The sequence below is a fragment of the Streptomyces sp. NPDC001549 genome (genome assembly GCF_042894025.1).
GTDB lineage: Bacteria > Actinomycetota > Actinomycetes > Streptomycetales > Streptomycetaceae > Streptomyces > Streptomyces kutzneri.
The window spans coordinates 57672-105396 of the sequence record NZ_JBIAVJ010000033.1; the positions used below are offsets into that span (position 1 = coordinate 57672).

Here is a 47725-nt window from a genome sequence, read left to right on the forward strand (position 1 = left end):
CGCGCCCGAGGACGTGCCCGCCACGGTCACGCTGCTCGACGCGCTGCCGCGCTCGGCCGCCGGTCCGCTCGACCACGCCCGGCTGCCCGCGCCGTCCACGCCGAACGCCCCGTCCGGACCCCGGGCCGCAGCGGTCAAGGACACCTTCACCGCTGTGCTCGGCGTCTTGCCGTCGCCGGACGACGACTTCTTCGCCCTCGGCGGCCACTCCCTGAAAGCCGTGCAGCTCGCCGAACGGCTGCGCACGGACCTCGGATTGCCGCTCACGGGCCTCGACGTGCTCCAGGCCCGTACGCCCCGGGCGCTGACGGCGCTCCTCGACGAACGGGCGGCGCAGCAGAGCGCCGCGAAGACCGCGAGGAGGCCGGCCCCCCGCTCCCGGGACATCCGTCCGGGCACGGTGCTGGTCACCGGCGCGACGGGCGGCGTCGGCGCGTTCGTCGTGCGTGAACTCGCCGCGCAGGGCCGCCCCGTGCTGGCGCTGGCCCGGCCCGAGTCCGCCCATCTGATCGCCACCGAGGGCGTCGACGTCATCGAAGGCGACTTCTCCGACCTGGCCGGGCTGCGGGACGCCGTCGCGCAGGCCGACGCCGTCGTCCACGCCGCCTGCACCTTCACCCGGCACGACGTCGACCTGGCGGCGATGGAGGCGATGGTCGACGCCTGGCGGCGCGGTCCCTTCGTCTTCGTCAGCAGCGTCGACGCCTACGGGCACCCCGGGACGGACCGGGTCGCCGAGGAGGCGCCGCCCCACGAGCCCGTCAGCCCGTACGGGAGGGCCAAGCTGGACTGCGAGTCCATGGTGCTGCGCGCCGCGGGGACCGCGGGACGCGGGGGCGGGAGCGCCGTGCGGTCACCGATCGTCTGGGGCGCGCACGACCGGCTGCGCGAACAGCTGCGCTGGGGCGCCATCGGCACGCTCTACCAGGCCGCCCGCGAGGGCCGCCCGATCGACCTGCCCCGTCCCGGTACCGGCGGACACGACTGGTACGGAGCCGCCTGGGTGCACGCAGCCGCCTTGGCCCGCGCGGTGGCCGAGTGCCTGGATCGGCCCGTGCACGGAGTCGCCAACGCGTGCAGCGGCCACGTGTCCTGGCACGACCTGGCACAGGACCTCACGGACCTGCTCGGCACCCGCGCGGACCTCCGCACGACCGAGGCGGTTCCCCGGGACCTCGATCACCGCTGGCACTACGACAGCGCACGCCTGGCCCGGCCTCTCCGCGCCCGCCCGGGAGAGGACCGGCGGACCGTGCTGGCAGAGATGACCGGCGCCGTGCCCCCCGGCAACGCCTGACAGGCCCCCTGCGCCCGGAGTCCCCGAGAAGACTCCGGGCGCGGCACACCCGAGGCGTGACCCGACCCTGCCGAGGGCCCGATCCCGGCCGCGTCCCTCCTTGATCGCCACGGTCCACCGGTCGGGTTCCTGACCGGGGCGGGCCGGCCGGTACAGGCCGGCGGTGGGAAGGCCTGGGCGAGGTGGGCGACGGCAGGGTTCACGGCCCGCTCCCTCAGCTTGGATTCCGCCACCTCGTGGGCAGGCGGGCCGGGCTTCATCACCGCTGCTCCCCGTCGCAGGGAAGGTGGTCCAGGAGTTCTTTCTGCGGCGGATTCCGGTACCGCTCCGGCAGTCCGAGCCGGTCGATCCACGGGTGCGCCCCGTACGTTCTGAGGATGGCTGCGGCCAGCCAGATCCTCTGTGCCGGCGCGAGGGACGGAAGGGCCGCGGTGAGATCGGTCTCGTCCTTGGGACGGGGCTCCTTGGCCTTGTAGTAGAGCTGGACCTCGGGGGTCACGTAGGGGATGCCGCCCGCGCTGATGGCACCGAGTTCTGCCACGGGACGGTGCACGGCGGTGTCGCGGCGGGACATCCACAGCCCGTCTTGCGCCTCGTCCAGCATGATCTGGAGGCGCCACGGCGCTCCGGGCCCGGGCCGGCACCAGACGTCATGGATACCCAGATGCAGGTACTCGTCGGGCTGCCAGGGGCGCAAGGTGCCGGGCGGGTCGGCAGCCCACCACTCCCATCCGGCAAGTGCGCGCTGTACGGCGAGCTGGTCATCGCGCAGGACCAGGACGTCGATGTCGTCGTGCTCGCGGATGGGGTGCCCGACGGCGAGTTCGATGGCGTGTCCCCCCGCGATCCACCAGGGGATCTCGGCCCAGCGGAACAAGTCGGCCACCTCGGGCACGGACGCGGGCTCCCAGGCTGGTCCGGTGGTCATTCCGGGAGCGTAGCGGTTCAGCGGCGGGTGCTGACTACGGAGTCATCGTGCCGAGACGGCAACGGTGTTGTTCAAAACCTGACAACCTGACGGGACGCTGAACCGCCTGGGAGGACTCGCCATGACCGAAACTCTGATTGACGCCACCGACACCGGCGGAGACGACGCCGATCGGGAGGCCGTCGAGCATGAGCGGGCCGAGCTGCGGGAGTTCATCAAAGGGCTGAGCGCGGACGACATCAAGTCCGGCGGCTGGTTCACCAAGCTCAGTGCCCAGGCCCTGAGTTCCTACACCGACAAGGTCAACTGGCAGTACTTCCAGGAGCGGTACGAGGGCGTACCCGCGGACGCCGTGGTCGAGCAGCGGATCAAGATGGCGGCCCGGTACGCCGCGCTCGAAGGCGGGCTCTCCGCCGGTGCCTACTCGGCGGCCGTCGTCGCCACCATCGGGAGCCTTGGCGGTGCCTCGCCGGCGACGTTCCCGGCCGCCGTCGCGACCGTCATGGTCGACGTCGCGTTCATCACCCGGCTCCAGCTCCGCCTCGCCTACGACATCGCAGTCCTCTACCGGGTCCCGCTCGACCTGTCCGACCCCGATGACATGTGGAAGCTCATCCGAGTGGCCTTCACGATCAAGAGCGGGGAAGTGGTCCGGGAAGGCGTGGTCAAGGCGGTCCCGGTCTTCGTGCGGCCGGTGATCAAGCGCTTCTACTCCGGGACGGTCCTGACCGCCGCGAAGGGATTCCCCGTCGTGGGTAAGCACCTCCTGCAACGCAACATCATCAAGATCGGTATCCCTGCGGTCGGCGTACCCCTCGCAGTGCTGTTGAACCGCTATACGACGCTGCTCGCGGGGCGCCACGCGCAAGCCGTCTTCCGGAACGAGGCCCGGGTGATCGAACTCGCCGAGAGCCTGAGCGAGCGGAGCCGGCACCCGCAGTTGATGCTGTGGGTCGCGTGGCTCGTCATCACGGCGGACCAGAAGATTGCCGACGACGAGACGCTGTTGATGCGGCACCTGGTGACGCTGGTCCGGGACCGGCATCAGGTGGTCGACGAACGCCTCGCGCACATTGTCGACATGGATCCCGCCGAGGTGTGGCGACGCCTGGACGCCGAGCCGGGGGATCTGAGCGACGTCCTCGACGCGGCCGACCGGGTGGCCACGGTGGACGGCGCCGTCAACGCGCGCGAAAAGGCCGTCATCTCCGAACTCCAAGATCGCTGCCGCCGAGCCTGACGCCGGGAGCCGGACGGGCGGTTCGACGGCGCCGGGGGGCCGGGCGCGCGTTCACGGGCCTCGGCCAGGTGCTCGCGGAGGCTGACCGGGGCCTGTCCGCCGAAAGCCGCATCCGCCGCGGCCGCCCGCTGGGCACCCGGGCCTCGTCCCAGTTCGCCGGACGATCGCCGAGCCCCGGCCCACGTCCCCGAACTCTTCGACGCGTACGGCAACATCGGCCCCACCCTCTGGTGGAACGGCCGCATCATCGGCGGCTGGGCCCAACGCCCCGACGGCGAGATCGCCATCACAGGACGGTCGGCGCCGAGCAGCGAGGCCCCCGGGTGCGCGGGTCAGGGTGTTGTGACGACGCGGGTCAGAGTGAGCCCTGGAGGTACACGCGACTGTGGTCGACCCCGGACGCGGCCGAGAAGGCTATGGAGCGGTTGTCGCTGGTCACCGAGATCTGCTGCCGACCGGCGTCGGTCACGACGACACGTACGGTGCGGTCGCGCCGGTCCGGATGCTCCGCCGCGATGCCCGTGATGCGCAGCTCGTCCGCAACCGGTGAACCGGTACTGGGGCAATGGCGTGAGCACGACGTCGGCCGTCACCGGCGGCCGCCACCCCGTCATCTCGAAGTCCTGCACGGCCGCGAACGCGAGGTGGCACTGCAGGGTATCGCCCGGTCCCCGGTCCCATCGTTCCGGGAACCGGGGCTCGAACCAGCGGTCCAGCTCGTACGACCCCTCAAGGTAGTGGACCGGGCCGTTCGGGCCCATCAGCCGGCGGCCTCCCGGACACTCCCGCTTGGTCGCTTTCGCGTACGGACAGTTGTTGGTGTGCTCCGTACCCTCCGGCACACCGACGCCGGTTCACCGTTGGTACTGCAGAGCGTCGGCACCCGCAGCGATGACTTCGGCGAGCCGGTTGGCGAAGTCCGCGTTGCATCCACCGAGCCGGACGAAACCGTGGCTGGCCACCGGCCCGTCGTTGCACAGGGAGGGAAGGGTCATGCCGGCGAGCGCGAGCGCGGCCTGCAGGTTGGTGACCGCGTCTTGGCCGTCCTGGTAGGCGGCGTCCTGACGCCGCTTGTACTGGATCCGCTCGGTGTGGGTCAGTTCGTACACCATGGTTCTTGCCTTTCGGTTCGGGTAGGGCAGGTGTGGGAGGTGAGGCGCCGGAGCGCGTCGTGGATTCGGTCGGTGCGGTCGGTGCGGTCGTCGAGGTGCGGCCCCCGGCCCGGCTCACCGCTCCGGGGCACACGGCTGCGATGGGCGCGGCGGCGCTGATCGTTTGGGCCGGCGCGCGCCGCAGATGCCAACGGGGCACGGCGGTGCCGAACGACGCGTAGCTCGGATGTGCCGTGGCAACCGGGGGCCCGGGGTGCGCGCCACGGCCTGGGCCGCAGCCCGGTGATCAGGGTCCGGACCTGGGCATGGACCGTCGGGTTGAGTCTGCGTACGGCCCGTGACTATCGGTTTCGATCTTCGTTTCAAGGGTGCAGGCGAGCACCCTTCTGACGCGTGGGGAGGACCGGGTTGTCCAGGAAGTCGGCGGCTGTCACCGCCTCCGCTCATCGCGGCCGCCCCGCACGGGATGCTCGGCACTCCTACGCCGTCGTCCGGCAGCGCCGTCCCCGCCGGCACGCTTGCGCGGGAACCTCACGGCCGGCCCCCCGTATGCGGCATCAGCACCACAGGCCGCCGGTCCCGGGACAGTCGGCCGGTCAGACACCACCGACGGTGCGAAGGTGAGCGCCCGGCCCTCCCGCGGGAGCGCACCGTCTCTCGCCGACCGGACAGCTGGAGAGGGCCGCGGCTGCCCCCGAGCCGCGGACACGACACCGGTCGTCTCTCCGAGGGCCGAGCCGGGAGCCGTAGCTGCGGCCTGCGCACGAGACACCGCCGCACGCGTACGACCGTCATGCGCCGTACCCGAATCTGCGCCCGCTGGACGGAGAGCGGCCTGTCCTTCTGTCTGCCGCGGAGTAGCCGGGACGGACAGCGTCCGGGCCACTGCGGGCTGTGGCCGGCTGCCCGGCCCCCAGCACAGAGGCCGGCGGGTTCCGGTGTCGTGGAGCGGTCTGGCGGGGCGGCCGCGTGAGCGTGATCTGGCGGACCAGCTGCTGGAAGCAGGCCAGCGCCGCGATGGCGGGAAGCGCGGACGACGTCTCGGCGGCGAGTGTTCTGGGTGCCTGGGCCACGCACAGAAGAGTGGCCAAGGTGGAGAACAGCAGAACGATCGACCAGGAATGAAGCGCGCGGCGCTGGTGCAGCGCGGACCTGAGGATGGACAGGGAGGCGACCGTCCAAGGCCCGTAGATCAGCAGGGGCCACCAGCTCACCACTTCGCGGGCCGTGTGGAGTCCGGCGCTGTGACGCAGGGCGTCGCAGATGGCCATCCCGCTGAGGACGCTCACCAGGGCGGCGATGACGGCGACCAGTACGGCGGTGAACAGGCTGCCCGTTTGCAGCAGGGTCGCCACCGGCTTCCTCGACGCGTTCCGGCGGTGCCCGCTGGAAGCTCGTTTGGGCGGCCGCTCGGCAGGGGCCTGGGTCTGCCTGAGCCCGGCGACGAGGCCGAATGTGCTGACCGTGTCACCGGTGTCGTCGTAGCCGACGCGGGTGAAGGACTCGGGATGTCCCGGTGAGGGGTTTTCCTGGAGCAGGTTCGCGAGCTCTTCCACCGGATCCCACTGCAGATGCGTCTCGTCGGACATGCCCAGCGGTTCCCCGTGTTCCGGCCGACGCCAGGACCCGGCGGTGGCCGGCTGGGGGTGAAGGCCGTGGGCGTCCGGGTATCCGTACGGCTCATGCACGGGAACTGCCGCCCGAGTGCTCGTCGACAGTCGTGGACGGTGGTGCGCTGTTCCCCGACCTCCGGTCGAACTCGACCTGGATCATGCTCATCGTGCGGAGGAAGTCCTCAAGGACCGAGGACGAGTAGCTCAGATCGATTTCCAGGCCCTCGTCTTCCAGCGTTGCGTTCCTGATCTTGCTGGAACCGGCTGATCCTGGAGTGAAAGTCCACTTTCCGATCCGGGTAGTCCCGGTGTGAAAACCACCTCCCCCTTCGCCTTCTTCTGGAGGCCTGCGGAAGAAGAAGGGGGGCTTTGCTGTTGTCATATTCCATAAACGCTAACGATGTTGGTCAGGGTATGCGCCATCCGGGTGATGGTGGCGGACGAGTAAGTGTTGACCCTGTCTCCTGTCGATTCCGGTAACACGACAAGAGCGCAGCGGCCATGCCCTGCCGCGCTGTTAATCCGCAGCTCAGGGAGACGATGGGTGTCGGGCCGACGCGGGCCCGCGACGGCCCTGCTGCGCGCCGCGCGCCCGCCTGACGGCGTTCCCATGGAGGACCGGACACGTCTCCGCATGTCGCCGGCTCGCCATATTTTCATTCCTCCATGTCGGTTCCCCGGCGTCAGACGGCCACCGCCGCGCATGAGCGCGCCGATCCACGGATCAAGCCCCGACTCGCCGACTGATCATCGGTAAAAGGGCTGAGATGCCAGGGTCGGCGGATTGCTGCGCATGGCTGCAAACGGAGGACGGGGCGCAACTCTGCATATGCCTCTGCGTTATGCCCGACGATCGACGGGGCCCAGATCGTGTGCCCCCTTGCGCATCAGCCTTCGAAAGGACCAGCTGTGGGACACCTCACCCTCTGGATCGTGCTGCTCTCTGCCGCACTGGGCACGGGTTGCACCGCGTTCACGTCATCAGGGACCGGCCGTCTGTGGCGCGTGGACGCCCTGGAGCTGAGGCGGCAGCAGCGCTTCAAGCATGTCCTGTCCTGTCATGTGGACGCCCTCCGGCTGTCTCGCCGGCAAGCCGCGGCAGAGGTGGAGAAGTCTGCGGGCGTCTCGGCCTGCCCGAGTGCGGAGCCGCTCCAGGCCGCCCATGAGCTGTGCTGGCCCCTGTGCTCCACGGGCTCGGTGATGCCGACGCCCAGTGACGAAGGCCCTGGCTCGCGATAGGCCTTCGATGCTACTGCCGTATGACGATGCGCCGATGATCTCGGACGGAATATCACGCAATTCCTTGCACCGGCACGGTGCGCACCTGGCCGAAAGGGCGGTCGACGGTGCCGGATCCCTTAAAAACCCCGGCAATCCGCACATCGTCGGCCGAGTAAAAACCCCGGCAATCCTCACATTGTCGGTTGCGTAAAAACCCCGGCAATCCGTACATTGCCGGATCTCGGCTCCGTGGCATCCGTCCTGAGCTGGTGGCGGTCGATGCAATTCCCGTTCGACGTGCCTCCGTGCTAAGGGTCGGTGAAAATAGCGGGATATACCCAAAATAAAAGAAATATCATCCATCTATTCGCTTTCCGTGCGACCAAGGAGTAGCTGATCTCGTGAAGGGGCATGAGCATGGCGCCTGTGATGACTTATCGGATCGCGACTCGTGGTCGACCGTGCGACGGCGTGTCCGGCCGGCGGCGGCACGGGCGGCGAGCGCGGTCCGGGCTGCACTGATGCGCGTGACGCGCCGCCTCGCCAAAGCAGGCACGGCCGGCGCGGTCACTCCGCCCAGGATGAAAAGTAGATCGGCACAAGTACTCCAAGACGAATACAGGGCGGGCTTCCCCCTGCCGTTGCCTCATCAAGCGAGCGCCACGAGCGACCCCCACGGATGTCCGTGGTGCCTTTCCCTCGGAAACCCCGACCCTCCCGTCCGGACCGACCCCGAGCGCTGAACGGAGGGTCTGCCGGTCGGTCTGCCTTCGACCAGCTGCACCGGATCCTTCTCGCCGAGCTGAACGCGGCCGGCCGGTTCGACCGGTCCCCGGCTTGTGTGGACGGCTCGCACCGCGATGAGCTGCACCCGCAGGTGGTCGCTCGTACCTACCTTTTAGAAACAAGAGGCCGGGCGGAATCGGACACACCGCCCAGGGGGTGGGGTGAGCATGCCGGCAGGGATGATCCCTTGCCGGCATGCGAATTCCTGTTCGGATCAAGGTGGTTGCGGCAGTCACGTTCTCCTTGGCGACACTCGCGGTCGGCGGTGCGGCGCAGGCCTCCGCCCCCGGGCCCTCTGCCAGGGCCCTCCCGGCCGTCACGGTGGAGCAGTCCGAGTCCAGGCCGGGAGAGGCGACCGCGTTCTGGCCAACGGCGCCAAGATCCAGGACATCGTGGGCGCCTACGGCTACGAGTTCCGGAGCAACTCGCCGGAGAACGACTTCGTCTTCTCCCTCGGCTACCCCGCCAACGGCTACAACCGGCCTGACTCGGACTTCGCGGACGACATGATGCGCTACTGCACCGGTGCCACCGTCGACGCGTCGAACCTCAACCCGCTCGACCAGCGGCGTCAGATGAGCTGTGACATGGGTGGCGGAGCATGCGAGAGAAACGGTCATGACCCGGCCCGACGCCGTGGTGCAGGACCTGGCCAGCTCACCCGGATGGATCGTCTTCGGGGACAACGGCGCGGGAGACCGGCTCGCGGTGGATCTGACACCCGGCCCGCGCGGACACACAGGTCAGGTCATCCTGATCGGTCACGAGAAGAGCATCGGCGCCGAAATCATGGCCGACTCCCTCACCGACCTGGCCTTGGGCCGGCTGAGGGAGGAATCCTTCGACCGGTCCGGGGGCCGGCTACCGGTACTGGCCGCGGTGGGAAGCGGCGGCCTGCGGACCACGCAGGCCGCCGCTCACCCCGCCCTGGAAGTCCTGTCCATCGGCGAGTGCGACGGCGCGCGGTTCAGCCTCGCCCCCCTCGTCGGGCTGCCCCAGTTGCGCACCCTCACAGCCCGTCCCGGCACGCTGGCCGACCCGTTGGAGATCACCGGGCTGACCGGACTGGAGTTCCTGGAGCTCGGCCCGCAGGAATGGCTCCTCCTCCTGGATGCCGGTGCCGTCCCCCGCACCTTGTCGGCCGCCGCCATCACGCCGCACGGCGATGAAGACCTCGTGCCCATCGCCAACGAACTCCTCGCCCTCTGGGGCCGGCCACAGATCGTGCAGGCCGTCCTCGAAGGAGACCTGGGCCCCGTGGCGGCGTAGCGGTGGGGTGCTCAGCGGGCCGGATGCGAGCGTCGTAGGTGCATCCGGCCGTTGGAGCGGGAACGCTCCGGCCCGTCTTGTTGAGTAAGTTCACCGTGCTGAGACCGTGCACCATCTGGTGTGTCAGCGGCGGCTGTTACGGTCCGGCCATGACGCGCCCCGACCGCGTAGACCGTGTACTCACCGTCCTGCGTCAACATCCTGATCTGGCGAGTCCGGCTGCGGGGTCCTTCGATTTCGATCGTGACCGGGCCGAGCACGTGGAAGAGGTCCGCCTGGCGAGCGGAACGCCGCTGAGGGCCGTGGCGGGCGACGACACCGGCGGAACCTTTTCGTATGTGCCGACGGGGCTGTCCTGTACGCGAGCTCCGCGTGCGCGTACGGGTTGCTGAACCGTCTTCGGCGTCCGCCGCTATGGCAGGCGGTCGTCGCTCCCGGCCTGGTTGCCCTCCACGGCAGAACGGAGGACCACGCTCTGCTGCAGCCCTGCGGGCGGCCGACCCCGATGTCCGCTTCCTGCTCGGCGGTTTCCCCGATTCCGCACGAGCGCTCACCCCGTGGGCGGCCGACTTCGACGTGTCGAACTACGGCCAGGATCCCCACACCGAGGACGGCCTCACCTGGACGGCGCCGGCCCGCCGCCAGGGGCGGACCGAACCGGCCCGTAACGCCGTCACGGCGAGGTGGAGGCAGCCGGGCAGTCCCTTCAACGGGTGGTCACGGTTCTCGACGGCCCACCGCCACCGCCGCCTCCCGATCAGCCGGCGCTCGATCTCGATTCACCGAAACCGCCCTGCCGGAGCGTCACTTGGCGCGGCTGTCCGGGGGCTACTCGCGGGCGAGCATGGCCTGGGCCTCTGTTTTGAGGTCGATGTACGGTTCGCCGCTGACGTCGACGGCGACGCGGTGAAGGGTCGCGCCGGTGAACGCCCAGGGGGCGGTGCCGGGATAGTGGTCGGTGACCGCTTCTCCGCTGTCGCGGCCGACGGTGGGTCCCTCGCCCGCCAGAGTGAAGCGGCCGGGCTGTGTCTTGATGCGGCCCTCGCCGACCTTGCGGTCGCCGTGGTAGAGGCTGAGGACGCCGGTGGCGACGCCGGGCGAGACCTCGCCGTCCTTCTCGAAGGCCGCGGCGAGGATGAGCTTCTCACCGGTCGGGAGTTCCTGGGTGGCGGTGACCAACTGGTGGTCGGCGCCGAGGAAGTTGTAGACGAGCATCGAGTAGAACTGCGTCGTGCGGGCAGACCGCACGGCGGGCGCGTCGAAGGAGTAGCGCATGCTGACGCATTGCAGCGGTACCTGGACGTGCCCGTGGACGGCCTCGGGCACTGTGCCGACCGTTGTCGAACTCCAGGCGCGGTCGCACCTGGAGTTCGACAACGCACGGTGGGTGCCGCGTCCATCGCGGATCTCGCGGTGCTTGCTGCCCGTCTCGCGCCGGTCGGCCGGCGGTGGACCGGTGTCGGCGCCCCCTTGTACACACGGACGTGGTCGCCGTCCATAGGGGCCGGCGACCAGCCGAGTTCGCCGAGCGCGTTCAGTGCGGCCGACAGGGTGCTGTGCAGTCGGCCGAAGACGCGACTCAGCCAGATGCTGGCTTGCGGGCGCGGAGAATGACGTCGAACCGCCCGGAGATTTGGCGATCCATCGGCTCGAAACCCGCTTCGGTGTACCACTTCTCGAATTCCCGTGGCGTATAGGTACGGCCCTCGGGTGACGCGATCGTGTGGAGGTACGCAGATAGGAACGCGGCGTGCACAGGACCGGTCTCGTCGTCCTCCTGAGCGCAGGTGACGATCACCAGGTGACCGCCCGGCTCCAACGCTCGGTAGGTTCGCTCGAGGAGGTTGCGGACCTGTTCCGGGGACCAGATTTCGAGGAAGCGTGAGAACACGACGCAGTCGTGAGACGTGGGGAGTTCGTCCTGCATGACGTCGGTTCCGATCGCGCGAATCCGATCGGACAGGCCAGCCTCGGCGATCCGGTCGTTCGCCATCTTCGCCACGTTCGGTAGTTCGAGGATGGTCGCCTCGAGGCGCGGCCACCGTTGAGCGAAGCCGATGGCATTGGTGCCGGTTCCCCCGCCGACATCCAATACGTGGCGATAGGACGAAAAGTCCACAGCGTCGACAAGGTCCTCGACCGCCGAGCGGCTCTGGTGCTCCATCATGGCGGTGAACAGCTTCTCAAGGTTCTCGTCCTCGGCCAGGCGTTCGTAGAGCGTGGTCGCAGACGAGTCGGCGAGCAGTTCGCGGTGCAACCCCAGGTTGTCGTTGTGTACCAGCGATTCGTAGAGCCAGCCGATCGGCCGGTACAGCATCTCGCGGGTATAACGGACGATGACAGGCATGAACTCGCCGGGATCGCCCGCCAGGAGATCGGTTGCGGCGGTGTTGTAGTACCCATCGCCGTCCTTGCGTACGAGCTCGAACGCACAGCATCCCAGCATCAGCACGTGGCCCGCGCGCTTTTCCAGCCCCAACGCGCCGGAGATCTCGTCGAGAGTACTGCCTGGCCGCTCGTTGAGCAGGGTGAACAATTTCAGGCGTAGCGCGGCGTCCAGGAACGGGAAACGAAAACTGGTATATACCAATTTCCATAGCTCGTCCATGGCCGTCGTCGAATTTTCAGTAATGGTGGTCCCCTTCGTGGTGAGGTCGTGCTTGAAGTGCGCATCTTCGGCTGAATCGAAATTGAGGTCAGCATCGTCCGGTGCTGTCGATCGACATTCATTTGAGGAGGCAATGAAAATGCCCACTATGGGCCGACCGTATGTTTTTCTGGTCAAACTCAATGGTGCGGAGAATCGTGTCAAGCGGGTATGGAATGTGCAGTGGAAGAGGGAATGTTCGTGGTGGAACTGTCCCTCGTGCTGGAAGGCAATCCCGGATTGCAGATCAGCTTCGACGAACTCGCGGAAGCGAAAACCCTGGGCGAAGTCGCGCAATTGATGCAGGACATGCAAGACGCGCCGGTCTGAAGAGCCCCGATGTCTGGGGTGGTACACACGACCGCCGACAGGATCGTTCGGCAGCCGCACCATGTGGGCGAACCGGGGCGGCTGCCCGCCGCGGCCCGAGCATGTGTCGAGGGGGTGCCGGGCGGCCGGGTTCCCGATGGGCCCGCCGAGAGATCCGCGAGCCCATCCGCTCCGATGCTGTCGGGCAGCGCTGAAGTGATGTCAGCGGCCGGTGGCGTTCCCAGGGCGCCGGAACATCAGGGCGTGCACGGTGAAGCGCGCCCCGTCGAATTCCGCCCGGCCCGTTGCTCGCCGTTCTTTGAGCAGGGTCAGCATGGTCTCCTTGTGCTCGGCGTACGCCAGGAGTGGGATGTCCATCTCGAAGACCTCAAGCGTCTCGGCCTCATAGCCACGCGTGGTGAGTTCCGTGACGGTCCGGGGAATGTCAGCGAGTGAGGAGTGCGCCATGAGCAGCGTGCCGCCCGGTGCGAGGAGCACATCCACGCGCTCGACGACAGAGTCGTACACCGCGCGGCCGCCCCTCCGGGCGACGAGAGCCGTTTCCAGCCCGTCCCCCCTCGCATAACTCGGGTCGTAGGGCAGGTGCGGCGGGTTGGTGATCACAAGGTCGAACTTCTCGTCCGGTGTGTACTCCTCAAGCGGCGAGGTCACGCAGTGCAGCCGAGTCGCGTCGAGGCCGTTGGCCACCACGTTGGCCTCGGTCTGGACGGCGGAGGCGGGGTTGATGTCCAGTGCGGTTACCCGCTCGGCACCAGCCGCGAGCAGGGCGACGCTGTAGAGGCCGGAGCCGGCCCCGATGTCCAGCGCGTTGACGGCCCTCAGATCAGGAGCGTTGTCGCCGTTGAGGGCGGCGATGAGGCTCAGCCCGCAGTCGGTCGGGAACAGCACCTCGGCAGGATTCTCCACCGAGATCCGCAGACGCATGCCGTGCAGCTCGAAGATCCCGTACGAGGACCGGGTTTCCCACAGAGTGCCGTTCTCGCCGACTGGCAGGACACGGCGCCGCGTCAGTGTCTGAATCGAAGCGGTGGTCATGGCAGTGTGAGCCTTTCGACTGAAGGGCTGGCAGAGTCGGAGGGGCCAAGCCGTGCGGATATCCGGCCGGGTCCGGCACGTGGGCTGTTGCGGTTTGCCGGTCACTCGGTGAGGGCGGAGAGCACGGTTCGAACGGAGCCGTCAGCGATGCGCTCTGCGCGCTGCGCCGGGATCAGGTCCTCGACGTGGCTGAAGTTCCACGCGAGCTGGCCATGGCTGGTGGTGGCCGTCGCCACGATGGCTCCCATCACCGAGACGTCTGTGATGAACTGGGCGTCGCTGACTCGCCACCCTCCCACGTGGACGGGAAATTCGTAGCGGCCGACGTTGGACAGGCACAGGTTGATCGGGCCCTCCTCGTCCATGAACCGCATGAACGACGCGCTGTCGGCCAGCGATCTGGGTCCTGCCCAGCGCGGAAGGCTGATCGTGGCCAGGTGTTCCTGGCGTCTCCGGCGTCGCACCAGGTCCTGGCTGATCGCCCGGGCCATGGGCCACAGCGGCTGGCCGGGCTCGTAGCGGATGAGGGAGGGCACCGTGGCGACGAAGGTGCCGACCTCGTCGTGGGCGACGGCAGGCTCCAGGTCACTGCGGAAGTCGACCGGCGAACCGATCGAGAAGTGCGCGGACGCCTCAGTTCCCGTGTCCCGGGCGACGGCCGTCACCATCGCGGCGGCCAGGGCTCCGTGGACCGTGGTGCCGTGCCGCTTGGCCGTCTGCGCCACCAGATCCAGCTGGTCGGCGGTAAGCAGTCTGTGCACCATCCGGGTGCGCCGCTGCTCGAACGGGACCTGGCGGCTGGGAACGATCCGCTGCGAGGGACGCCGCCGCGCCGCCCGTTGGTCGCGCAGCATCATGGCTTCGAGCCCTGCGATCCCCGCCACGCCACGGTGGCGACGTGGCAGCAGGTCGTCTGTCGCCGGCAGTACCCGTCGCGGGGCGGCTTGAGGCAGCGTGCCGTGGTCCAGTTGGGCGGCGAGTTCGATCCACTCCCGGAGCAGGGACAGGCACGTCTTGCCGTCGGCGATGGTGTGCGATGCCGTCAGCACCAGGTCGTGGATGCCTTCTCCGCCCTCGACTCCCGCTCTTCGTGCGGTGATCACCACCGCGCGCAGCAGCGGTCCGGTGCGCCAGTCGACGCTCTCCCTGAGTTCGCGGTCGTTGATCTCGTGTTGCCACTGGCTGCCGGGCTCGGGGACGTCCGGTGGCACGTCGACGTGGCGGAGCGGGATCTGCTGCCCGTCCAACGGTGTGAAGGCAGGGTGTTCGCCGGTGCCGTCGTCGGTGATCGCGACACGCAGCAGGGGGTGGCGGACCTGGAGGATGTCCAGGGCGCGGCGGTGGAGTAGCGGGGGCAGGTGTCCGTGGACGCGGGCCCGGGCGATGACGTTGAGGGGTGAGGTCTGGTCGGCGATCCAGTACAGGCGTTCCAGGGGACTGAGTTCACGCCGGACGCTGCTGGGCTCGGCGGCCGGGCCGTCCGGGTAAGTGAGCGCCCACGCGGTCTGACTGGCGAGGACGGGGCGGGGCATCAGCCGGAAGTAGGTGTTGCGGAGCAGGCGCCCGCGGCGGTGGGCCCCCTGAGTGAGGTCGCTCATCCGGCGGGACGCGGCCACCATCGCCCTGGTGCGGTCGCGGCGCCGGCTTTCGTAGATGTGCAGGGCCTCCACCAGATCCTTGCCCGTCGCGGGTTCGGCGAGCGTGCGTGCCAGTACGACGGCGTCCTCCATGGCCATGGCGGCACCCTGGCCGAGTGTGACGAGCATGGGGTGGGCGGCATCGCCGAGAAGGGTGACCGGTCCGTCGCCCCACCGCTCCAGGAAGGCCCGGTCACGGGTAGGCACGGTGAGGATGTCCTCCTGCGGCGTGGCCTCGATCACCGCCCTCACCTCGTCAGCCCAGCCCGCGTATGCCTGTTTGACGGCGTCCTTGACGCGGTCCCGGTCGGCTGGATCGGCGGGTGTGCTCATGGCAGCCCACCAGTAGCAGCGGCTCTGACCGATGTCGATGAGACCGAAACGCTGTCCGCTGCCCCAGTAGTGGCGCACGCTGCCCGGGGTGACGCTCGGGTGTTCGAAAGGGACGATGCCGAGCCGGAAGAGGTAGCCGCTCTCGCGTGGCACCTCGGAGCCGACGAGATGGCGCCGTACGGCCGAGTTGAAGCCGTCGGCGCCGATCAGGAGGTCCCCGTTCGCCGTACTGCCGTCCGTGAAGCGGACGGTGACGCCCGCGTCGTGGGTCTCGAAGTCGACGGCGGTCGCTCCCAGGTGGATCGGGCAGTCGCCGGCCTCGGCCAGCAGGGCCTCTTGGAGGTCCGCGCGGCTCAGGCAGAAGCTGGGTGCGCCGACCTTGTCACAGACCTCTTTGAACGGCAGGTCTCTGATCCGTCGGCCGCGCCGGTCCATGACCGTGAAGGACTCCACCGCCTGGCCGCGCTTTTCCAAGCCGAGGTCGATGCCGAGGCATGCCAGGGCGGTGACGGCGTTGCTCATGACCGACAGACCGGAGCCGACGTCGCTCAGCTCGGTGGCGCGCTCGTGCACCTCGACGTCGATACCCACGCGTCTGAGCGCGATCGCACAGGTCAGACCGCCGATACCGGCACCGACGACGAGGGCTTTCACGGGCCGTGCCGATGCCATGCGGTCAGCTCTCCCGGCCGGTCGGGGTGGAGTCGGTCCTGATCAGTTCCGCGACGGTTGCGGCAACGTGTGCCACGTGCGGTTCCTCCATGATCGTCAGGTGGTCGCCGGGGACTCCGACGACGTGGATACGGCCGTTGGTCATGGCTTTCCAGCCATTGAAGGTGTCCTCATGGCGGCTTCTGGCGGCCCGGTGCATGGAAGCCAGGACGGCGGGCAGGGGCTCCGTGGCGCGGATCAGGGTGAGGTCGTGCTCCTCGCGCGGGGGCCGGTAGGCGAGCGCTGCCTGCCAGTTCGCCCGGTAGACTCCGAACAGACGGCGGATGAGGGACCGGGAACTGCCGGCCGGCAGGGCACCCCTCTCGCTCGCGATGCGGGCCATGTACGCGAACTTCTCCTCCAGGGAGCCGAGTGCTTCGGGGATGACGCGAGTGCGTGACTCGTTGCCGTCCCTCAGCCGGAGCAGGTCCTGGAAGAACCACTCCAGTACGGCCTCGTCGTCGTGGGGTGCGCGCGGCCCGGAGTCCAGGGCGGTGGTGTCCAGGACCAGCAGGTGGGCCACCTGCTCGTCGGCCGCCCGCAGGCGACGGGCGATCTCGAAGGCGACGAAGCCGCCGAAGGACCATCCGGCGATGGAGTACGGGCCGTGCGGCTGCACGGTCCGCAGTGCGGTGAGGTAACTGTCCGCGAGTTCCTCGACAGTACGCAGCGGTGTGGTGCCCGGGTCGGTTCCGGCGGCCTGGAGCGCGTACACCGGCTGGTCGTCCGGAAGGTGCCGGGCGAAACCGACGTAGCACAGCACGTTGCCGCCCATGGGATGGATCATGAACAGGGGCGGGTGAGTGCCCTGCCGGTGGATCGGCACCACGGGGTCGTACGCGGCTGTCGCCCCGCCATCGCGCAGCCGTGCCGCGAGTCCAGCGCAGGTAGGTGCCGCGATGAAGTCCGCCAGGGAGATGTGCACTCCGTAGCGCCGTTCGATCCGCACGACGAGTCGCATCGCGGTGAGGGATGTGCCACCGAGGTCGAAGAGGTTGTCGTGGATCCCCACCGCGTCCAGGGACGTGGCGTCCGCCAGCATCTCGGTCAGTGCCTGCTCGTACGCGTCGCGCGGCGCGGCGTCGGGGGTGCGGGCCGGGGTGGACAGCAGGGTGTGGCGCAGTGTGGCGTCGTCACGCTTGCCGCTGGGGGTCAGCGGGAAGTGGGAGACCCATTGCAGGTGTGAGGGGACCATGTAGTCGGGCAGGCTGGCACGCAACCGCTCACGGATGTCGGCCAGGTCTTCGTCCGTGCCCTCGCCGAGGAGGAAGGCCGCGAGAAAGGCTTCGTCGTTCTCGTGCCGGCGAGCCACGACCGCGGCGTCGCGCAGGCCCGGGTACCGCTGCGCCAGGCCGGTGATGGCCAGTTCCACCTCGGCCGGCTCCACGCGGAAGCCCCGTACCTTGACCTGTGCGTCGGCGCGTCCGAGGAAGACGACGTCTCCGTCGGGAAGCAGCATGCCGATGTCGCCCGTGTGGTAGAGACGGCGGTCGGCGCCGCCGTCCGGGGAGGGCTGTGGGAGGAAACGCTCCTTGGTCAGGTCAGGGCGGCCCTCGTAGCCGTCGGCCAGGCAGAAGCCGCCCAGGTAGATGTCGCCGGGCGCCCCGGCCGGGACCGGACGCAGCTGCTCGTCCAGGACGTGCACCTCGGCGCCGTCGATGGCGCGGCCGATCGGCGGCAGCGCTGGGAAGGCTGCGGGGTCTCCGGTCATGGTGTATGCGGTGACCACGTGTGTCTCGGTCGGGCCGTAGTGGTTGTCCAGCACGGCTCCCGGAAGCTTGGCGCACAGCGCGCGGATCTCCTGGGTGACGCGCAGCTGCTCGCCGCAGGAGATCAGTACCCGCAGGGCCCGGGGGATGATGCCCAGCGTGCCGGCGGCTTCGGCCAGTTGCTGGATGGCCACCGGAGGAAGGAAGACCTGCTCGACGCGCTCGCGGTCGAGCAGACGCAGCAGGGCCGGCATGTCGCGCCGCTCCGCATCGCTCGCCAGGCACAGCGTGCCCCCGGAGCACAGGGTGGAGAAGATCTCCTGGAAGGAGATGTCGAAGCTCAGCGGCGCGTACTGCAGGGTCACCCCACCCGGGGCCGCGCTGGGCGCCCGGGTCTGCCAGGCCACCAGGCCCGCCAGGGTGCGGTGCGGCATGGCGACGCCCTTGGGGGTCCCGGTGGATCCGGAGGTGAACAGGACGTACGCGGTGCTCTCGGGGACGACTTCAGCCTGCCGCCCGGCCACCGTCGTGGGCGCGGTTCCGGCTGGCCTCTCGCACTCCGTCGTCGGTGCCGTCACTATCTCGGCGGGCAGTAGGAGCGCCGGTTCTCCGGCGAGATGGGCGTACGGGGCCTCGGCTACGACGCGGAAGGGCCGGGCCTGCTCCACCATCGCGGCCAGCCGGGGGGCAGGGTAGCCGGGCGGCAGGGGGACGACCGCGCATCCGGCCCGCAGGACGCCCATGAGCACGGCCATGACGCGCGGCGTACGGTCCATGGCGATCCCGATCCGGGCGTTCGCCGGGGCACCGAGCGCGCACAGGTGTCCGGCCACGTTCTCGGCGGCCTCGGACAGCTGTGCGTAGCTCCAGTGCTCCTCGCCCATGACCACGGCGGTTGCGTCCGGGGTGAGCGCGGCCTGTTCGGCGAAGCGCGCCACGACCGTGGGGTGCTGTGCCGGAACGGCACGGACCGGCGGGGAGGCGAGGAAGGTGAAGTCCGGTTCGTCGTCGGGTTGCTCGACCAAGCGGCGCAGGATGCTCAGGTAGCCGGTTGCGAAGAGGTCGCCCTGCTCGGCGGAGAACGTCTCGCCGTCGCAGTCGACCCGCAGCCGGATGCCGCTGCCGTCCGGTTCGGTGACCGCGTTCACCAGAAGTCGCATGTCCGTCTCCTCCCAGGTGCGGAACTGGGTGAGCCGGAGGCCGGAGAGGTCAAGGACATGCGAAAGCTGGTGGAAGTGGACGTAGTTGAAGACAGTTTCCAGAACGGGGCCGCCGTGGTCCTCCTGGATGGCGCTCAGCGGGTAGTGGCGGTGAGGGTGGCCGTCCTGCTCCTGGCGGAAGCTCTCGCGCGCCACCTCCAGCCAGCTGTCCCGCGCGGTGTCCAGGCGCACGGGCACGGTGTTCAGGAAGAGCCCGGCGGTGCGCTCCGCACCGGCCAGTTCGGGCCGGCAATGGGTGATCAGGCCGGTGGTCACGTCACGGGTGCCGGCGAGCATGGCAAGCGTCAGGGTGTGCGCGGCGAAGAGTACGGACTTCACGGGGAGTGTGTGTTCGGCCGCGAAGTGCCGCACTTGCTCGACGAGGGCGCCGGGCAGTTCGACCCACCGGGAGACCGGACGGTGGCCGGTGACAGGGCGGTGAGGCGCGAACGCCTCGATCGGCAACGGCGCGGAGCCGGCCAGCTTCTCCTGCCAGTAGCGCCGGGTCTCCTGCGAGCGCAGGGCGGCCTGCTCCTGCCTTACGTGGAGCGCCGCTGACGGGGGCGGCGTGCCGTCGAGGGGCCCGGTGTCCAGGCCGAGGCTGTGGGCGTAGTCCTGGAGCAGCTCACGGAGCAGGGTGGCGACGCTGCCGCCGTCGAGGAGCGCGTGGTGGAAGCTGAGGACCAGGTCAACGGTGGAGGGCAGTAGGTGGGCCCGGAACAGGTACAGCGGCGCCTGGTCGAACACGTAAGGATGGTGACGGCGTTCCTCGATGTGTGCGCACACCTCGTCCTCGGCCGCGGCGCTGTCGAGCGGACGCAGGTCGGCGACCTCCAGGCCGCCGTGGACTCGGGGGTGGACGACCTGCAGCGGTTCGGAGCCCGACAGGTCGAAGGCCGAGCGCAGCGCGGGGTGCCGTGCCGTCAGTCGGTCGAAGGCGCGGCGGAACTTTGTCTCGTCCCAGGCCATTTCGAGGGTGTACCGGAAGACGTCCCGGTATTTGGCAGAGATTTCGTGCCTGCGGCTGTGGTAGAGCATGCCGAGCTGGAGCCGGGTCAGCGGGTAGGCGTCCTCAGCGCCGGGCAGGCGGGACCGGTCGACGTCGGCAACGAGGGCGAACGGGGCCTCGACGGCCTCGGTCCCGGGCGCGTCACAGGGTTCGGTGCGCGTGGCCAGGCCGGCCACCGTCGGGTTCTGCAGGAGGTCGCTGAGCGAGAAGCGCAGGCCCCTGGCCTCCGCCTCGGCGCGCACCGTGAGCATCCTGATCGAGTCGCCGCCGAGAGCGAAGTAGTCGTCGTGGACTCCGACGGTCTCCCAGCCGAGGACGCGGGCCCAGACTTCGGCCAAGACCGCCTCGGTACGGTTGCGGGGCCGGCCGTCCGTGGCGGCTTGTGGCGTGTCGTAGGGCAGGGGGAGCGCGTCGTGGTCCGCCTTGCCGTTGGGGGTCAGCGGAATGTCGTCGATCCGGGTGAAGGATGCCGGGACCATGAACGTCGGCAGCGTCTGCCCGAGCTGATCACGCAGCTGCAGGGTGTCGATGGGGGCGTCGGCGACGTAGTAGCCGGCCAGGACAGTACCCGAGTCGGAGACGGTATGTCCCACGACGACGGCGTCCCGTACGCCGGGGACCGCGCGCAGGGCGGCGGCCACCTCGTCGGTCTCGACGCGGTTTCCCCGGATCTTGACCTGGCCGTCGATCCGTCCGAGGTACTCCAGGGTGCCGTCCGCGAGCCACCGGGCCAGGTCTCCGCTGCGGTAGAGGCGGCCGCCCGGCACGAACGGGTCGTCGCCGAACTTCTCGGCGGTCAGCTCCGGGCGATCGAGGTAGCCGCGGGCGACACCGGCTCCGCCGATGTACAACTCGCCTACGACCCCGACGGGTTGCGGGAGATCGTCAGCGCCCAGCACGTACAGCGTGGTGTTGTCGATGGGCCGGCCGATCGGCACCCGCGCGATGCTGAGGCCCGGGTCGCCCGGGCAGTCGTAGAACGACACGTCGACCGTGGCCTCGGTCGGACCGTACAGGTTCACCAGCCGTACGGAATTCTCGGCACCGCTCTCCCGACGGCACTGCTCGGCCAGGCGGTTGAACTGATCCACCCGGGCACCGGGCAGCGCCTCGCCACTGCAGAAGACGTACTGCAGGGTTCGGATGGCCCGGCGCGATGCCGCTGACTCCTCCAGCAGGTCGAGGAATGGGCCGAGCATCGAGGGCACGAAGTGCACGCGGGTGACCTGGTGCTCGCGGATCGCCCGCAGGACCTCACGCGGGTCCCTGTGACCGCCGGGCGGCAGCAGAGCCACGGTTGTACCTTCGACGGCCCACCAGAACAGCTCCCACACCGAGACGTCGAACGAGACGGGCGTCTTCTGCAGGAGAACGTCCCGTTCACCAAGCGGGTAGCGCCGCTGCATCCACGCGAGGCGGTTGACCACGCTACGGTGCTCGACCATGACGCCCTTGGGCTGCCCGGTCGAGCCGGAGGTGTAGATGACGTAGGCGAGGTCACGGGAGGTGACGAACGCCTCGACCGGGGCTCCGCTGCCGGTCAGCAGGCCGGCGACGGGTCGCAGGGGCGCGTCCCCGGGGATGCCGGCGGGCGCGTCGTCATCGACGATCACCACCTTGGCTCGGCTGTCTTGCAGCATGAAGCGCACCCGCTCAGCCGGATAGCCCGGATCCACGGGAACGTAGGCGCCGCCGGACTTCAGGATGCCGAGCAGCGCTACCAGCAGCTGGGGCCCCCGCTCCATCATCACCGCAACCCGGTCGTCCGGCCCGACGCCCTCCGCGCGCAGGGCCCGCGCGACACGGTTGGCCCGTTCGTCGAGTTCCGCGTAGGTGAGCGTCTCACCCGTCGCCGCGGTGACCGCGATCCGGTCGGGGCGGCGGGCGGCCTGGGCTTCGAACAGGCCGTGCAGGGTGGCCTGGTCCGGGTAGGGCACTTGTGGGCCGCGTGCGCGCCCGGCAGTGAGTTCTTCGTGTTCGGCCGGAGTCAGCATGGGCACGTCGGACAGCGGCCTGTCCGCCAGGTCCAGACCGTGCTCCAGGAGCGTCGTGAGGTGACCGACCACCGAGGCGATGGGCAAGTCCTCGTCGAAGACGTCGCAGGCGTAGTCCAGGTCGACGTGGATGTCAGCCGTGTCGTCGAAGGCGGACACCACGACGCCCAGTGCGTCCTGGTCGTGCGAGGGGGCCATCAGGGCCGGCCGCCGCTCGACTCCGGGGATCCGGTCCGGCCAGGACCAGTGCATGTAGGAGAGGGTCACGTCGAAGAGCTGCCGCGGACCGCGTGCCGGTGCCGACTGTGCTCGCAGGGCGTCGCCGAGTGCGAGCCGCTCATGACGCCGGAGCCGACGAGTCGCACTCTGGATGTCGGTGAGCAGTTCCCGCACGGTCCGCCCACCGTGTGCCGGGATCCGAAGCGGCAGGGTATTTGCGAACTGGCCGAGGATGTCTTTGTGGTGCTCGGCCGGACGGTTGAGGAAGGGGACGCCGAGAACCACCTCCTCGCTGCGGTGCAGGCGCGTCAGGTACGTACCGAGCATGGCCGCGAGGTACGTGAACGGAGAGAAGCCCGCGGCGCGGACCCGGCCGGCGAGGGCACCGTCGATCACGAAGGTGTGGCGACCGCGTTCACGCGTGCGCCTGTCTGTCGTCCGCGTGAACAGCGCGGGAGACACGCTGGAGGGCTCTTCTCGGAAGAAGGCGCGGTCGCGGTCGCCGTCCACACCGGCGCGGTAGGCGGCATCCTCCTCGACGAACGCCAGATAGGAAGGCGCGTCACGGTCGCCCTGCCGCGGACCGCCGCCCGGCTCCTGGGTGTACTCCTGGAAGATCTGATGGCTCAGCTGGTTGAGGGTCCAGCCGTCGGCGACGATGTGATGGGCCTTGACGTGCAGATGTGTGACGTCCGCTCTCTCCAGTAGAAGGGTGGCTTCGACCAGGAAACCGCTCGTGAGGGACAGCGCCTTGGCCATTGAGCGACGCATCCACGCGGCGCAGGCTGCCTCCGGTTCGGGTTCCCGCGAGAGATCGACCACGGTGACCGGGACAGCCTCCTGTGCCACCCGCTGGAAGGGGACCCCCGCGTTGTCGGCGAACCGCAGTCGGAAGGTGTCATGGCGGTGCAGCGCGCGCCTGATGCAGGCAGTAAGCCGGTCGCGGTCCACCTCGCCGTACAGACGCTCGTGCAGGACGCAGTTGAACTGCGGGGACGCCGGGGCCTGGGAACCGGCCGACCACAGGTCGCGCTGGTACCCCGTCAGTCCGGTCCGCGTCTGATCGTTCATGTCCACCTGTTCGAGGTTCCTTCGAGCCGTACGGGGAGCTCCCGATGCCCGTTGAAGATGAGGGAGGGCAGCGGAGTGAGACGGTCGGGCGCCGCAACGGCGAATGCGAGACCGGGGTAGCGGGAGAAGAGCGCCGGGAGGGCGATGCGCCCTTCGAGCCGGGCGAGTTCGGCTCCCATGCAGTAGTGGGGGCCGTGGCCGAAAGCCAGGTGCTTTCGGGCGGTGGGGCGGGTGACGTCGAAGACATGGGCGTCCGTGCCGTGTACCCCGGGGTCGCGGCCGACCGCGGCGTAGTTGATGACGAGTGCGTCGCCCTGCGCGAAGGTCAGGCCGGTCGCTTCGTCGTGCAGGTCTTCGGTGAGGAAGCGAAAGAAGAAGTTGGCCACCGGGGCCTGGTGGCGCAGACTCTCCTCCACTACCTGGTCCCATCCGACCCGGCCCGACATGGCCAGGTCCAGCTGGTCCGGATGCGTCAGCAGGTTGACGACCGCGTGGTCCAGCAGGGCCGCTGTGGTCCCGTAGCCGGCGCCCATCATCATCCAGAGGCTGTCGGCCAGTTCCTGTTCACTGAGCCGGCCCGCGCGGTGGGCACGGACGAGAGCGCTGGTGACGTCGTCACCAGGGTGCTCGGTCTTGACCGCGATGAGGGCCCCGAGGAGCTGTGTGGCCTGGGCGGTGTTCGCGGCGGCCTGCTCAGCGGTCAGATCCGTGGCGAACACGGTGTCGTTGACTCTTTGGAAGCCGTCGTGCATGGCCTCCGGGAGGCCGAGGAGCTCGGTGACCATCAGCCATGGAAGCCGGGAGGCGAAGTGCGTCCGCAAGTCCACCACTCCGTCGGGGGCGGCGGCGGCCACCTTGGCGACGTCGTCCAGTACCGCGGCTGCGGTGTCCGCGATCTGCGATGCGAGGGCGCGCACTCGACGGGCGGTGAACGCGGGCACCAGCGGTTGACGCAGCCGCTTGTGGTCGGGGCCGTGGGCGGTCTGGACGGTGCGGATGTCGACCCAGATCCGCAGGGGCCAGTCGGCGGGGAGGGCTCCATTGAGGTAGGCCGGCCAGTGCTGGTGGGCGTCCATGGAGACGTGCGGATGGACCAGCAGCCGCCGGACGAGTTCCGGGTCGGTGACCGACCACGCCGGTACGCCACCGGGCAACTCGACGGGGGTGGCGGGCCCCATGGCCCGAAGTGCTGCGGCTTCCCCGTGGATGTCCGAGGCGCTGCCGTCCAGGGTGTACGGGCAGTGGTTGCGGAGGGGCAAGGAGGACATGACGTGGCTCTCGCTACTCGGAATGCTGGGTGCGTACGGTCGTCGGAAGTCCGTAACGGACCTGTGGGACCGTGCCGAACCGCTCGTGGCCATGACGGTGCGAGGTGACCCCGACTCCAGCCGGGCCTTCGGGCCGCGGCGGTACCCAGTGCAGGGGGTCTGCCACGATGGCTGGAGTCCACGGGTGGACCAACTTCGGGCCGCCGTGAGGTACCGCATCGCATCGTCATAGCCACGTCGTCAGGTGAGCCGGCCCGCAACCAGCACGGTTGCGGGCCGGCTCACCCGTGTTCACTCAGACATGCCCGAAGAACAGGCTGCCCGGAGCGTCCGGGTTGTCCGAGAGGAAGTGCTCACGCACCGCGCGGACGAACTCCATGCGCGAGATCGCACCGTCCCCGTCGGTGTCGAGCTTGGTGAACGTGTCCATGGGCGCGTCGGTCTTCCACACGTCCTTCAGGAAGCGGGCGAACTCGTCCTTGCTGATCTCGTTGTCCTCGTCGGCGTCGATGACGTCGAAGACGACATGCCCGGCGCCGTCGGCCAGGTTGAGGCGACTGGTGTCGACGCTCGCGAGGCGGTTGGCCGTGACGAACTCGCCCTTCGAGAGCCGGTCCTGCTGGACGCCCGCGTGGCGCAGCAGCTCCAGCCAATACGTCTGGAAGTAGGCGTGAAGCGCCCTGGCCCGGCGGTCGTCCTTGCTCAGCTTGTACGCCTTGATGTAGCGCTCGGCGAGGTGCTGGTAGTCCGACCAGTCCAGGTGGCCGTCGTGGTTGGCGTCCATCGTGTCGAACGTACGTTCGAGCTTGGCGGTGATGACGTCCTGTGCCGCAATAGTCATGCTGTGTCCCTTTGGTGTGGGGGAGGCGTCGTGTGGATCTTCTCGGGGCCTGCTGTGGGGTCGCAACCCGGCGAGCCCGCCCTTCACCCCTTCGGGCGCAAGCGTCACCCCCCCCGCCGTGGGCGCGTCCGGCAGATCTGAACGCGGGCAGGACGGCGGCCCCGTCGGCACCAGGGCGAAGGCGACGGGTCGGCGCTATGTCCTGCCGCCTGCGCGCCGCTGTCGCGAACGTCGCCGGAAGTACCGCGGTCTGCAGTTCATGAGGGCTCCTCGAGAGACCGCCCGTCAACATCCCCTACTGTTGCGACGGACAAGCCATGCCATGGGGCGATATACCGGGTACCCGTGCAGGAGCATGGCCACGGCGGAGCAAGCGAGACGGCTCGCCAGTGAATCGCTGCACGTGGCATCGTCCGCCCCGGATCCTGAACTGGAGTGAGTACGTGTCGAAGTCGTTGGGTCCGACGCCCCCGGCGGGCCGGGCCGTGCTGATCACCGGAGCCTCATCCGGCTTGGGGGAAGCCTGCGCGCTCCACCTGTCACGGGTGGGCTTCCATGCCATTGCCGGGGTGCGTCGGCCCGAGGACGGGGAGCGTCTGCGGGTTGCCGCCACGGGGCGTCTGACCCCGGTGATCTTCGACGTGACAGACGAGAAATCGGTTCAGGCAGCCGTTCACGAGGTCACGGACCTGATCGGTGATGCCGGACTGTGGGGGCTTGTCAACAATGCGGGCATCGCTGTCACGGCCCCGCTGGAGTGCGTACCGATGGAGCAGATGCGCCGTCAGATGGACACCAATGTGACTGGCCAACTGATGGTGATCCAGGGGTTCCTGCCGCTGCTGCGGGCCGGAGCCGGACGCATCGTCAACGTGACCTCGGGCCTGGGGAACATTGCCATCCCCTACCTCGGTGCCTACGCCGCCGCCCAGTTCGCCAAGGAGGCACTGAGTGACGCGCTGCGCCGAGAGCTGACTCCGCAGAGAATCCCCGTCATTGTGGTGCAACCAGGTGCCGTCCTCACTCCGCTCTGGGGAAAGATGTCCGTGGACGGGAACCGGGCGCTGGAGAGCGTCCCAGAGCCGATCCAGGGTCTCTACCGTCGCGCGTTCCTGCAGTTCATGGAAACCAACGAGGCCTCGGCCCGCACCAGCCACACGACGCCCGACGACGTCGCCCGCGTGGTCTTCCGCGCACTGGTCACCAAGCGACCCCGGAGCCGCTACGCCGTCGGCCGGGACGCAGCCGGCAGCCGCGTGCTGGCCAGGCTGCTGCCCGACCGGGCGTTGGACCGGATCCTCGGCGGCATCGTCACTCCCGCCAACTGAACATCGGCAGCGCGACCGACATCACAACAGGAGGAACATCGGTATGGCCACACCTCAGGAACTGAAGGACCTGTTCACGCACAGTCTGCGCCTGCTGACCGAGAAGAGGGTCGAGGAATGGATCGACCTCTTCGCCGAGGACGGGGTCCTCGAATTTCCGTACCCGACCTATGGCGTCCCGTCCCGTATGCAGGGCCGCGAAGCGCTGCTCGCTCAGATGACGATGTTCCGTAAGGAGCTGAAAGTCGAGTTTTCCGAGCCCGAGTTCTACGCTGCCGGCGACGGTCTGGTCGTGGCCGGCTTCACCGGAGAGTGCACACTGCTGGCCACGGGAGGCCAGTACCACCAGACCTACCTCTCGGTGGTGCGCTTCGAGCAGGGCCGGATCGCGCTCTACCGCGACTTCTGGAATCCCTGGTTGGTGATGGAGGCCGCCGGCGGCGAACTCGGCTGGAAGGAGATCCTGCCGACGCTCGCCCGAGGCTGACTCTTGAGCACGGCTCACGCCCGTGTGGGGCCCTTCTGGACCGCTCCTGCCTCCGGTGGCCTGCTGCCCTGGGCCACGTCGAACCAGGGGGACTACTTCCTCTGGAACAACGCGGGGTCTGGTCCCGACGAGTGGACTGTCACCGTGGCCTCACGCAACGGCGGCTGGTGGCACTACGCCGGGGGCGCGGTCCAGTTCCTCGCCGACCTGATCAGCGGAGCGCTGGAACTGTGGGGGCTGCCGTCGGTACGGCCACACGTAGAGGCCTTCTGAGCGAACGACGGCTCCACGACTCGCTCGTGTTCACCGTGTCGTCGCACACGAAAAGACAGCCCGGTCCCGGAGACAACTCCATCCCGTGCGCAACGGGAGCGCTGCCCTCACCCCGCATCATCACCACGCTTGGAGTTGCCCAGCACCGGCGCTGAAACTGCTCGGGCCCGGGCCCGTCGGCGTCCACGGGACGATCCCACCGCCTCGATGACCGTCCCGGTCGCCCGGTAGGTGCCCTCGACGACGGCACGCGTTACCGGCTCGGCGATCACCCGCACATGCCGGTCCAGACAGAGCGGGGGGCGTGCCGGGTAACGGCCGCCGATGATCCCGGTCGGGCTGACGACGGTCGGCAGAGACGCCTTCGGCTTAAGAAGGGGGGTTTGTCAAGTCCCGAAAGGTCGCGGCATGACCTGGTGCGGCGGAGGGGGCTTACTCAGGAGATGGACGCACGCGTAGCGGACGGTTCCGCCCGGGCGTTTCCAGATGTCCAGAGTTCCAGGTTCCACCTCCGGGATGTGGAGGCGTTGACCGTTCGGAAGGAGTGAGCGCATGCGAGTCACCGTGGTCTACCCGCTGCCCTGTGTCGGGGGGCGAGCGTCGTGAATTCTCTGCCTCCTTCCTCCGAGCGCCCCACCGGACCGCCGCCCGGCCCGTTGTCGGGCGGGGGCGCGCATGGAGAGCCGCCGCCCCCGCCGCCCCCTCCGCCACCAGGTCCTCCGCCTCCCTCGGGGCCCCCGTCGGGGCCCCTTCCGGTCTCGTCCGGCGGGTCTTCGCTGCCGCCGACGGGTGGCGGTGGCCGGGTTCGCAGGTGGCGATCGCGCAGGACCGTGCTGAGTGTGAGTACGGCGGTGGCCGTGGTGTCGGCGGTGGTCCTCAGTTTCACCGTGCTGGGCGGGAACACCACGATGGGCGGTGAGGTCTTCCTCCAGGCCGCACCGGAGGCCGGGCCCGACCCGTTCACTCCTTCGACAGCCACACAGGCCGAGAGCGTCGCCAACGTCATGCCCATGCCCGCAGGCGTGAATGTGAAGGACGGTACGAGTACTGCGAGCGCCACGGGCGGTGCGCGCACGCTCGAGGTCGACGGCGGGTATCCCGGGCTGTACGGCGGAACGCGGAACGTCGCGAGCTGTGACGTCGGGAAACAGATCCGGTTCCTCACGGACCACCCGGACAAGGGCAGGGCGTTTGCCGTCTCGCTGGGTATCCGGCAGACCGGGATTCCCTCCTACCTGCGGTCGCTGACGCCCGTACGACTGGGTTGGGACACCAGGGTCACCAACCACGGATACCGGAACGGCGCGCCCACCAGCTACCAGGCGGTCCTGCAGGCCGGCACTCCGGTGCTGGTCGACGGCCGGGGTGTGCCCCGGGTCCGCTGCGCCTGCGGCAACCCGTTGAATCCGCCCGTCGCGGTCAGGGGCAGCCAGACGTACAACGGCACGAAGTGGTCCTCGTTCCGGTCCTCCGGCCTCGTCGCGGTCAAGCCCGCCGTGAAGCCGGTGAAGACCGTCACGGTCTTCGACCAGGACCGGAAGGGATGGTACGAGCGCCCGAGCGGAGCGGCGGAGGGCAAGCACGACCGCGAGGTCCCGCCCCCGAAGGGCCAGACCCCCGGCTCTGCCTACCCGGTCCTGCCGGCGGCCCACCCGGCATCAGTCCAGCCACCCTCTGACACGCGCCAGAACCAGCCCCCGGAGTCCACCCCCGGCCAGGCGCCGGGCCGGAACTCCGGGAACGTCCCAGCTCAGAGTCCGGGCAATGTCCCGGGCCGGACCCCGGGCGATGTCCCGGACCAGGCCCCTGGGAAGGCACCGGACGTGACCCCAGGCCAGAAGCCGGGCCAGAACCCGGGCCAGAACCCGGGCCGGAACCCGGACGAGGGCTCGGAGAAGGTACCGGGCCAGGAGCCCGGCAAGGCACCAGCTCAGGAGTCCGGTACGGACCCCGGCCAGGCCCCGGAGAAGGCCCAGGGCAAGGACCCGGGTCAGGGGTCAGGCGAGAACCCGGGGAAGGAGTCGGGCCAGGCCCCGGACAAGGTCCCCGGGAAGGCGCCGGACAAGGAGCCCGGTGAGGCCCCGGCGAAGGATCCGGCCAAGGAGCCGGGCAAGAAGTCCGGCCAGGAGCCAGGTGAGGGCCCGGGAAAGGCGCCCGGCGAGGACGCGGGTGAGAAGTCCGGCCAGGCTCCCGGGAAGGCTCCGGGCAAGGACGCGGAGAAGGACCCGGGCAGGGACTCCGGCGAGCACTCGGGGAAGTCGCCTGGCAAGGAGTCGGGCGAGAACCCGGGAGAGGGCTCGGAGAAGGTGCCGGGCAAGGAAGCAGGCAAGGTGCCTGGCAAGGCGCCCGGTCAGGCTCCGGCCAAGGTGCCGGGTCAGGAGTCGGGCCAGAAGTCCGGCCAGGACCCGGACCAGGCCCCTGGGAAGGGCTCGGGGAAGGTGCCCGGTCAGGAGCCGGACAAGGGCCCAAGGAAGGAGTCGGACAGGGGCCCAAGGAAGGAGTCGGGGAAGGTGCCCGGCCAGGAGCCTGATCGGGGGCCCGCCCACGACCCTGCGAAGGTGCCAGGTCAGGAGTCGGGCCAGGGTCCCGGGAGGGCGCCCGGCAAGGGCGCGGGCCAGGCCCCGGACAGGGCTCCCGGGAAGGTGCCGGGGTCCGGCCACGAGCCTGGGAGGGCCCCCGGCCACGACACGGGCAAGGACACCGGTCAGGAATCCGGGAGCTTGCCGGGCCATGAGCCGGGCAACGTCCCCGGGAAGGTGCCGGAGTCCGGCCAGAAGCCCGGCAACGCCCCGGACAAGGGCGCTGGCAACGATCCCGGAACGGCGCCCGGGAACGAGCCGGGCAGGGGCCAGGGCCAGGATCGCGGGAACGCACCGGGCCAGGGTTCGGGCACTGGCCCCGGCAACGGGCACGGGAAGGCACCGGGCCAGGGCCCGGAGGAGAAGCCGGGCGGGAGCACGGGCCCGAATCCCGGTAACGAGCCGGGGCGGCAGCAAGGTGGGGATTTCGGCGGTGAGGCGGGGAAGCAGTCCCGGTGATCGTGCGGTTCGAATACCCGGACGATGATGTTCAGGCTGAGCCACCGCCGGCTGATGCCCGCGGTGGCTGTGTCTGTGCCTGCGTCTGCGCGTGGGCGCCGAGAGCCACATCGTCGTCGGCGGCCTGATCTCGTCGTGGGGGCTGACAGCTACTGATCGTCGCGGTGTGCCGGCTGCATGACGTATCCGCAGGGTGACGGTCTGACTGCGGACAGGCGGGTATTCCGTGAACGGATCCGGAGGGGGAAGCGGCCGGGATGTTCGCCCGCTCCCGTACCCCGCCGGAAACGGCTGAAGACCCGCCCGCACCAGAAGGCCGGCAGACGACAGGAAGGCCCCCAGCAGGGGCGAATTCAAGGGGTCGTGGCAACACCGCTGGTCATGCGGCTGTTGTCAGTAGCTTAGACAGACGCTCGGCTGGGGTTTCCCAGCCGAGCGTTTTGCGTGGGCGGCCGTTGAGTTCGGCGGCGACGGCGTCCAGGTACTCGCGGTTGTGGCGTGACAGGTCGGTGCCCTTGGGGAAGTACTGCCGGAGCAGTCCGTTCGTGTTCTCGTTGGAGCCGCGCTGCCAGGGGCTGGAGGGATCGCAGAAGTAGACCGGCATGCCGGTGGCCATGGAGAACTCGTCATGGCGTCCCATCTCCGCGCCCTGGTCCCAGGTCAGTGAGCCTCGCAGGTGGGCCGGAAGCGTGCCCATGGTGTCGACCAGGGCGTCGCGAACCGTCATGGTGTCGCGGTTGCCGGGCAGGTGGACCAGCATCACGTAGCGGGTGGTCCGCTCGACCAGGGTCCCGATCGCTGAGTTGTTGTTCTTGCCGATGATCAGGTCGCCTTCCCAGTGCCCGGGAACGGCCCGGTCTTCGACCTCGGCGGGCCGGTCGCTGATCATCACCATGGGGGCGATGAAGCGAGGGATGCGCTGGTCGGGTCGGCGTTGGGGCTTGCGCAGCGTGCGGCCGGTCCGTAGGGCCTTGGCGAGTTCGCGGCGGAGTTCGCCCCGGCCTTGGACGTAGAGAGCCTGGTAGATCGTCTCGTGCGACACGTGCATCTCCGGCTCGTCGGGGAAGTGCAGACGCAGGCTCCGGGTGATCTGCTCGGGACTCCACTTCAGCCCGAGCCATCCCTGGATGGTCTCGCGCAGCCGAGGATTCGCCGCGATCTTGCCGCCCTTGAGACGGGGCCGCCTTGCCCTGGCACGGGCATGCGCGGCGTGCGGCCGGTACTGGCCGTTGCCGGGATGCCGGTTGCGGCGTATCTCTCGGCTGATCGTGGACGGGCTGCGGTCCAGCTCAGCAGCGATGGCACGCACCGTCGCCTTCTCGCGCAGCCGGTCGGCGATGTGTATCCGCTCGTCCTCGCCGAGATACCGCGAGTCCCCTCGGACCTCGATCGGCCTCGGGCCACCCTGGCGGACCGCGACCGCCGGCGCGTCCAGCGCCCGCAGCCGCGGTCTCTTCTTACGTCCCTCGGGGCGGCCGTATCGCCAATCCCGACCGGTCCGGGGATGCACTCCCACGATCCGGCATGCCTGCGCGCTCCCCATCCCTTGATCCACAAGAGCAAGGTAGGCCTCACGCTCCTTCAGGAGCTTCTTCGCCCCCTGAGGCCTCCGATCGTCCCGGATCTCGAAGTCCATCGCGTCCCCCTGCGTCGGGGTGTTGCAACGACCTCTTGAACTGAAGAGGCACGGGGGCCTTCCTGCGCTTCAGCGGCACTGGCCGCGTAGGCGAGTGTCAGGAACGCAGCCGTACGCGGTCCAGCCGTCGTCGCCGGCCCTACGGCCTGTCCTACGGATCAGGAAGCGGGGCTGCGGCGGGCGCGGAGCCGGCGGACACCCTTCACGACGTAGACGGCGGTCATGAGCGCGAAACCGGTGAGAGCGAGCCAGAACCAGGATTTCCCCACCATGAGGCTCAGCAGCAGGCCGCCGATGAGCAGCAGGGCGGCGACGGTATCCAGCAGTTCGAGACGCGCCTTGGAACGCACCACGGGGTCAGGGCCCCGCAACCGGCGGACGATGGGAACGAGGCCAAGAGCTTGCAGGACGGCCAGACCGAGAGCGATCCAGACGTACCAGTCGGGTATGTCCACGGCGCGCACTGTACCGCCCGCCCGGGACCGCGACGAAGATCCGGAAGGAGCACGCCTGGCGCCCGTACGACCCGCCCGGTTCACGCCCGTTGCACGGTGGCGGGGTCGGCGTGCCATTCACGCCCGCCGTGCTCCGGCGAGATGAACGCCACCATGTGCCGTCGGCGGCCGCCGGGCGGGTCGGAGGGGTCTTCCCATCGGAGGTCGATGTCCCGCAGAATCCCGATCCTGCCGTACGCGTCCTGGACGCGCTCCCCGATGTCCGTCCGGTCGATCACCCCGCTGCCCCGTCTCGGGCGTGCGGGTGGCGGCGTACGGCCACGTTGCTGTCGGACACCCCGGACACGTCCCCGGCCCGCCGGCATCCAGCACGCGCTACTGCGGCCCCTGCATACTCCGGACAGCCCGGGACGGGTTCAGGATCGCGCTCGGGGAGCGTCACATGCACCTGCCCGCCCTGCCCGCCCTGCCCGCCCTGCCCGCCCTGCCCGCCCTGCCCGCCGCCGGGTGCACCGGGCCCGCTGTCGTACGTCATTGCCGCCCACCGCTCCTCGACGCCTGCACGGCGCCTTCGACCTGTCCCCTGCACCGATACCGTCGGTGATCTGATGTCCCCTCACCAGGGGCATCGGTAGGGGCAAGATGGAGTGATGGACCTAGGGGACTTGATCAGAGACCTGCGTACGGCGCGAGGATGGTCGCAGGGCAGGTTGTCCGACCAGATCAACGCCCGGTACGGGACCGGTCTGACCCGGGAGTACGTGTCCCGCTGGGAGCGGGGCACGGTCACGCCCGGCGCCTACTACCTGCGGTGCCTGTCCGCGGTGCTGGATGTGCCCCTGGCTGTTCTGGAGGGTCAAGTGGACCGACGTGAGTTCCTCACCGACGCGGCGGGCGCCGCCATAGCACCTGTTGTGGCCTCGGACCTCCTCAGCGCGGGTTTCGCCGCCCGCCTGTCCGGCGGCCCCTCGGTGGATGCCTGGGAGGCCAAGCTGGCCGTCTACGGCACCGAGTACATGAGCCTGGGCGCAGCCGACATCCAGCGCCGCGTCAGCGCCGAGCTCGTCACGGTGCAGCAGCAGCTCGACGATCCCCGCCTGTGGTCGGTCGCCGCCCGCCTGATGACCCTGTACGCGAAGACGTTCCCCGGCGCGGACGGGGCCAAGGCGGTGCACTGGTACCGGATGGCCGCGAAGGCCGCCGACGCCTCCGGCGACACCACCACCCGCGTCTGGGTCCGCGGCCGCGCCGCGATCGCCCTCGGCTACGAAGGCGCTGCCCTGCCCGTCGCCGACGTCCTCGCCGACCAGGCCATGGCCCTCAGCGACCGGCCGTCCCTCGGCCTCCTCAACGCCGTCTTCGGCAAGGCCCACGCCGCAGCGGTCCGCGGCGACCACACCACCGCACGACAGCTCCTCGCCGAAGGCCGGCGTATCTTCGACCAGGCCGGCTCCTACGAGCAGACCTCCGACTACGCCGTCCCCTGGTGGCGGGTCAACGTGTTCATCTCCCTGCTCGCCGCCCGGCTCGGGGACGAGACCACCGCCGTCACGGCACAGGACGCGGCAGCAGCGGAACTCCCCGCCACCCTGCCCCGGTTCAGGACCCACCTGGAGATGCACCGCGCGCTCATGCTCGCCCGCTCCGGCGACGTCACCGCCGGCACCACCCACGCCCGCGCGGCGCTCGACGTCCTGCCGCCGGAGAAGCACTCCCTGACCCTCCGACTCCTGATGGCGGAAGTCGAACGGTCCTGAACAAGGCGCCTACGGGGTTTCGCCGCCCCGAAATCGCAGGTACGGCCAACAGCCTGGCCGGCCCTGCCGTCGAGATGCGAGAACGCTCACGACGACGCGGTGCGGCTGCCGAGCCTGACGGCGCTGTCGGTCTGAGCCGGGACACGATCACCGTGGCGGCTCGCACCGCTGGGGAAGTGTCACGGTCCCGGGCCGGTGCTCGAAGGTGTCCATGACCAGCCATTCGTCCAGCTCGGGGTCGTAGAGGTTCTGGACACCGAACTGCAGTACCTGCCAGAAGGTGCCTCGGTTGTCCTCGTCGACGTAGATGTCGCCCAGCGCGAGCGGGACACGCGGGTAGTTCCCGGGAGGCAGGTTCGGGAAGACCACGCCCACCCTCCAGTGGTTCACGTGCCGCTGCGGGGTGCGCCGCAGGGTCTCCGGCCCGACGAACCGGGCGTTCTCGAACCCCTGGTTCAGTGCCTCCAGGTTGAAGCCGGGGATGCGTGAGCAGGGATGCTCGTTCAGACCGGGCCATTTGTATGTCAGCGTGTAGAGCGTGTCGTGGTAGATCAGGTTGGTGAACCAGATCGGGTACTGCGGGCCGCCCGCGGTCATCTGGCTGTCGCCGTCCCTGCCCTCCCAGGTGAACGGCACTGTGATGTCCAGGTCGCGGACGATCCACTTGCCCTTGCCGCGGAAGTCGCGGGGGAGTCGGGGCGGAGGCGGCGCCGGGGAGGCGTGCTGCTGTGCGGCTGCGGCCCCGAACAGCTGCGCGGTCCCGGCCCGGGGCTCGGCGCCGACCGAAGGCGGAGCTGCCAGGACGAGGGCGACCACTCCGACAAGACCGGCCGACGTGGCCGTCCGGCGTCTGGCCTTCTTCCAACCCATGGTCCTCCTCGGCTGTCACGTCAGGCGCCGTCATGGCGCAAGACAATCACGGCGATGTCGGGACACCGTCCCCGCAATCAAAGATTCCGAAACCGACGGTCGCTCAGCTTGCCCCTGTGCTGCCGTCAGCTTGAGTCCGGTTTCGGCGAGGCACGTGTCGATGCCGAACGACGGCGGCGACGTGTCCCGAGCCCCCGGTGACGCCCGCTGGATCGCCCGTCGGCATCAGCCACACGGGCCTCGGCGAGAATGGCGAGATGAACCATCGTTTTGTCGGTATTCCGGAGCTGACGGACGTTCCGCGCGTTGCGGTCGTCATCGACGTGATGCGGGCCTTCACCGTGGCTGCCTGGGCGTTCTCGCGTGGCGCCGAGCGGATCGTCCTGGCCTCGTCGGAGGATGAGGCACTGGCCTTGAAGGAGAGTCGTCCGGGTTGGCTGGCACTGAAGGACGGTGCTCCGGCAGCGGGCTTCGACACGGTGAACTCACCCGGTCTGATCAGGTCCCTCGATCTGACCGGCTGCACGGTGGTGCAGAAGACGACGGCAGGAACCGTCGGCGCCCTGGCCGTCGCGAGTTCGCCGCTGGTCCTGTGCGCGAGTTTCGTGGTGGCCGGCGCGACAGCGCGGTTCCTGAAGGCCGCGGGGCCCGGGCCGGTGACGTTCGTCGTCACCGGCGACGAGGGCCAGGCCGCCGAGGACCTGGCCTGCGCTGAATACATCGGCCGGCATCTCGCCGGAGGCGATGCCGAGGTGGCTCCGTATCTCCACCGCGCGAGGACCTCCCGGGCAGCCGCCGACCTTGCCGACGGGGTTCGACGCGGATACCAGGGTGTTCATCCAGACGACGTCGGCCTCTGTCTGGAGGCCGACACGTTCTCCTTCGCGATGGTCGCCCGCCAGGAAGAGTCCCTGACCGTGCTACGTCCCGTCGAGGTGCCCGACGGATCAGCCGACGCCGGCTGACCTGTCCTGCACGGGGCAGCGCACCGGCCCCGAGCCCTCCAGGACCCGCCGCACCCGCCGCACCAGAGCCTCCGACGGCGCGGTCACCCAGGGCGAGTCGGTGACGGCCTCGGTCTCCCGCTCCGCCGCCTGCATGCCCGTGCGGAAAGTATGACGAGAGCCCGGCCGATTGATCGGCCGGGCTGGTGTCGGGATCCGTCAGCGGGTCGGGCAGACGTCCTGGGTGACCTTGCCGGCCTTGCCGCCGTTCGTTGCCGGGTCCAGGGTCAGGCACTTGCCGGTCCACCGGTTGATGAAGTAGGTGGCGCGCCGCCCGCCGTACTGCTCCGCCGGCATGACCTCCCAGAGCTGGTTGTCCGAGGCCCACCGGCTCTCGCACGGCCACCAGAACAGCTGCATGCCGTTGCCGGGCGGCACGCCGAGGTTCCACGGGACGGTGAGGCAGTAGCCGTTGCCCGCCTTGATCCAGTAGTAGTTCTTGCTGTCGTAGGGCGGCAGGGGTACCGTCCACTGCTGGCTGCTGGGCGCCGGGGTTGCACAGGCCCGCTGCGTCACCACGCCGCCCGAGCCGTCGGGGAAGTCCTCGCCCCGCACCATGCAGCGGTTCGGTGCAGTGGTCTCGTAGGTCTGCCCGATGAACTGCTTGTTCGGGGTGACGGTCCACAGCGCCGGGTGCGGCGGGAAGATGTGGGCGTTGCGGTTGAGTTCGTTGACCACGGACATCGGGGTGACGCCGCCGGTGTCGCTCTGCTCGTAGAAGTTCACCGCGACGTAGTTCGGGTTACGGCCCGCGGCGGGATGGCAGTCCTTGTCAATGCGCTTCTTCAGGGCCGAGCCGTTGTCGCCCCGCGCTTTGGCCTCGGGGTTCAACACGCTCGAGTCGAACTGGTTCATGGTGAACAGCGGCGTCAGGGCCGTACCGGGCATGGGGTTCTGCCCCACCGGGTTGCTGTTGCGCGATGCGCAGCCGCTCGGCCGGCCGTCGTAGTCGTAGAGCGTCTCCACCGTGCGCGCCCAGGTGTACATGAGGCGCCCGTATTCCTTGCTCCCGTCGCTGGACCTGACCGGGACGTCCTCTCCCCACCTGTCCTGGAAAATCACCAGGCGGCGGTTGTCGGAGACCATGTCGCGCAGCCGCGGCCAGTTCCGCTTGTCGATGTCGTACTGGTTGGGCGAGAACAGCAGGTTCTTCGCGTTCTCGGCCTCCAGCACGTCGCTGACCGCCTCCGTGAGCGACGCGCGGCTGGCGTAGTTCTCCAGGAAGACCGTGACCACTTCGTCCGGGTGGGCCTTGAGGAAGTCCACCACCCTGCTGAGCCCGCTGCGAAAGGTCTCGTGGCAGGAGAACGTGGAGTGGCACAGCATCAGGTCGACGTTGCCCTCCTGGTCGTAGGCGATGTCGTAGGTGTCGAGCATCAGCCCGCGCACGCCGTCGTCGAGCTGCCGGGAGATGTTGCGCGACTGGTTCCGCGGCGGCGCCACCCCCGAGTCCGCGTAGGAGTTGTGGGTGGTCAGCGACGACCACTGGTCGAGGCGGGCGTCTCCGTACTTGCTCCCGGACGCCGCCACCGCGGCCGTCGGTGTGGGCAGCATCGTGGCGAGGAAGAGCAGCGAAAGGACGGGTAGGGACAGCCTTCGCAGCACGCGGAAGCCTCTTGCAAACATGTCGTTCCCCAGGGTCAAGACGGTCGTTGGAACCGGAGCGGGCGTGCGGCACCGGTTGCCGGACGGCGATGTGGGCGGCCCGGGGCACCGTGATGCCGGCGGACCGGCCGCCGCCGTCCGTGCCACGTCGGGCCGGCACGGCGGACACGGGGCCGGACCATGCGGCTCCGTCGGCAGAAGTCGAACGGCTCCGGCCCCGCCCGCCGGTGCCCAGCCAACCTGCCCGGACGGGATACGGACCACGAAGTTCCACCGGCAGAAGTAGATGTAACGTCTTGGCATACTTCTGCCGGTAGAACCCGCCGACTCGGGGGGACCACGCCGACCAGGGGATTCGAGTCATGAGTAACGAGGGGTTCGCCGCGCGCCTGCATGCTCTGCGAACGGGTGCAGGGCTCAGCCAGGAGGAACTGGCGCAGGCCGCGGGGTTGAGCGTGCGGGCCCTTTCGGACCTGGAACGCGGACGCTCCCGGGGGCCGCAGCGCCGTACCGTCCAAGCCCTGGCCACCGCCCTGGACCTGGACGATGCGGCCGCCGCCGAACTGGAACACGCCGCCGGCCTCGGCCGCCCCCGCCCCCGCTCCGGAGCCGGGCCCGCCATGCAGCCAGAGACACGGCCCGTCCCGCACCACACCCTCCAACTGCCGCGCGACCTCAGCGACTTCACAGCCCGCGGCCTTGCCCTGGAACGGCTCCGTGCCCTGGCCGAACACCTCGACCCCGCTCACCCACCGGTTGCCGTGGTCAGCGGACAGCCCGGCCTGGGCAAGACCGCCTTCGCCGTCCACACCGCCTACACCCTCGCCCCCCACTTCCCGCACGGCCAGTACGCCATCGACCTGCGCGGCATGGACCCCCACCCCACCCCGCCGCGCGACGCGCTCGCCCGGCTCCTGCGCGCCCTCGGCACCGCCGACACCGCCATCCCCACCACCACCGAGGACCGCAGTGGGCTCCTGCGCTCGTTACTGCGCGACCGCCGGATCCTCCTTCTCCTGGACAACGCCGCCGACGAGAACCAAGTCCGCCCCCTGCTGCCCGGCCACAGCCCCACCCTCACCCTCATCACCAGCCGCAACACCCTGGCCAGCCTCGAAGCAGTCCACCGCCCCGAACTCACGCTGCTGCGCCGCGAGGAAGCCGTCGAACTCCTCACCCGCGTCATCGGTCCCGAACGGGTACGCCGCGAGAGCCAGGCCGCCCGCGACCTCGCCGACCTGTGCGGCCACCTCCCCCTCGCCGTCCGCATCGCCGCACAACGCCTCGCCGCCCGCCCCGGCGAACACCTCAGCAAACTCGCAACCCAGCTCGCCGAAAACACCACACGCCTGGACACCCTGCAAGCCGGCTCACTGCAGGTCCGCGCCGCCTTCGCCCTGTCCTATCGGCAACTGCCCCCACCCACCCGCACCGTCTTCCGCCGCGCCTCGCTCGCCGCCGGCCCCGACTTCAGCCCCCAGAGCGCCGCCCTCCTGGCAGGACTGCCCCTGCGCCAAGCCGCCAAATGCGCACAGGACCTCACCGACGCCGGACTGCTCCAGCCCCACCCCACCGCCGACCGCTACCGCTTCCACGACCTCCTCCACCTCTTCGCCGCCGAACAACTCGCCGAAGAGGACGAGCCCGCGCACACCACCGCCGCCCAGAACCGGGCCGACCTCTGGACACTGCACCGCGCCACGGCCGCAGCCCGCCTCTTCGACACCGCACCCCACCCCGACACCAGCCCCACCCCCGATCCCGCCACCGCACCCGCCGACCACGAACAGGCACGGGTCTGGCTGGAGGCCGAGAAGGCCCAGTGGCTCGCCGCCCTTGGCCGCGCCCAAGCCCGGGGCCTGCACCAACAGGTCATCGATACCGCCGAGGCGATGCACTGGTTCTCCGACCGCACCCCGCACTGGGAAGCCTGGGCACAGGTCTTCCAGTGGGCCGTCGACTCCGCCCGCGCCCTGGGCAGCAGACACGACGAGGCCGTCCACCTCAACTACCTGTCCTGGGCCTACAACATGTGCCTCTACGACCACACCGCCGCCCTGACCACCGCACAGGCCGCCCTGGCCGCAGCGCGTGAAAGCGGCGACCAGCTCCAGGTCGGCTGGGCCCTGGGCTACGTCGCCGGCGCGCTCCACCGGCTCGGACGGACCGGCGAATCCATCACCTGGCTCCAAGAAGCCGCCGACCACCTCGGCAGGCAGACCGGCCCACAGAGCCGCCTCGCCGAACTCACCGTCCTCAACACCCTCGGCCAGCACCCGCGCCAGACCGGCCGCGCCGAGGAAGCCCTGGCCATCCACCGACGCAGCGAAGCCATCTGCCAAGCCGGCGTCCCCGGAAAGCCCCAGGAACTGATCGGCCTCTACCTCGCCGTAACCCGCCAGCACATCGGCAACGACCTCGCCGCCCTCCACCGATGGAACGAAGCGGAACACCCCCTGAGCTACGCACTCACCCACTTCCAGGCAGCGCAGATGCCCGCCTGGAGCGAACCGGCTCGCCTCGACCTCGGCATCGTCCTGCGCCACCTGACGCGCCACCACGAAGCCCACGCGGCCCTGACCGCCGCACACGACTCGCTCGTCCGGCTCAACAACCCCCGCACATCCGTAGCCGCCGACCACCTCCACCAGCTCAACCGGACACTCGACGCTGCAGGTCACGCAACCGACTGAGGGGGCAATGGCTGCTCATCATGCTCCGGCGACCGTCCTCACCATCGCCGGGCCGCCGGGCTGCCGGACTTCGCCACCGCACGCTCCTCGGCGGTACTGCCGCCGTTGTCCTGCCTGTGCCTGCTCCGGCCGCTGTCCCTGACCGGCCCCGCGATGCCGAGCGAGCGCGGTTACAGGTGGGGCATGAGCGCGCGGATGGCCACCGGCACTCGGTGCATGAGGGACCGACACCTCCGTGAGGTCACAGCCATTCGTTGATCGCGGCGATGTGGACGGTGGCCTCGAATCGGACCGCGAGCGTGTCGAACCGGGTGGTCACCGCCCGGTTCCGCTTCAGCCGGTCCCGGCTGGTGCAGCGGTCCTTGTCGGGGGGCTTTCCGTGGTTGGCGTGCGCCAAGGAGGGCGGGGGTGGCCGCTCAGGGCCTCAGGGCCTCAGGGTGCGGGCGAGGCGTAGTCCCACGTCCTCGATCTGGAGTGTGGGGTGGCTGCGCCGGCGTACGGAGGCGCGGCAGCTCCAGTGCTCGTCGAACCAGCCGCCGCCGCGTAGTACCCGGTAGGTGCCGTACACGGCGGGGTCGTAGAGGTCCCAGCACCATTCCCAGACGTTGCCGAGCATGTCGTACAGGCCCCAGGGGTTGGGGCGGCGGCCACCGACTTCGTGGATGCGTTCCTGGGAGTTCCCGCGGTGCCAGGCGATGTCGTCGAGGGGGCCGTAGCGGGGGCCGGTGGTGCCGGCCCGGCAGGCGTGTTCCCATTCGGCCTCGGTCGGCAGCCGGTAGCCGTCCGCGTCCCGGTCCCACGTGACGCCGGCCTCCTCGCCGTCCCCGCTGTCCGCTGTGTCGGTGGTGTGGGGGAGGTGGTAGGCGGGGGTCAGTCCTTCCTGCCGGGACAGGGTGTTGCAGTACCGGATGGCGTCCCACCACGACAGGCTGTGGGCCGGGAGCTGTCCGCTGTCCTGACCGTCCAGTGTGCTGCCGGGGTGTGTTGCGGTGATCTGCGCGTAGGCGGCTTGGGTGAGCGGGTACGCCGCGAGGCGGAAGGCGGCGACCTCGACGGTCCAGGTGCGTTCGGTGCGGCGGTCCGAGAGGGTGACGTGTCCGCCCGGCACGGTGATCATCATGCCCGGTTCCCCCGCTCATGGTGGTCGGCGACGGCGACGGCGACGGCGACGGCGAGGGCTGCGGCGTAGCCGTCGGGGGCGGGCAGGTCGGTGAGGATCCAGCCCGTCACGGGTGCCGGGGCGGGGGCGGAGCCGACGTACGGCTCGGCCGGGCCGAGGGCGAGTCCGGTGCCGGCGGCCTTGAGGCAGGCCTCCTTACGGGACCACAGACGGGCGAACGCGGCGGGGCGCCGTGGTGGTGCGAGGGCGGTCAGTTCGGCGGTCTCCGCCGGGTGCAGGGAGTCCAGGACGTCGGCCACGGCGTCCGCGCCGGGTGTCTCCTCGATGTCCACGCCGACCGGGACGGCGGCGAAGGCGAGGTAGGCCAGGTCGCCGCTGTGGGAGAGGGAGAAGTGGATGCCGCCGCCGGCTACGGCGGGACGGCCGTGGGGGCCGCCGCAGCACGGGCAGTCCTCCCTGACCAGGGTGACCTCGCGCGGGTCCAGGCCGAGGCGGGCGCCGAGCAGGACCCGCAGTGCCAGGTGCGAGGCGAGGTAGCGGTGGCGGTGGCCGGGCAGCAGCAACCGCGCGGCCTTCTCGCGTTCCCCGGCGTCCAGGACGGCGCTCGCCTCCTCGACACGGTACCCGCCGACCGTGTCCGCGGTGGTGTCCAGGGACCACACCGAGGCAGCCGTGCCCGTGGGCGGTGGCCCGATGTGTGGTGCACCGGGGCCGAGTTGGTTCATGTGTTTGATCATCTGACTGAGGGTAGTCCAGGGGGTTGGCGGGCATGCCGTGTCCGTTTTCGCCGGGGCCGGGGCCGGCCGGGGCCGGGACCGGTCATCCGGTGGGCCCGTACTGGATCGCGGGGATGCGTGGGTGCCGCATGCGTGTTCTGTGGATCGGTGAGGTGGACGTTTGCCAGGTCGGCTGCTTCGTCGTAGAGGCTTCCTGGTCTGCCGTGGGTGTGGAGCGTGGGCGTCTTTGGCGGCGTTCCTTCGGTGGGTGCGGGATCCGTCGTCTGTGGGCCGGTCCCCCTTGTGGGTGGAGGGTGGGGTGGCGGGGTGGTGGTGTCCTGTGTGGTGGCCGTGTGCGTCGTTCCCCCTGTGGGTGGGGGACAGGATGCGGGGTGGGTCTCCTGGGGTGGTCGGGGTGGTGTGCTGTTCTGTGGTCGTGGTGGTTTTCGGTGGTGTCTGTGGGGTGAGTACGGTCTGTTCATGTATTTCAACGGACCGGGGTCTCAGCGGGGGCATGTTCTCCTGATAGCCGGGGATGCTGTTGTGCGCCGCGGCGCGGTGCGCCTTGCTCCCAGCGCGAATCTTGCTGCACTTGCGATGGTGCCGGCGTCGGTGCTGCTGGGCAGTGGACTCCCGACCGATACGGTGTGTCTGGACGGGGCCCGTGACCCGAATACTGTTCTGGCGCGGCTGCGTACGGCTGCCGCGACGCCGGGTCCGCTGCTGCTCTATCTGTCGGGCCGGCTGACCGTCGACCGGCGTGGCGGCCGGCTTCATCTTGCTCTGGCGGGGACTTCGCAGGCTGCCGTGCGCTATACGGCGCTGCCGTGGGAGTGGCTGGGTGGTGAACTGCGGGGCCGTCCTGCCGGGTTGACGACGGTGCTCCTCGATCTGGCCGCGGACAAGGATGCGTGGCCGCTGCTCCAGGAGTACGGGAGTCTGCCCGCGTCTGCGTGTGCCGAGGTCTACGGGGTGGTCTGTCCGCCGGGTTTCGCCGCGGGGGACGGTGCGGTCAGTGGTTACACCCGGCAGTGGATCGAGCAGCTGCGGCGCAGTCCGGTCCGGCCGTCCGATGTGCAGCTGCATGCCCTTGCTGCGGGGGCGGCGGGTCTTCCGCCGGGTGCGCTGGTCCTGCCGACCGCCCGTGAGCTGGGTATGCGCCCGGGACCGCAGCAGCAACCGTCGGACGGGCATCCGCCGGATCCGCGGCGGCTGCAGGGGTGGCGGCCGGACGGGGACGGACAGGCCGTCCCGGGTCCCGTGCCGGGTCCCGTGCCGGCCGTGGACCCGCTTCCCGGCGGGGTGCGCGCCCCGGCCGCCGTGCCGGCCGTGGTCCCGTTCCCGGGTGGGGTGGAAGGCGGGGATCCGCGGCCGCACATCCATGCGCTGGCGATCGGAGGGCATCATCTGGAGGCGGCTGCCCTCGCCCGGGCTTGGGAGGAACATGTCCGGCACGTCTTCGGGGCCTCTTCCCCGCAGGCGGTCCAGTGGGCGGAGATCCGTGCGGACCTGGCGCGGATGGCGGGTGATTTCCCGCTGGCCACCGGGCTGTGGATCGGGGCCTGCCGGGCCCGGCAGGCCGGCCAGGGCACGGCGGCTCCCGAGGTCCATGCCGCGGCGGCCGGGGCCCTGTACTGCTGGACGCAGCTCAGGGACCGGGCCTCGGCGGTGGAGTCGGGGCCTGAACTGGTCGCCCTGCTGCGTGCCCTGCCCGCTCTGGACCCCCGCCACCTCCGGCTGGCGCAGGCACGTTTGGACGCACTGCGTGCGCCCGGCCTGCCCCGCGCCGCCCCCACCTGAGCACTGGGACCGGGACCGGCCGGCGGGAGCCGGGCCGGTCCCCTCCCGTCCCCCCTGTCCTGCCCCGTCCGTCCCGGCAGGGCGGACGGGGCAGGGGGACGGGTGTGGGGTTGTCAGGCGGCTTCGTTCGATGCCTTGTCGTGGTGGCGTCCGGTGCGCAGGGCGTGGCCCCACCACAGGAGGTCGTCGAGGAGGACTGCGGCCGCCGTTTGGGCACCGTCGGTGTCGTGGGGTATTCCGGTCTCGTCGAAGGGGAACTGGTGGAAGCTGACCGTCTCGCGGAGGGTGGTGGCGTGGAGTTCGGCGAAGACCGGGCGCAGCTGCTCGACGGCGCGCAGGCCGCCGGAGAGGCCGCCGTAGGACACGAAACCGACCGGCTTGCGCCGCCAGATGGGTCCGGCGATGTCGATGGCCTGCTTCAGGGAGGCGGGGAAGGAGTGGTTGTACTCGGGGGTGACTACCACGTAGGCGTCCGCCTCGGCCAGGTCCTCGACGAACGCACGGCCGCGTGGTGAGAGGTCGGGGGTCCAGTGCGCCGGGAGATCGGCGTCCGCGAGGTCGGCGACGGTGAGCTCGATGCCGGTGCGGCCGGCGGCGATGGTTTCGAACCAGCGGGCGACGGTGGGGCCGAACCGGCCTTCCCGGGTGCTGGCGACGACGAGTGCGATACGCAGGGGAGTGGTCATGACCCCATGTCTAGAACATCAAGTCCGGTTGAGGTCAAAGGGCCGGGGGGTCACGGGCGGCGGGTCAGCGCGGCGGGAGCCCCCGCCGACTGCGCACCCTCCGTTTCCAGCGTCAGCCGGTCCGGGTCCGTCATCGTCAGCACGTACAGGTTGCCCCGCGGGCACTCGAAGACCGCCGCACGGTCGGTGGGGTGGCTGGTCACCGCCTCGAACACCGCGCTGTTCCCGCGGACCTGTTGCAGCCTCAGGGCTTCGGTGCATCCCAGGTTCCGCCCGGTGGAAGCCTCCTTGAGGTCGCTGACCTGCCGTCCCACCAGTTCGCCCACCGCTCCGCCGTTCAGCGTGACCGTGACGGAGAACTCGCCCGTCCGCGCCCGGGTCACGCCGTCCGCCTCCGGTGTTCCGGGGCCGACACCCGTCCACGTGCCGGCCCACGCGGCCGGCAACACCCCTGCCGGGCCCGTCGGCTGTGCGGGCGAGGACGGCCCGGGTGAGGACGGTGCGGGGGAGGCGCCGGGTGAGGCCGTCCCGCGCCTGCCGTCACCGTCGGCGTTGCCGTTGTCGCGGTGTCCGGGGAGCCATACTGCGAGTGCGACGGCCGCGGCGACGGCGGCGGCACCCGCGGCCGCGCCCCGCGAGCGCAGGACCGCCCGCCCCGGCCCGCGCACCGGGGGTGCGGGGGAGTACGGGGGAGTCCCGGCGCCCTCGAGCACCCCCGGCAACGGCAAGGCCGGCGGCAACGGCGGCGGCGACAGTGGTACGGGCACGGGTGCGGGGGGAGTGCCGCCCGCCCCGGGGGTGCCGTCTGCCCCGGGGGTGCCGTCTGCCCCGGGGGTGGCGGTGGCCGGTCGGGGGTGGGTGAGGAGTTGGCGGAGTTCGGTCTCCCGGTGTCCGGTCTCGGCTGCCAGGGCCTGCGGGGCTGCGGTACCCCAGCCTCCCTGCGGGCCGCCGCCGAGGCGGGCCGCCATGTCCTCGGGGCCGGGACGTTGCTGCGGACCCTTGGCCAGGCATTCCCTCACCAGTGCACGCAGCGGCCGCGGTACACCGTCGAGGTGCGGTTCGTCGTGCACGATCCGGTACAGCAGGGCCGGCAGGTCCAGTTCCTCGCCGTCCGCCAGGAAGGGACTGCGGCCGGTCGCCGCGTAGACGAGTACCGCGGCGAGGGAGAACACGTCGGCCGGGGCTCCGGCCACCGCGCCGGCGGCCTGTTCCGGTGACAGGAAGCCGGGGGTGCCGATGACCGTGCCGGTGCGGGTGTGCCGGGGGTCCCGGACCGTGCGGGCGATACCGAAATCGATCAGGAAGGGCCGTTCCGAGCCCAGCAGCACGTTCGCCGGTTTGATGTCACGGTGGACCACTCCTGCGGCCCGTACGCTCACCAGCGCCGCCGACAGTTCCTGCCCCAGACGTCGTACGGCCGGAGCCTGCAGGGGTCCCCGCTCGCGGACCCAGTCGCCCAGTGACGGTGCGGGTACGTACTCGGTGGCCAGCCACTGCGGTGACGCTCCAGGCGGGCTGAAGTCCACCACCGACACCGTCCACGGGCAGCGCACCCGGTCGCTGGTGCGTATCTCCCGGTCGAAGCGGTGCGCGAAGTCCGCGTCCCGGCTCAGCTCGCGGTGCACGGTCTTCAGTGCCAGCGCCCGCCCCGACGCCGTCCGGGCCAGGAACACCTCGCCCATGCCCCCCGACCCGAGCCGTGCCAGCAGACGGTACCCGCCGATCTCCAGCGGGTCATCGGATCGCAAAGACTCCATCAGTTCCCCCTGCCCCCGGGGCCGTTGCCGGCCCGCGCCGCACAGCCCGGGTGCCGGGCCGCAGTGATGGACCCTAATGGACTCCCTGCGGGCACCCCGGGCACGGTAGCCGTCGCGTCGGCCCCGGAGCCCGATGGCCCCCGGCTGCATCCCCGCCGCCAGTGGCGCGTATGCCGCCTCACTGGCAGGCGGCGCCCGGGCGGTGGAGAGGGGTTGCACCGGAGAGGGCGTGGACCGTTGTCCGGAGGGTTGTCTCCGGTGGGGGACCGCAGATGTGACCGAAGGTGTGAACCCCTGAAATCACCGATGGCCTGTTTGTGCAGGTCAGGCCCAGTGGGCAAGCCACTTCCGGAAAATGACACCTCTTCCCACGCGATAGCCGAGGGAAGAGGCCTGCTTCGAGTCCGGGCGGCAGATCGTGGACGGGTACGCGCCGCTGAAGGTCACGTTGCGGCAGGTCGTGTACCGCCTGGTCTCCGAGGGTGCGCTGCCGCACACGGCGCTGATGTGCCGGAGGCTGTCCGCGTGCGGGCCCCGCCGCCACGAGCGAGGACCCCGTCGTCAACAGGACGTCTTCCAGGGAACGGCAGAAGGCGCTCGGCTGGTACCTGCAGCTCGTCGGCGGTCCAGAGGCTTTCGCGCGGACCTGGTGGAGTCCTGCACCCCCGAGTATCGGCAGCGGCTTGCCCAGCTGCTCCTGGACGACCTGTAGCCCCAGGACACAGGTGGGCTGACGGCGCTTCACCTGGCGTACTCCGCCACGCGGCGCCAGCCCCGGGCCCATGATGTCGTAATACGGCGTCAACTCCCCCCACCAGCCGTAATATCGAACATCCATTCGAAATAAATCCCCCGCTTGCACAAGCCCCTGATGCAAGGGTGGCTATAACGACAACGCGAGGAACGAGGGGGGCACGGCCAGTGGCGCAGCTACAGCTGACTCGTACGCACCGGATACTCATAGGCGTGGTGGTCGCGGGTGCCGTGGTCATCGCGGGGATCGGGTTCGCGGGCTCGTACTCCGCGGTGCG

The 47725-nt window shown here is 69.9% G+C and carries 33 protein-coding genes and 1 pseudogene (1 of these 34 running past the window's edge); 12 read left to right on the forward strand and 22 right to left on the reverse strand.

The window, feature by feature from the left end:
- On the forward strand, positions 1-1297 hold the 3' portion of the coding sequence (locus tag ACFY04_RS37640) for a condensation domain-containing protein (protein ID WP_389124305.1). 1724 nt of this gene lie to the left of the window's left edge; the window shows 1297 of its 3021 coding nt (coding positions 1725-3021); its start codon lies off the left edge, out of view; its stop codon occupies positions 1295-1297.
- Positions 1298-1556: 259 nt separating this feature from the next.
- On the opposite strand, the gene ACFY04_RS37645 is transcribed toward ACFY04_RS37640, so the two are convergent.
- Entirely contained in the window at positions 1557-2225 is a 669-nt protein-coding gene (locus ACFY04_RS37645) for a nucleotidyltransferase domain-containing protein (RefSeq protein WP_389124307.1), read from the reverse strand.
- Between the two features lie 121 nt (positions 2226-2346).
- Here ACFY04_RS37645 and ACFY04_RS37650 point away from each other — a divergent pair, with 121 nt between their 5' ends.
- Positions 2347-3465, forward strand: a complete 1119-nt coding sequence (locus ACFY04_RS37650; RefSeq protein ID WP_389124309.1) for a hypothetical protein — start codon at positions 2347-2349, stop codon at positions 3463-3465.
- An 854-nt stretch (positions 3466-4319) separates the two neighbouring features.
- Here the strand turns inward: ACFY04_RS37650 and ACFY04_RS37655 are convergent.
- From ACFY04_RS37655 to ACFY04_RS37665, 3 genes are all read right to left on the reverse strand, one after another.
- Positions 4320-4577: a hypothetical protein gene (locus tag ACFY04_RS37655; RefSeq protein WP_389124312.1), complete on the reverse strand. Its 258-nt coding sequence runs from the start codon at positions 4575-4577 to the stop codon at positions 4320-4322.
- Positions 4578-5368: 791 nt separating this feature from the next.
- Positions 5369-6166, reverse strand: a complete 798-nt coding sequence (locus ACFY04_RS37660) for a hypothetical protein (protein ID WP_389124315.1) — start codon at positions 6164-6166, stop codon at positions 5369-5371.
- A 91-nt stretch (positions 6167-6257) separates the two neighbouring features.
- Positions 6258-6572, reverse strand: a complete 315-nt coding sequence (locus ACFY04_RS37665; RefSeq protein WP_389124317.1) for a hypothetical protein — start codon at positions 6570-6572, stop codon at positions 6258-6260.
- Positions 6573-8800: 2228 nt separating this feature from the next.
- Here ACFY04_RS37665 and ACFY04_RS37670 point away from each other — a divergent pair.
- Positions 8801-9466, forward strand: a pseudogene (locus ACFY04_RS37670) (SMI1/KNR4 family protein); the annotation flags it as partial.
- A gap of 828 nt (positions 9467-10294) precedes the next feature.
- Here the strand turns inward: ACFY04_RS37670 and ACFY04_RS37675 are convergent.
- Positions 10295-10792 (reverse strand): hypothetical protein, encoded by a 498-nt coding sequence (locus ACFY04_RS37675; RefSeq protein ID WP_389124320.1) that lies wholly within the window; start codon positions 10790-10792, stop codon positions 10295-10297.
- A 253-nt stretch (positions 10793-11045) separates the two neighbouring features.
- Positions 11046-12221, reverse strand: coding sequence for a methyltransferase (locus ACFY04_RS37680; protein ID WP_389124322.1), 1176 nt, complete (start codon positions 12219-12221; stop codon positions 11046-11048).
- 75 nt (positions 12222-12296) lie between these two features.
- On the opposite strand from ACFY04_RS37680, the gene ACFY04_RS37685 reads away from it, so the two are divergent.
- Positions 12297-12443, forward strand: a complete 147-nt coding sequence (locus ACFY04_RS37685; protein WP_389124324.1) for a hypothetical protein — start codon at positions 12297-12299, stop codon at positions 12441-12443.
- 201 nt (positions 12444-12644) lie between these two features.
- Here ACFY04_RS37685 and ACFY04_RS37690 read toward each other — a convergent pair whose 3' ends face one another.
- The 5 genes from ACFY04_RS37690 to ACFY04_RS37710 form a co-directional block, all read right to left on the reverse strand.
- Positions 12645-13478 (reverse strand): methyltransferase, encoded by an 834-nt coding sequence (locus ACFY04_RS37690; protein ID WP_389124326.1) that lies wholly within the window; start codon positions 13476-13478, stop codon positions 12645-12647.
- A gap of 101 nt (positions 13479-13579) precedes the next feature.
- The gene (locus tag ACFY04_RS37695; RefSeq protein ID WP_389124329.1) at positions 13580-16120 is read right to left on the reverse strand and encodes an FAD-dependent monooxygenase; all 2541 of its coding nucleotides are present in this window, start codon (positions 16118-16120) and stop codon (positions 13580-13582) included.
- 4 nt (positions 16121-16124) lie between these two features.
- Entirely contained in the window at positions 16125-23360 is a 7236-nt protein-coding gene (locus ACFY04_RS37700; protein ID WP_389124332.1) for an amino acid adenylation domain-containing protein, read from the reverse strand.
- Entirely contained in the window at positions 23357-24628 is a 1272-nt protein-coding gene (locus tag ACFY04_RS37705; protein ID WP_389124334.1) for a cytochrome P450, read from the reverse strand. The genes ACFY04_RS37700 and ACFY04_RS37705 overlap by 4 nt, the downstream gene beginning before the upstream one ends.
- A 295-nt stretch (positions 24629-24923) precedes the next feature.
- Positions 24924-25469 (reverse strand): EF-hand domain-containing protein, encoded by a 546-nt coding sequence (locus ACFY04_RS37710; protein ID WP_389124336.1) that lies wholly within the window; start codon positions 25467-25469, stop codon positions 24924-24926.
- Positions 25470-25954: 485 nt separating this feature from the next.
- On the opposite strand from ACFY04_RS37710, the gene ACFY04_RS37715 reads away from it, so the two are divergent.
- The 4 genes from ACFY04_RS37715 to ACFY04_RS37730 all read left to right on the forward strand — a co-directional run bounded on the left by ACFY04_RS37715 (position 25955) and on the right by ACFY04_RS37730 (position 30595).
- Positions 25955-26797 carry an SDR family oxidoreductase gene (locus ACFY04_RS37715; protein WP_389124339.1) on the forward strand — a complete coding sequence of 281 codons (843 nt, stop codon included), beginning with the start codon at positions 25955-25957 and terminating at the stop codon, positions 26795-26797.
- 43 nt (positions 26798-26840) lie between these two features.
- Entirely contained in the window at positions 26841-27284 is a 444-nt protein-coding gene (locus ACFY04_RS37720) for a nuclear transport factor 2 family protein (protein WP_389124342.1), read from the forward strand.
- A gap of 3 nt (positions 27285-27287) precedes the next feature.
- Complete coding sequence (locus tag ACFY04_RS37725; RefSeq protein ID WP_389124344.1) at positions 27288-27557, forward strand: hypothetical protein; 270 nt, start codon at positions 27288-27290, stop codon at positions 27555-27557.
- Between the two features lie 839 nt (positions 27558-28396).
- Positions 28397-30595 (forward strand): DUF6777 domain-containing protein, encoded by a 2199-nt coding sequence (locus ACFY04_RS37730; RefSeq protein WP_389124345.1) that lies wholly within the window; start codon positions 28397-28399, stop codon positions 30593-30595.
- A 379-nt stretch (positions 30596-30974) separates the two neighbouring features.
- Here the strand turns inward: ACFY04_RS37730 and ACFY04_RS37735 are convergent, their stop codons facing one another.
- From ACFY04_RS37735 to ACFY04_RS37745, 3 genes are all read right to left on the reverse strand, one after another.
- The gene (locus tag ACFY04_RS37735) at positions 30975-32138 is read right to left on the reverse strand and encodes an IS30 family transposase (RefSeq protein ID WP_389124348.1); all 1164 of its coding nucleotides are present in this window, start codon (positions 32136-32138) and stop codon (positions 30975-30977) included.
- 251 nt (positions 32139-32389) lie between these two features.
- Complete coding sequence (locus ACFY04_RS37740; RefSeq protein WP_389124349.1) at positions 32390-32686, reverse strand: hypothetical protein; 297 nt, start codon at positions 32684-32686, stop codon at positions 32390-32392.
- Between the two features lie 80 nt (positions 32687-32766).
- Positions 32767-32964 (reverse strand): hypothetical protein, encoded by a 198-nt coding sequence (locus ACFY04_RS37745; protein WP_389124351.1) that lies wholly within the window; start codon positions 32962-32964, stop codon positions 32767-32769.
- A gap of 372 nt (positions 32965-33336) precedes the next feature.
- On the opposite strand from ACFY04_RS37745, the gene ACFY04_RS37750 reads away from it, so the two are divergent.
- Positions 33337-34443 (forward strand): helix-turn-helix domain-containing protein, encoded by a 1107-nt coding sequence (locus ACFY04_RS37750; protein WP_389124352.1) that lies wholly within the window; start codon positions 33337-33339, stop codon positions 34441-34443.
- A 147-nt stretch (positions 34444-34590) separates the two neighbouring features.
- On the opposite strand, the gene ACFY04_RS37755 is transcribed toward ACFY04_RS37750, so the two are convergent.
- Positions 34591-35313, reverse strand: a complete 723-nt coding sequence (locus tag ACFY04_RS37755) for a hypothetical protein (RefSeq protein WP_389124353.1) — start codon at positions 35311-35313, stop codon at positions 34591-34593.
- 257 nt (positions 35314-35570) lie between these two features.
- Between ACFY04_RS37755 and ACFY04_RS37760 the strand changes: the two genes are divergently transcribed.
- Complete coding sequence (locus ACFY04_RS37760) at positions 35571-36278, forward strand: 2-phosphosulfolactate phosphatase (protein WP_389124375.1); 708 nt, start codon at positions 35571-35573, stop codon at positions 36276-36278.
- On the opposite strand, the gene ACFY04_RS37765 is transcribed toward ACFY04_RS37760, so the two are convergent.
- Positions 36261-36413 carry a hypothetical protein gene (locus ACFY04_RS37765; RefSeq protein ID WP_389124354.1) on the reverse strand — a complete coding sequence of 51 codons (153 nt, stop codon included), beginning with the start codon at positions 36411-36413 and terminating at the stop codon, positions 36261-36263. The two genes, ACFY04_RS37760 and ACFY04_RS37765, sit on opposite strands and share 18 nt — an antisense overlap.
- A 63-nt stretch (positions 36414-36476) precedes the next feature.
- Entirely contained in the window at positions 36477-37922 is a 1446-nt protein-coding gene (locus ACFY04_RS37770; RefSeq protein WP_389124356.1) for a hypothetical protein, read from the reverse strand.
- A 362-nt stretch (positions 37923-38284) separates the two neighbouring features.
- On the opposite strand from ACFY04_RS37770, the gene ACFY04_RS37775 reads away from it, so the two are divergent.
- Positions 38285-40615, forward strand: coding sequence for a helix-turn-helix domain-containing protein (locus ACFY04_RS37775; RefSeq protein ID WP_389124358.1), 2331 nt, complete (start codon positions 38285-38287; stop codon positions 40613-40615).
- 241 nt (positions 40616-40856) lie between these two features.
- Here ACFY04_RS37775 and ACFY04_RS37780 read toward each other — a convergent pair whose 3' ends face one another.
- Genes ACFY04_RS37780 through ACFY04_RS37790 form a run of 3 tightly spaced genes read right to left on the reverse strand, consistent with a single transcriptional unit; the run spans position 40857 to position 42472 of the window.
- The gene (locus ACFY04_RS37780) at positions 40857-41012 is read right to left on the reverse strand and encodes a hypothetical protein (RefSeq protein ID WP_389124360.1); all 156 of its coding nucleotides are present in this window, start codon (positions 41010-41012) and stop codon (positions 40857-40859) included.
- Positions 41013-41039: 27 nt separating this feature from the next.
- Positions 41040-41732 (reverse strand): formylglycine-generating enzyme family protein, encoded by a 693-nt coding sequence (locus ACFY04_RS37785; protein ID WP_389124377.1) that lies wholly within the window; start codon positions 41730-41732, stop codon positions 41040-41042.
- Positions 41732-42472, reverse strand: a complete 741-nt coding sequence (locus ACFY04_RS37790) for a 4'-phosphopantetheinyl transferase family protein (protein ID WP_389124361.1) — start codon at positions 42470-42472, stop codon at positions 41732-41734. The genes ACFY04_RS37785 and ACFY04_RS37790 overlap by 1 nt, the downstream gene beginning before the upstream one ends.
- A 591-nt stretch (positions 42473-43063) precedes the next feature.
- Between ACFY04_RS37790 and ACFY04_RS37795 the strand changes: the two genes are divergently transcribed.
- On the forward strand, positions 43064-44251 hold the full coding sequence (locus ACFY04_RS37795) for a hypothetical protein (RefSeq protein WP_389124363.1): 1188 nt from the start codon (positions 43064-43066) through the stop codon (positions 44249-44251).
- A gap of 113 nt (positions 44252-44364) precedes the next feature.
- Here ACFY04_RS37795 and ACFY04_RS37800 read toward each other — a convergent pair whose 3' ends face one another.
- Together ACFY04_RS37800 and ACFY04_RS37805 are read right to left on the reverse strand one after the other, a co-directional pair.
- On the reverse strand, positions 44365-44937 hold the full coding sequence (locus ACFY04_RS37800) for an NADPH-dependent FMN reductase (protein WP_389124365.1): 573 nt from the start codon (positions 44935-44937) through the stop codon (positions 44365-44367).
- 50 nt (positions 44938-44987) lie between these two features.
- Positions 44988-46694, reverse strand: a complete 1707-nt coding sequence (locus tag ACFY04_RS37805) for a serine/threonine-protein kinase (protein ID WP_389124367.1) — start codon at positions 46692-46694, stop codon at positions 44988-44990.
- Positions 46695-47725: the final 1031 nt, after the last annotated feature.

Excerpts from the sequence above, each read along its gene's own strand:
- ACFY04_RS37645 (WP_389124307.1), bottom strand. The coding sequence starts at position 2,225 with ATGACCACCGGACCAGCCTGGGAGCCCGCGTCCGTGCCCGAGGTGGCC.
- ACFY04_RS37650 (WP_389124309.1), top strand. The coding sequence starts at position 2,347 with ATGACCGAAACTCTGATTGACGCCACCGACACCGGCGGAGACGACGCC.
- ACFY04_RS37655 (WP_389124312.1), bottom strand. The coding sequence starts at position 4,577 with ATGGTGTACGAACTGACCCACACCGAGCGGATCCAGTACAAGCGGCGT.
- ACFY04_RS37660 (WP_389124315.1), bottom strand. The coding sequence starts at position 6,166 with ATGTCCGACGAGACGCATCTGCAGTGGGATCCGGTGGAAGAGCTCGCG.
- ACFY04_RS37665 (WP_389124317.1), bottom strand. The coding sequence starts at position 6,572 with ATGACAACAGCAAAGCCCCCCTTCTTCTTCCGCAGGCCTCCAGAAGAA.
- ACFY04_RS37690 (WP_389124326.1), bottom strand. The coding sequence starts at position 13,478 with ATGACCACCGCTTCGATTCAGACACTGACGCGGCGCCGTGTCCTGCCA.
- ACFY04_RS37695 (WP_389124329.1), bottom strand. The coding sequence starts at position 16,120 with ATGGCATCGGCACGGCCCGTGAAAGCCCTCGTCGTCGGTGCCGGTATC.
- ACFY04_RS37700 (WP_389124332.1), bottom strand. The coding sequence starts at position 23,360 with ATGAACGATCAGACGCGGACCGGACTGACGGGGTACCAGCGCGACCTG.
- ACFY04_RS37705 (WP_389124334.1), bottom strand. The coding sequence starts at position 24,628 with ATGTCCTCCTTGCCCCTCCGCAACCACTGCCCGTACACCCTGGACGGC.
- ACFY04_RS37710 (WP_389124336.1), bottom strand. The coding sequence starts at position 25,469 with ATGACTATTGCGGCACAGGACGTCATCACCGCCAAGCTCGAACGTACG.
- ACFY04_RS37720 (WP_389124342.1), top strand. The coding sequence starts at position 26,841 with ATGGCCACACCTCAGGAACTGAAGGACCTGTTCACGCACAGTCTGCGC.
- ACFY04_RS37735 (WP_389124348.1), bottom strand. The coding sequence starts at position 32,138 with ATGGGGAGCGCGCAGGCATGCCGGATCGTGGGAGTGCATCCCCGGACC.
- ACFY04_RS37750 (WP_389124352.1), top strand. The coding sequence starts at position 33,337 with ATGGACCTAGGGGACTTGATCAGAGACCTGCGTACGGCGCGAGGATGG.
- ACFY04_RS37755 (WP_389124353.1), bottom strand. The coding sequence starts at position 35,313 with ATGGGTTGGAAGAAGGCCAGACGCCGGACGGCCACGTCGGCCGGTCTT.
- ACFY04_RS37760 (WP_389124375.1), top strand. The coding sequence starts at position 35,571 with ATGAACCATCGTTTTGTCGGTATTCCGGAGCTGACGGACGTTCCGCGC.
- ACFY04_RS37765 (WP_389124354.1), bottom strand. The coding sequence starts at position 36,413 with ATGCAGGCGGCGGAGCGGGAGACCGAGGCCGTCACCGACTCGCCCTGG.
- ACFY04_RS37775 (WP_389124358.1), top strand. The coding sequence starts at position 38,285 with ATGAGTAACGAGGGGTTCGCCGCGCGCCTGCATGCTCTGCGAACGGGT.
- ACFY04_RS37785 (WP_389124377.1), bottom strand. The coding sequence starts at position 41,732 with ATGATCACCGTGCCGGGCGGACACGTCACCCTCTCGGACCGCCGCACC.
- ACFY04_RS37790 (WP_389124361.1), bottom strand. The coding sequence starts at position 42,472 with ATGATCAAACACATGAACCAACTCGGCCCCGGTGCACCACACATCGGG.
- ACFY04_RS37800 (WP_389124365.1), bottom strand. The coding sequence starts at position 44,937 with ATGACCACTCCCCTGCGTATCGCACTCGTCGTCGCCAGCACCCGGGAA.
- ACFY04_RS37805 (WP_389124367.1), bottom strand. The coding sequence starts at position 46,694 with ATGGAGTCTTTGCGATCCGATGACCCGCTGGAGATCGGCGGGTACCGT.